Origin of the sequence: Bacillus horti, from assembly GCF_030813115.1 — a bacterium.
Lineage (GTDB): Bacteria > Bacillota > Bacilli > Caldalkalibacillales > JCM-10596 > Bacillus_CH > Bacillus_CH horti.
Genome location: NZ_JAUSTY010000010.1, coordinates 1 through 57,550, shown reverse-complemented (window position 1 = coordinate 57,550; position 57,550 = coordinate 1). Strand labels below are relative to the sequence as shown.

The window sequence follows — 57,550 nt, the reverse complement described above, 5'->3', positions numbered from 1 at the left end:
TCCTTGGAGGAGGAGATGAGATCAATGGATAAAGACAAATTAAAGCATTGGATAGATGTTGCTGATCAATTCCAAGGGAGCGATTTCTGGAATGGAGTGTTTGGTAGTGATTATCCAAAAAAGCTATTAGATCAATTCGCTTTTGGACCAAATCAAAACCATGATCAACAGCCTAATATGTCCAGTTATCCTGCTCGAGAGACTAGAAATAATGACCATTCCCAGAGGACAAAGCCACTCTTTCCCCGAATCGATCTATTTAGGAATGACTATGAGCTTACCATATTAATTGAACTACCAGGAGTACATAAAGAAGATGTGCAATTAGGGGTTGCCCATGATCTACTTCAAATTAAGGGTATTGTACACCCCTTAACATCAGATATGGAAAGTATTTCTTCTGAGAGACACTATGGTCCTTTTGAAAGAACGGTTCGTCTACCAGAAGCTGTGAATGAAAATAAAGTCTCTGCTAAGTTCATCAATGGTTTGCTAAAAATTAGCTTCCCTCGAACTCAACGGAAAATGGAGAACATTAACATTGAGTAGATGTTCTCCACAACAGCTTTAATTATCTATTTAACTTCCTCACCAGAAAAAGCCACCTGCTCCCCCATATCCAGCTCCATAGCTTGGAGGGTATCCGTAACCTGCTGGGTACCCGAAGCCTGGCCTGCCATACCCACCATAAAAAGGCTTTCCGTAACCTGCATAGCCACCTCCAAATCCACCACCTCCCCAAAAAGGGGCTGTGCCCACTACGGCTAAGCCTGCAATAGCTGCTAAAGGGACTATATAAGGATTAAAAAAGCCCCTCTCAGGCTCTCCAATCTCATTATTTTCTACTATTGAATGTGATCCTGCTTGTGAATCCTGTACTCCAAAAACATCTCCACCGATCATTGGACTTAAAACAATATGTTCATCGGTCACATGATTCACTACACCGCGTAGCTCCCGGCCATCTATCACTTGTAGCACTACATTCTTCCCCAAACAGGAATAACATGCTTCATATAATGAATGTACCACTCTATTCCCTCCCTATTCACCTTCAAAATTGACCTTTATAATTACCCTCTGAGGAAATCCTCATTTGTCCTAGGCAAAACGAACTTTTTGTAGTATATGCGAATAACTAGGGAAGGGTTTGGCTAAAGCAATATTTCATACCATTTGCTAATGTAGGCTAAAAGACAGGGTAAATGTGTCACAAGGCTGTTTTAATACATATATATAAACCAAACGCTCCCAAAGGGTGATGTCATGCCTCATATTAATAATATCTTCAATTTCAGGGTTAACAACGTTTCCAGTAATGGTTCGATTAATTTTGGTAATACGATTCTTAAGGGAAACAAGGCCGACTCAAAATCTGTTGGGGGGCAAACTGTCATCGGGGACTCTATCAACAGTCCTTCTACCAACTTTGATAAAAATATTGTTTCTGACCCTGACTTAATTGATCAGCCACAAAAACAATTATAATCCTATCACTTAAGAAAGGGTGTGTTTCATGTTAAAGATTTGCATTACGAATTTATGTATTGAATCCATCACAAACCTTGGGTCTCTAAATATAGGTAGAACGATTTTAAGTGATAATAGGTCCTCCATTTCCAGTATCCCTACCCTTCCAGCCACAGCACCTGGTGGAGCAGAGGTTCCTCATATTCCTCCTGCCGAGCTTCTACCTCCAGGAGGACCTAGTATTCCTAGTGAGGGGGTTGTTCCCAGTGCCCCTCCAGTTACCCCTGGAGAGGTTGGTGATGTTGGCGGGATAGGTGATGTAGGAGTCGGAGGAGTTGGCGAAGTGGATGTAGGTGGAGTCGGCGATATAGGTGGTGTTCCTTAATGGTTTGAATTGCAAAGAATAGCCTGAAAGTTCTAATTGAAAGGGGATAAATTATGCTTTTTTATACACATCTTAATCAGATTTTTAATATTGAGGTCATTAATGCTTCAAGTAATGGCTCAGTAAACGTTGGAAATGTGATTGGCAAAGGATTTTCTTCAAGTTCTAAGTCCGTTGGAAGTCAATCTATTATTGGTAATGCCTTAGTGCGTCCAGCAACGAATGGAAACTTCAATTTGGTCTTTGATCCTGATTTCATTGATCAACCACAGAAGCAGCTCTAACACTACATTTTATAATCATGGGTCGCAAGAAAAAAAGCATGCTCAGCATCTTGCTCAAGCATGCTTTTTTATTTTATGTAAAGAGGACTCCCAGCGTCATTTAGGATGACTTTTGGGACAACCCCACTCACTTTTCACCAATATGCACAGGAGAGCCCTCCTTCTTTATCTTAGGAAACAGCTGAACTGAAAGAATTCCCCGCTGGTAATTGGCATTGACTCGCTTCGTATTGACAACTACAGGTAATGGAATAACCGCTTCGAACATCCCTGAAAAAATCTCACTTTGCACATTTTCTAAATGATCGAAGCCTAGGTCAATTTTACCTTTCACCTGCAGCTCCTGATCTCTAACAGTCAGCTTTATTTGAGAAAGATCCCGCACATAAGGTAGATTGATTAAAACAATGATTTCCGAGGAGCTTTTATAGATATTGTACGCTGGGCTATCTTTTTTAACCTGCTTAAAAAAATCATGGAAAAACTCATTTCCTAATAAGTCCTTGGCCATCGATTGCCATTTGTAAAAGTCCGTAGGATTTTGATTCATACAAGAACCTCCCCGTGTAAGAGTACATATCCTATCATATGAGCCCAGATCGAATGAGTGCATAAATCAAAAGGGGTGGTTGCTATGTATTATCAGTATCCTGACTTTTTCAGGATTCTAGAGGAAAAGGTACAGCGTCTAGAGCAAGAGAATGAAGAACTTAGAGGAAAAATAGAGCAACTAAAACCGATCCATATTGAGAATATTAACTATAAAATTCAAGAGCTAACGGTAAGGGAGCTAAAAGGAACTCTTAATATTGGTATGACGGCGCTTAGTGATCCAGAAGAAATTAAGAAATGGCTTACGGAAACAGACGGTGAAGAGGTTCAACTCCAGGATATGGAGCAGGAAATGAAACAGGATGGAATGCCAGATCAAAATGTGATGGATAAGCATCAACCACATACTCCACATTCCACTTAACAGTTATATTTAGGAGGAGGAAAGACTTTAGGGTGAGGATAGGTATAAGCTGGCTGCATTGGGTACAAAAAGGGGTAGGCTATCTGTGGAAAGTACTTGAAAAAGGCTGGATCAGTATATGGATTCCACGGATACACAGCCATGGTTGGAAGTTGATTAGGAGTAACCGTAATCTGCTGTACAAATCCTTCTTTTAGGTCCCAGTTCGTGTGCTGAATGTATGCACTACCCATAAATCCATCATCATCATCCATAATTTGAACGGCCATATTCCTCCCCCTCATTTCTTGTAAGGTTTATGATTGCACTTTCTTGTTTGGAGAATGTTACGGATGTGGTAAACTAAACAATAGATCACAACAGATTGGAGAAATTAACCCATGTGACAAGTTACATAGATGATTTTAGATAAGATCCAATACACTTATCTATTTAGTTTATAGAGTGATAGCTGTTAGGGTTACAGTCACTTTTCATAATAATGGATTTAACAAAAGAAAGGAATTAACAAAGTGAGCTCAATTATAGATCAGGTTTCTAAACGAAAAACACTAGCGATTATCTCTCACCCTGACGCAGGGAAAACGACATTAACAGAAAAGCTTCTATTATTTGGTGGAGCTATTCGTGAAGCTGGAATGGTTAAAGGAAAAAAGAACTCAAAATTTGCTACGTCAGATTGGATGGAAATTGAAAAACAACGTGGAATCTCTGTTACATCAAGTGTGATGGAATTCGATTATAACGATTATCGTATCAACATCTTAGATACACCTGGACATGAGGACTTCTCTGAGGATACGTACCGTACGTTAACAGCAGCAGATAGTGCCGTGATGTTAATTGATGGAGCAAAGGGTGTAGAGGCTCAAACGAAAAAGCTATTCGAGGTTTGTAGCCAGCGAGGGATACCTATATTCACCATGATTAACAAAATGGATCGGGAAACCAGAGATCCGTTTGATCTATTGGAGGAGCTAGAAGAGATCCTCGGGATGCGCTCCTATCCAATGAACTGGCCGATAGGATCAGGGAGTGATTTTCAAGGGATTTACGATCGTAAGCATCAGCATGTCGAAATTTATGATGCCTCTAATCCGAATAAAGTAAAAATTTATCCTGTCTCTGACATAGAAGGAGCAGACTTAACAGAGCTATTAGGTGAAGCTGCCCATCAGCGCCTAGTAGAGGAAGTTAGCTTGCTTGATGTAGCGGGTGATCCCTATGACGAGGAAAAAATCCTCAACGGTGATTTAACGCCAACATTCTTTGGTAGTGCCATATCCAACTTTGGTGTGCAGAGCTTCTTAGAGCATTTCCTTTTTATGGCTCCAGCTCCGGTTGGTCGAGTGAGTAGTGAAGGCTACGTTGACCCATCTAACAAGGATTTCTCTGGATTCATTTTTAAGATTCAAGCGAATATGAACCCCGCACACCGAGATCGTATAGCGTTTCTGCGGATTTGCTCTGGTAAATTTGAACGTGGCATGAGTGTAAAGCATCCTAGAATGAAAAAATCCATTAAGCTTTCTCAGCCTCAGCAGTTTTTAGCCCAAGAAAGGAATATTATTCAGGAGGCTTACGCTGGGGATATTATTGGCTTATTTGATCCAGGTATTTTTCAGATTGGGGATACGCTCTGCGGCGGCAAAGAGTTTACCTACAGTGAAATGCCTTTATTCTCTCCAGAGCATTTCTCAAGAGTATCCATTAAAAACGCTTTAAAAAAGAAGCATTTCCTTAAAGGCTTGCAGCAGTTGACAGAGGAAGGTACGGTTCAATTCTTTGAGAGTACTTCTGGACTAGATGAGATGATTCTAGGAGTGGTTGGTGAATTACAATTTGAGGTTTTTGAGTACCGTATGCAGCATGAATACGGTGTAGATATGACTCTGCAAAGGCTTCCTTATCAGCTTGCGCGTTGGATTGAAGGAGATTCCTATAAGCCTGCTCTGTTCCAAGCCTCTAATGCGAAGCCAGTGAAGGATAAGCAAGGAAGGCATGTTATGCTCTTCGAAAATGAGTATAGTCTAAGATGGGCACAAGAACGATATCCAGATCTAAAATTCCATAGCCAATCAAACTTTAGCCCATCAAAAAATAGCTAGTCCTGTGCTTCCTATACTAGATCAATGCTATAAATAAAAGAAGGTTCTCTCTAATTCTTTAATATACAAGCTGACTTCGTGAAGTCAGCTTTTTTGTATCTTTTTACTTCCGTACAAGTATCCGATCAAATGTTTGCCTAAAGTTGTCATAGCATGCCCACTTTCTTAATATAATGCATTAAAGGAAGGGAATGCCATATATTTCAACTTGCATAAAAATTATTATAGAACTAAGAGGAATTCATTATGACGATGACGAAGAGTTACACAAATAGAAAGGTACAATTGGAAGAGGTTACAATATGTACTGGTTCGTTTTAGGGGGGTTAATTGGGGTTTTTCTTGGTGCAGGACTTTCTAGATGGTTAGACGAGCATCAATTATTTGTAAAAAACAGACAAAAAATGAAGGATTTCTTCAGCGCCTTCGTTGTATTTGTGGTGTTTGTTTATGGAGCCTACCTATTCCTAGCGAATTTAGAGCATTTTTCACAGTTCCGAACGATCAGCTCCTTTGAGGATCTTCAAAGCTTTATATACTCTAACCCTGTGATCCAGCAGCTCATTGCTTTTAGTGTGTTCGCCTTCCTCCTATCTATTATTTCCTTTATTGTTCGATCACCCTTCTTTAAATGGGAGCAAATTAAAATATTTGGATTCGAAGCAAAGGCAGCTATAAAGGAAAAAGCAGAAAAAGAAGCGAAGGAAGAGCTTGATTATCTTTATCTAATGGAAAATCTAAGAATGGATACGATGGAAATATTCACTTCTGATCTAACCTATGACATAATCCGGCAGCATCTAAACCTTCAGGAGCATGTTTTTAATGGGAAGCATGCCCTTGAGGAAATTCTAGAGTCCTACTGTATTCTTTACCGTGAAAGTCCTTTAAATGGTACTATTCGTTATGGTGTACTGACGATTCACAATCATGAAATTTCAGTGGCTGATTATGAGCAATATATCAAGCTACCACAATACCTAAAGGAGGATATTGATCACGTTATTCAAACAAAGCAGGTTCAAAGATGGTATCACGATGATATTCACACGTTCATAACACCGTTTTCTTTTTTAAATGATTATGAGGTATATTACGTCATCTATTTGAGTAGTTATGAGATAGAATTTAATTCTCTTACTGAAAAGCAATTTCAAATCCTCAAGAACATTATTGAGCTGTATATTAAAGAGAGTGTTAAGCAAAACAGCTATATAGTCACTCATACATTAGCTGTAGATAGCGTTTCTAACACCAAAGAAATATAATAACAAACTCACTCCTTAGTGTTAATCTAACATCCATTATACAGATGCACCGTACACTGAAAAAAAGTGTGCGGTGTACAATGTAGTTTTGTTGCAGCTAAAATGTTTATTGTATGAACCTATAGCTCATTGTTTCTTTTTTGCTACTTATGTTACAATGAGCCTATATGTCTAGGGAGGGAAGAAGGTATTGTCTAGAAAGAAGAATGAGATCGATTATCCCTGTGTGAAATTAACCAGCTCAGGGGAACGAGAGACGGATGATCTGAAGGTCCTGGCAAAAAAGCTAGCTCAACGAAAATATCCAACGGACGACAATCCTGCTATTAAGAGATTAGAACAACGTTTTAAGAGCATCTAAGCACTTTTTCATAATTATCTTATACTCCTACTAGATTTACCTTTACGGCACGACAATGTTTTCTTTCGCATATGATAAATTACATAAGCTATGTACACAGTATAAGTAAGCATCCTTAACGGAAGCTTACTTCCCTTTTGAATAGGGTATTATACAAGTGAAGCCACTCCAGTGATGTCAGACAGCAGAGGTGAGTTTCCTTGTCCTTTAAAAGAATGAAATTCAATTTATTAGTAAAGAAGTTGTTTAAAAAGATGACAAAGAAATCTAATAACGATGGAATAAAATTAAATAAGCAGCAGCCTATATCAAATGAAGCGAGCAATCTCAAAGAACTAGCGAAGAAAATAGCGCAGAGGAAATACAACCCTGAGGATAATCCAGCTGTAAAACGCTTGAAGGATCGTTTCAAAAAGATTTAGGCTCAAAATTTAGCATTTAATCAGCGATGTACTCAGCCCATATAATAAATGTTTTTTTGTGGTCCCTTCAGGAGACTTTTAATATGTCATAAGAAGAGATCCCATATCGCTTACAACCAAATGATTTGAACAACGGCACGACAGGATCTTATCTGTCATGCCGTTTTTATGTTTTTTATGGTAATAGCTTTTTTTTGCAATATTCTTCTATACCTTAATTCCCCTATACCTGTTCATTCTCCAATATTCATTCTAACGTTTATACATATGCAGAAGAATGGAACTTCCCACAAAACTTTGTACTGAACCATCCTCTTCCACTAGTTTAAAATACTCTTTCGTTTGTTCACTTTGCTCCAGCATATATTGGTTTAAAGCTTCCTTCTCATCTAGAGGAAGCTGCATCCTCTCCGTCCACTCTTTGAATTTGAATTTCTTTTCATAGGTCTTCATAAAACTCGAGTAGAAGCCGCTCTTTTCTACTAAGCTGATCCATTCTGTTTTCTTTAAAGCACGAAAATGACTGTAATCTCTCTTCTTTTCGACTATATTGTAGAAGCTGTCAAGTAGATCATCTTCAGGCGAAATATTATCAATTAAGGCAAACTGACCACCCTTCTTTAAAACACGGTAGACCTCCTGCACAAAATGAGGAACGTTAGGAAAATGGTGAGCAGCGATTCGACAAGTAACTAAATCAAAGCTCTCATCAGCAAATGGGAGTTGTTCTGCGTCACCTTGAACAAAGGTAACGTTTTGATGATTGTTTTTTTGAATAAATGCTTCAGCCTGCTGTAGTATTTCTGGTGTCAAATCTAGGGCAGTCACTTCCTGAACGTGTGTTGCTAGTGCGTTCGCTACATGTCCACCCCCTGTTGCTACATCTAACGCTTTCATGCCTTCATTATATTGGATAGCTTGAACCAAGTCCTGAAGGTCAGCTCCCTTGGCGTGGTTCGCACTTGTTACGTATTGGCTGGCATTTTTTCCAAACTGAGCAACTACTGCTTCTTTACTCTTTAACACATCTGGCTTCAATTCCTTCATACTAGCACTCTCCTTTGCTTCCTCTTCTTATTTCTATTTTTTGCTTCCTTAGTTCTTACTTTCTTAGTTCTTGCTCTTATTTCTCCAGGTTCTACATATTCTTGCTTTCTTACTTATTTGTCTTCTAAGTTCTCCTGCTCTCTCTTAGTTCTCTTGCTTTCTAAGTTCTTTTAAGTTCTTTTAATTTGTTAGTATTTATTATTTTAATGCTGGTCTTTTTGATACTAAGGATCTGTGTTAGAGCCGTTCCATTAGTTCAATTCGATTGTCAAAAGGGTCAAAGAATGAAAAGCGTATGAATCCAGGAAATTGTTTTTCCTCTTTAATTCTAATTCCCCTCTTATCTAAGTATTCTCTTGCCTCTTCAATAGACTGAACTTCAAAAGCAACATGACGTCTAGATGGCTTACTGCCTGACTCAAGGCTCACATGCCATTCTATCGCTCCTGCCTGAACCCAAAAGCCTCCTCCATCCCTTAGCACCTCTGGCTTCGGAATCTCCTTCCAGCCCATCGTTTCTACATAAAATTGTCTAGCTTCCTCCTCCTTTTCAGGTGGTACACAAACGTTAATGTGATTAAATCGAAGTAGCTCTATCATCTTTTTACTCCTTTCTCTTCATTATTGTTATTTTCTTACCACCGTTTTCCCGAGTTCTACTCTTTTTAGTCTTTAGAACTCTTTTTACTTTTTTACTTCCTACCTTCTACTTTCCTTCTCAGTAAGGTTGCTCCTCTACAAACGTTTAAACTAAATTAGTTTTATAAGTTTCATAAAAAGGAACTTAGTTTCATTTAATGGAACTAATGATATTGTACTATGCTAACTCTGTTTTGTATATAGAAATTTTGAAATAATTTTTTAAATGAATAAATATCTCTTACATAAAAACTCAGGAATTTTACCGAGGTATTTGAGGTATTTGCTATAAAATATCCTTTATAAATAAAAAGTTTATCAGGAAGTATTCAAACAAAAAGCTTGGCAAAAAGAGTTCTCTTTTTACCAAGCTATATTTTAAGCTTTAGTCCCATGACATATCATTGTTGGATAAGCTTATTTAGATTAATTACTTATGCTTTTTATTACATTATTTAATTATTTTAAGATAATATCTAATTGAGTTCTTCACAGGGGGTTCACTTTTTAGTGAGTTCACTCTTTATTAATGGAATTCACTTATACTAAGGTTCACTCCTTATTTTTAATGTCCTCAAGCAATTGGATAATCTGTTTATTTTGCTTAGACTGTTCCTTCAAATATCCTATGATTGTGCAAATACCTAAGATCATTAGAATCATTAACAAAGTCCACATCGATGCCCCACTCCTTTAATATGACATAGAAGTAGCTCAAAAATACATAGCAACTATGATGCTTAGAAGCCTTTTTCGATGTATTCAAACAAAAAGGACTGACCATTCCGATAAAATCTAGGATCATAAATACCAAGTAGCTGATCATCATCCACGATAACGACAAATGGGGACCACTGATAGAGTGTCTTTGCTTCTGGACGCTCAGCAAAAAGCTCCTCTAAATCCGTCCCCTCAGCAGAAGGTAATGTTTCTTGTAAAGTTAGTCCATTCCACAAGTTTGCGTGACTAAGCTCAACCGTTTCGCCTTTTTTCCCGATGACGGTAAAGTTCCATGGTACAAACGTAGCTGAAAGTGTGTGCTCTTCATAGCTTGATGCCGTTTGCTGGTAGATGGTATACCCCTGAGTAGACTGAACAATAATATGTAAAATCATAAGCAGCCATGCAGCTCTGTAAACAAAATGGGATCTAATTTGCTTATGCTTAGTAAAAGGCAACTTCTTTTTCAAACGAACAAATAAGAAGCTAAGCAGCATGATCGCCCAAAAAGTGAGATCCACAATGGGGATTGTTCCAAAGGTAACTCGTAAATCTGAGAAAGGCTCAAGATAACCGGTTCCCCAAGCATTAAATAAATCGCTTGTACAGTGGATAAATACACTGAGTAAGCCTATGTAAAAAATCCTTGGATCCTTTACCTTAAACAGAAACCTACAGACTAGCCAGAGCAGTAAGGCCCAAATTGGAACCATAAACAAGGAGTGAGTGATTCCCCTGTGCCACATTTGATATAAGCCTTCGGTATCCCAAAGCTGAGATACAACATCACTATCGGGGATCAGACTTCCTACTACAGCTGTAAATAGAAAGGCTCTTTTCGTTGTTTTTTCCATCTCTTCTTTATCTATTGCTCCGTATATCGTTAGACCAAATAATGTATGAGTAATCGAGTCCATTCTATTTATCCTCCTCCTTTTCTGCATTTTTATCTTGCTTCATTACCTATGTTCTCTATACCAATAGTTTTTTCTTACTCAGCTTTTATATTTATCATCCTTCTCTTGTTCCAGATTTTCTTACTCAGCTTTATATTTATCAGCTTTTTCTAATTAAGATTTTACTTATCTTTATATTAATCAGCTTTTTCTTGTTGTATTTCTTCTTCGTCCTGATCCTTTACCCTAAATTCCTCATTGAGGGGCTGCTTAAACTGCTCTAAGTCAAAATCTCCATTTTTCTTCCCCTCATGTTTATAGCCACTTGAAATAGCCCAAACTGTTAACCCAAGCACCACAAGCATTAAAAAAACGGATACTACTAAAATGATGATCACTGTGTACACTCCTAATGGAATCATTTAGTCGAAAAAATAGACACATTCCCCTAATTTTTATAAACCTGAGTTTCATTATACATGATTCTTCCAACCTTCCCAATTGAATTACGGCAGTTTTATGCTAAAATAATGGATATAGAGGTGAAGAAACATGGACTTTTCAAAAATGTGTCCCAAGTATGAATCTGCAATGGACATTTTAGGTAAGAAATGGACCGGCTTAATTATACATGTACTCCTAGATGGTTCTAAACGCTTTAAAGATATTAAAAGCCAAATACCAGAGATGAGTGACCGCATCCTAACAGAGCGGATGAAGGAGCTTGAAGGCTGTGGTATTCTAGTCCGTCATGTATATCCAGAAACTCCAGTAAGAATTGAATATGAGCTGACGGATCAAGGAAAGGATTTGGAGCCAGTTATTCAATCGATTCAACAATGGGGAGATCGTTGGATGTAACGGAGTAGAACAAAAAAGGAGAATTCCATGACTGTAAAGTACTGTAGAGAATCACGCTGTGTAAGAACTAGCCATGTCATGCCAAGTGACACAAATAACCATCAAACAATGTTTGGCGGGAAGCTAATGTCCAATATTGATGATATTGCTTCTATTGCAGCTATGAGACATTGCCGTACACAGGTAGTCACAGCCTCAACAGATTCAGTGGATTTCCTGCATCCAATTCGTCCAGGACATTCCGTTTGCTTAGAGGCCTATGTGACTCATACTGGTAAAAGCTCAATGGAGGTATTTGTTAAGGTCATAGCGGAGCATTTATTATCCGGTGAAAGGTTAATTGCTGCAACCTCCTTCCTAACCTTCGTTGCTCTTGATGAGAACAGGAACATTGTTCCTGTCCCTGCCGTGATTCCTGAAACGGATGAAGAGAAGAAGCTGCATGAGACAGCAGCTTTCAGAGCTCAGCAAAGAAAGCAAAGAAGAGAAGAAAGTAAGAAGCTAGCGAGCTTCTTAACAACAAATAAGCCTTGGGAGTAATGATTTATTTCTCTTGTGCAGGCAGGTAAGTTTTATAAAATGCCTATTGTACAGAGGAGCATATCAAGCTACTCTGTCAGGCTTTTTCTTTTCTAAATGAAATGACTTACTCTTACACATACTATGTATAGTTTATGCTCTTAAGATATTGAGAATAAGCTTGATGAAAGGATGTGTTAAGGATGAAGGAAAAGAAAAAAGCATTGCCAGATGAAACACATGAAGGCCGTGACAAGTATTATATGGATATTGATCGCAAAGTGAATGAAGGTTTAGGCGGTGGACAGGTTACGGAGGATAATGGTTTGATTGATGAAGACAATCCAATCACCACGGAGACTGAGCCTCACACTCCTGGAAAATCAACGTCTAATTAAGAAGCTAGGGAGGCTTTCTCCCTAGCTTTTTTCATGTCAAATCAAGTTACATTAGCTAATGCTTTAGCTACCTTAGCAAGACGTTCGCCTAGCCTTCCCGCCATCACAAGCTCCGCTTCCTTAGGCTGCTCCTCACCCGAAGGACCAGCTACCGTTGCTGCTCCATAAGGGGAGCCCCCGATACCGTCTGTCGTTAGCTGTTCTGGATTTTCCCCGTAAGGCAATCCGACAAAGATCATTCCGAAGTGAAGCAATGGAACTAACGATGTAATAACCGTAGTTTCTTGTCCCCCGTGAATAGAGCCCGTACTAGTGATAATAGCCGTAGCCTTTCCCTCTAGCTTTCCTTGAGCCCATAGCCCTCCCGCAGAATCTAGATATTGCTTCATTTGAGCTGGCATTGATCCATAGCGAGTTGGAATTCCCCATAGTATGCCATCCGCCCATTCTAAATCATCATGTGTCGCTTCAGGCATATTCTCTTGTGCTTCCTGTGCCTGCACATAATACTCCTGACTAGACATGATCTTTCTAACCTGTTCAAATTCAGCTACCTTTACAATCTTGACCTCTGTTCCCTCTACTCTTCGTGCCCCATCCGCTGCCGCTTTCACCATTTCGTAGATATGTCCATAGGCACTATAATAGGGAATTAATACTTTAGCCATACTTGATTCTCACTCCTTTAGGTGAATTAAGCAAGACATTCTAAATGCCTTCTATGAGAATCCTTACCCTATTCCGTAGAAAATATTACTAAATTAAAGTATCTAAATTTATTTGGATTATTAACTTTGGGTTAATTAGTCCTTTAGCTTTGGCAGTAATATTTGTTTATTTTAAATTGCTTCGTCTACTCCAATTTAATTTAAATTCTTTCATTGCTTCACTTCCTTTATTTGCTTGAGGATTAATTGATATTCCTCTTCTAGCGCCTCTAAATTATCCGATGGTGCTGGTAGACTAAGTCTTCCGATAACCTCTTGGAGTTTATTCTCTAACACAAGAAGCTGCTCACGAGTAATCTGCTCTGGTGCTTCAGCCCTCTGTTTCTCTGCCTCAACATACTGGGCATAATTCCCTTGGAAATAATGAATCTTCTGCTCATTAAAGACGGCTACATGAGTAGCAATCCGATCTACAAACTGACGATCATGTGTAACAAAGATAATCGTTCCCTCGTACGAGCTGATAAGCTCTTCTAGAGCTTCTAGAGCCAAAACATCTAAAAAGTTAGTGGGTTCATCTAGTAAAAGGACATTATGCTTCCCTACCAATAGCTTAGCTATAGCCACCTTTACCTTTTCTCCTCCACTCAAATAAGAAATCCTCTTATTCACACTTTCACGTTCAAAGCCTATCCTTGAAAGCAATGATCTTACTGTATCCTCTTCTTGAATCGTATCCTCCAAAACCTCTTCTAAAATGGTCGATGAACCATTTAGGCTCTCCAGCCGTTGGCTAAAGTAGCCAAATTTGACCCCTTGGGCAACCATAAGTCCCTCTGCTCTATCTAAAATCATTTTAATGAATGTAGATTTCCCACAGCCATTTGGACCAACCAACGCCAGCCTACTACCTGTTTTTAGCTGGAAGCTCAGATTCTTAACAAGAGACTTTTCCCCTGCATACACATTGATCTTTGGAACTTGAATAGCGAATTTAGCATGGAGCTGTAATGAGCTAGGCAGGGGCATATGAATCTTTTCTTGCTCTTTGGGCTTCTCCTTCCTCTCAAGCTTTTCGAGGCGTGTTTCTAAAGCCTTTTGTGCCCCTTCTAGTTTTTCACGCTTTTCCATTGCTTTTCGTTTGTGTAGCCTAGCCTCAGAGTTCCCCATTCTCTTGGGTGCTTTTTTAACAGATTTTGCTCGTTCTTTACGACCTATTATTGCCTCTGTTAGACGTTTTTTCTCACGTACAAAGCTGTCATATTCCTGCTGTTGAGTCAGAAGCTGTAGCTCTTTTTGCTTTTTATATTCTGAATAATTTCCATGATATTCTGTTACCTTGCCTGCTTCTAGCTCAATGATTTTGGTGCATACCTGATCTAGAAACCTGCGATCATGTGAAATGATCACAAGTGCTCCTGAATGGGACTGACAATATTTTTCAAGATACTGAATCCCCTCTATATCTAAGTGAGAGGTTGGCTCATCGGCAAATAGAAGATCACCCTTTACACCAAATGCTGTAGCTAGCTTAAGCTTTGTCTCCTCTCCCCCACTTAGATGCTCAACATTGAATGTCTGCTGCTGCTCAAGCCCAAGCTCCTTAAAGAATCGGTTGCTATCTCTATAAATCTCTTCACTGGTCAAATCAGACTTATCGTTTTGAACATGGAAAGAGTCCGGTCCACCCTCCTGGGCGATGAAAGCCTGTCTCCCATAGCGCTGTACCTCGCCTTGGTCAGCATGGATTTTTCCAGAAAGAATATGAAGCAAAGTTGTTTTGCCTGCACCATTTGAACCTACGATTCCAATCCTCTCTCCCTTATGAATGGAAAGCTCATCTAGGCGAAAAAGCAGTCGATCCTTATATGATTTCTCAATTTGTTTGGCATGTAAAAGTAGCATAAAAAAACCTCCCTTGTCTGTTCAAGAGAGATTTTGTATGCACCAAATGCATTTAGCTTACAGGAAATTAGAAAAACAAAAACATAGGCTCCAAGAAGCCCGATTTTGCATTTTCTAGAATCATCACAGGTAAACTAAACCCCTAGGATTATACAAATTGTATACCTATAAATAGGCATACATATCCCATCTTGAACAGTAACTAAACATATACATAAGTGGTATGTTCATAAGTTCAATATAGGATTAATAGCGCATCGTCCTAAGCGGTTCAGTCCCTTCTATGGCTTAATTTCTTCATTTGTGTATGAAGCTAGTTTAAAGCTAATTTACGGTTATATCTTAACAGGCTGAATTTTTTCTGTCAAATTAAATCTTAGAACGACTTGTACTCCTTCTATTCCTCATGTACTGGATGTGATTGCTCCACCTTTTTCAACTGACGAAAAGCAAAAGCCACTCGTGAGATCTCATCTTTGTCATCCCTAATATATTCTTAAGACTTCTAATAATAGTATGTTATTTAAAGTACTAATTCTTCTATCCTGTCTACAATCCTTTAATTATTTTTAAAATCGTTTTGTCGTGTCAAAAGATTCTGTTTTTCCTTCCGTATTGCCTACTTTATTGCCTATTGCTAACTTCATATCGATATGCTAATATATGGAGATACTTTGCTAGTGTATAATATTCACTACTGATATAATAATAGTACTGTATAAGGACTACTACCTTAAAAATGGAGAGATTACCTCTATTTATATAGAAAGGAGCACATCATGAATGTAAATATTCAATTCAAAAAAGGAGCCTTAGAGCTTTGTGTGCTCTACCTTATCCACAAACAGGATCAATATGGCTATGAACTTGCTCAGCAGGTATCTTCTTACATCGAAGTCGCCGAAGGTGCTCTATATCCCTTACTTCGCAGACTCGTCAAGGAAGGGTATTGCTCCACTTACCTAAAGGAATCTAACGAAGGGCCACCAAGAAAATACTTCAAAATAACAAATAAAGGTGATGAGTATTTAACTGTCCTACTAAAAGAATGGGAGAATTTTGTATCTGGAGTAACCAGATTAATTGAAGGAGGAGAATAGGTTGAACAAACATGAATATTTAGCCAAACTGAAGGAGCATTTAGACGTTCTTAATAAATTTGAGCTTAGAGAGCTGCTTCTTGATTATGAAGCTCATTTTGATTCAGGTGTTCGAGTGGGAAAAACAGAAGAGGAAATTGCCAATGACTTAGGCAATCCTGTTGAGGTAGCGAAGGAAATCATTGCTGAACGCTTTGAGTATGTTGATCAGACACCTGTCAGCGAAAGAGGACCTGTCACGAGAACACTTATCATAATTGGTCTTGTATTCTTAAATCTATGCCTAGCTATTCCACTAGGCTTATCTATATGGGCTGTTTGGCTTTCATTCAGCTTTGCTGCTGCCGCCCTGATTGCGTCACCAGTCCTTTTGTTTATAGAGCTTGTTTTTTCAAGGAACGTTGTGATTGCTAAAATCTTTATAGCCATGCTCTCTTCTGGATTAGGAATCTTTCTAGGACTAGGGATGAGAAATGCCTATGGAAAATTACGACAGCTAACAAATGCTTATATCACTTGGAATAAAAATATGATGGGGGATAAATAACATGAGGGATAGTAACTTAATTAAGCTTGCTTTTGTACTTGTTGGAGCTGGATTAATTGGCTTGTTTCTCACCTTTGGATTAGGATTTAGCGATCTTAATGATGATATCGAGTTTGAAAAGCAATGGGAATTTAGTGCTGATTCCTTCAATGAAATTAGTATTCTAAGTAGCTATATGGTCGATGTTCAATTTGTCCCTAGCACAAATGAAAGAAGCACCATTCATATTGAAGGGAAAGCGGCAGAAGAAGTTGTCAGTAAGATTGGGCAAACAGTAATTAATGGTCAAACCCTTGTCCTAGATCTTAAAAAGGATCGCTTTCAGCTAGATCTATTATTTAATTTAGAGTGGTTGTCTAAGCAAACGGTAACGATTGCTTTAGCAGAAGGAACGACCCTACAGTCGCTTTACACAGAAACGGGGAGCAATCGAATAACTATTCGTAATGCGGATGTACAAAAGGCAGAGGTTAGAACCAGCTCTGGAAGTATTCATGTCAATGGATTGAAAGCACAGGATAATATTCGATTACATGCTAGCTCTGGTGCTATTCGTGCGGAGCAGTTAACAGGTTCAGAAATAGAGCTACGTACTTCTTCCGGGAGCATTCATTTAGATAGTGTGGAAGGAAACAGTATTTCCGTTGAAAGTAGCTCAGGTGCTATTAAAGCTACAGAAGTACAGGGTGACACAGCATTTCGTTCGTCGTCAGGAAGCATTAACTTAGAGCATTCAGGTGGAACTCTTCAAACATCAAGTTCATCAGGGAGTGTTCGGGTGACTCAATCAGACGTATCGGAAACGAGTGTTTCTACGACCTCTGGCTCTGTAAGACTTACCGTTCCTAGAAGCTTTAATGGTTATTATGAGGCTCGTTCCAATTCAGGAACTATGCGTGTTCCGGAATCAAAGAGGCAATCTGAGCAGTATATCAATGTGCAGACATCCTCTGGTAGTATACGAATCATAGAGAATTAGGGTACAGAGTAAAAGATATAATTTCAAATTGACAAAAAATTCTACAAATGTTACAATTCATGAGTATATTATGCTTTACTCGCTGAAAGAGGCTGATGCTATCATGTTCAAAGGTGTTCAAAATTAAATTAGCAACTTCATATTTTTTTCTTAGCTAGTCAACAGCTTTTTGGATAAACCAAGATTTACTTGGTTTCTTCATTGAGGTCAATTGTAGCCTATGTTTTATACTTGAGCTATTCAAAGCCTCAATCTTATTACGTTTGCTGTGCTTGTTAAGAGATGCTAAATTTGGACACCAAAGCGAAATAGCAACAAGGTCGAGTAAAGTGAAAATATCTTAAGACTAGTCCTTCTATTTAAGAGGAAGACTTAGTATAAACCTTTTGTTATTGAAATATTATTGTTGCACATAGGCGCAATGGAACGTTTTGATGTTCTTTTGTGCTTTTTATATTGTCTAAAATATCTATTAGCTTTGGTGTACGTTACTATTCTATCTATCATTAAAGGAGACTAACGTATGCTTAGAAAACTTTGGGAGTATTATCGCCCTTACAAAGCCCTTTTAGGGTTAGATTTGTTTAGTTCACTTATGGTTGCCCTCCTCTCGCTTTCCGTTCCGTTGTTCACTCGTCATCTTATTAACGATGTGATACCAATGGGAGACTGGTCAGCCATATTACAGCTTTGCTTAATCTTACTAGCTCTATATGTAGCTCTACTTCTATTTGAATTTAGCGTGGATTACTTCGGTCATATTCTAGGAATAAACATGATTTACGATATGCGAAAAAAGCTATTCAGACATATTCACACTCTTTCCTTTGATTATTTTGATCGCACAAAAAAAGGAGAGATTATGTCTCGAGTCATGCACGACCTAGAGGAGATTCCAGAAGTAGCTCATCATGTACCAGAGGATTTCTTTTTATCCATTGTAAGGATTACTGGTGCTTTTGCTTTGCTATGCTACATCAACGTGAAGCTTACTCTACTAGTGTTCAGTATCCTACCATTTATGCTCATCTTTATGTTCATCTATAATAAAGTGCTTGGTCGTCGCTTCAAATACATGCAGGAGAACTTAGCCGATGTGAACGCTCGTTTGGAGGATAGCTTGTCCGGAGCAAAAATCGTCAAGTCGTTTACAAACGAAGAGCAGGAGAACATTAAATTTGATGAAGGAAACCGGAAGTACCGTGCTCTATGGAAATTCACTCATTTTCATCTTGGTGTTTTCTCAGCAGGCGTCCAATTTTTCTCTAATCTTGGGATGTGGATTACGCTTGCTGCAGGTGGGTATTTTATCGTTCAGCAGGAGATTAATATTGGTGACTTAGTCGCTTACATGATGTACATTACCCTGCTTCTTCAACCTTTACAGGTGCTCATTCGATTTATTGAAATGTATCAGAAGGGTAAGGCTGGATTTAACCGTTTTTCTGCGCTTCTTACTACCAAGCCTACTATTATTTCAAGCCCTGAAGCGTATGATCTGCCTACAGTAAAAGGAGATATTGAGTTAAATAACGTAACCTTCTCCTATGAAGCTGATAAGGAAATCATTCAGAACATTACTCTTAGAATATATGCAGGGGAAACAATCGCTATTGTTGGACCATCAGGTGCAGGAAAGAGCACACTTTGCCAGCTAATTCCTCGCTTCTATGACCTCGATGAAGGAGAAATTCGAATTGATGGTCATCCCATCACAAAAGTTAGCCTCGAGTCTTTACGGAAGCAGATTGGTATGGTCCAGCAAGATATTTTCTTATTCTCAGGTACGATTAAAGAGAATATTGCCTATGGAAACCTGAAGTCTACAGACGAAGATATTATTCGTGCTGCTCAGGCTGCTCACGCTCATGAGTTTATACAGTCTTTATCTGATGGATACAACACGTATATCGGAGAACGTGGTGCTAAATTATCTGGAGGACAAAAGCAGCGGATATCTATTGCTCGTATGTTCTTGAAGAACCCTCCTATATTAATTCTTGATGAAGCGACGTCTGCGCTAGACAATAAAAGTGAACGAATGATTAAAAAAGCGTTAGAGGAACTGAGTCAAGGACGAACAACGATTATTATAGCTCATCGATTAGATACCATTAAAAAGGCAGATCGGATTATTGTTCTCACAGAGGAAGGGATTGCTGAGCAAGGAACACATCATCAGCTTTTACAAAAACGAGGGGCCTATTACCAGCTTTACGAGGATAGCCAGGAGGTAGAGCTACTTACCTAACCGTTCTACCTTACAAATTTCAGTTTCAAAGGTTGTCATTAAGAAAGACGCCTAACCACTCCAGTGAACCTTTGGAGAAGGAGGCGTCTTTATTTGCTTAAAAAAATCTTTAGCTTCTTAGATTATTTGAAGATGCCAGAGAACCAAGCCCATATTTTTGCGAAAAAGCCTTGTTTCTCAGCTTCATCTACAGCACTGATTGGCATAACATCAACTTCTGCAGAGATCGGAACGGCTTGTTCTGCATCTTCAGTAGCTTCACCAGCATTTACACTGCTCTCAAGCGTGTGGGCCTGATGACCTTCAACCACATTGAGGTAATCAGGGTTACCGAAGTAATCTTTAACTGCTTTTACATTCGCCTCATTAAATGGATCAATCCCAAGTTCTACTTTGTTGTTAATGATATCTGTACCTGTGTGGTAGACCGTAATCCCTAGATCCTTCAGTGCTCCTTCTTCAAAGACTGCTTTATCAATTTCAGCTTGCTTAGCATTGAGTTCTTGCTCTGTATACTCAACTACTCGAATGGAAATCTCGGATGGCTCTTCAGCTAGCTTTGCAATTTCCTCTTTTTGAGCCTCAGATAGCTCTTTGGTAAACGATAGAACAACAACCCCAAACGGATCCTGCTCACGATCGATATGCAAACTAGCAAACACTCCTGGCTCAATATTTTGCTCAACATAGGCTTTAATTTTTTCAATAGCCTCTGTATGGTTAGTATCTAAGCCTGCTGCTTCCCATTCTACAAGAAGTTCTTCAAAGCTTTTTTCCTCGTTTGCCAACGCATGCCCACCTGTTAAAACAGTTGAACCTAGTAATGTACCTGCAATTAGTAAAGTGTGTACCTTTTTAGATCTTAGAACGTTTTTCATTGTTAAATTCCTCCTATTTGTTCGTTCTTAGTGTTATAAACGGACGATGAGGAATAATTGTTGCGAATTCATAATATTTTTTTGTACAAGAGGTATTTTTATACTAAAAGAGAGGTCCACGAAAGCCATTAATTCTTGCTATAACCCCAATCTGTCCCACATGATAGGCCTCATGAGTATAGACATGATGAAATAACCAGCGCCATGTGGGTGCGGACGGTGGTACCCAGCCGTCTGCAAATATAGGTACTTCAACCTCCATGTCCAGCTCCTCTTCGGATAAGGACTGCAAAACCCGATCGGTGTACTCACGAATTTTTATATATTGGTGGATGAGGTTAGCTGGCTCTTCCCTCTCTGCTCCTACTAGGTCAGGTAAAAGCAACTCACTCTTATTCCCTATCTTATTTACCCAATGATCTTCACTTTGAGCGATGTGTAAAACAACCCAAGCCACACTATTTGGATAGTTACTTGATGTTCTGTACCATAAGTCTTTATCTAGTTTTTCTAAATAGGGTAGTAGAACTTTTCTTACGTCGTTACGGTATGGAAATAGCATGGTTTCTTTTTCCCTTCCTTCTCATTTTCATTATTGTGTAAAAAGAACATTTTAATGCTTGATAAGATATGACTCTTAATCCTATCATACTACACTATTTTTCTTTATAGCTCACATAAGCCAACTCCCTTTGACTGAAATGGCTTACTAAAATTAATTTTTTGGGAAATTCCTAAGAAATAAACTTAGCAAAAATCCAAAAAAACTAAATTCCTAATTTAGGGCATTTTACGCAAAATAAGGTTGACTCAAACGTGCAATACTGATAATTTCAAATAAAAGTGCAAATTTTTTAAATTAAAAGATATATTTGTGTGAAACATGATATAATAAAAGGGGGAAACAAGGATGCTTCGAGAGCGTATTTTACAAACTCTTGATAAGCAAGACAACATAGACCAGAGAAAGCTAGCACGAATTGCTGGCTTAAGTGAATCGTCGATCTCAAGGTTTTTACATGGATTTGAGGAGGTTAATTTTGAGTCAGTTTTGAAGATGGTAAAGCACTTATACCCACAGGAAGAAATCGAGATTATGAGAGATTATATTGTCACACAGAAATCTCGTAATGCTCGCCACGGGTTGGAGTACTGTATCATGAATAAGCTGACTGATGAATTGGAGGTGTTGATAGAAAATCTAAAGGATTCTGCCAATCCTTTAGATAAGGAGTGGGCTGGGATGTATGTTCTTATTAGAGTTATGGAGAAAGGAGATATTGCTCTTGAGGATCTATTAATTAAAGTTGAAATGTATAATCCAAAAGAAATTGAAATGGATGTACTTAAATCTATATTGAAAGGTTATATCTATTTTAACCTTAATGAATATCAATCTCTTACTTTTCATGTTAGAGATGTAGAACATAAAATTATTAAAATAAAAAGTAACTTTATAAAAGATTCATTTAAAGTAAGGTATAGCTTGTTAATGAGCACTGTTAAGAAACAAACTAATGATCTAGAATCCTCTAGAAATTTTAGCTACATAGTACTCGGTCAAGAGCACTTTCAACACGTAAAAGGAACTGCATACCATCAGATTGGATATTCATATATGCTTGATGATTTTCATAAAGCAGATGAGAAATTTAATAAAGCAATGAATTTTTATATTAGTCAACAAAATGAGCATCACATAAACAAACTAAAATTAGACAGGTGCTTTTTATATTCCTACCATCAGTTGGACCAGGATTTTAACTTACCTTTAGAAAATTGCAGTCATTTATTAAATTATATTTTCTATCTAATACAGAAAGATGAACAATCACTGGCATTAAGTCATTTAAATGAAATAAATGAAGAGAATCTATCAGATTGGGACCAAGCTTTTTACTGGTATTACACTGGTTTATTAACGGAAGATACTTCTGATTTCTACAAGTCAGTAGAGCATTTTATTCAATTAGGTGAATACTTTTTCTTACGCCTACCTATAGATGAACTAAGAAAATTAGGTGAAAATGAGAATGCTTTAAATATCTTATCTACAAAGGAGAATAATAATGAAAAAATTAATAAAGCTAACCCTTTCAAGTAGTACAGCATTATTAGTTTTCATATTAAGCAGTAGTTTAATATCAGCAAGTCCTTCATCTGGAGTCGTTTATCCAAAGTCATTAAATACTCCTATATTTTTAGAAGTAAGCGACCAAAAATACCTAAAGAACTGATAATAAATACTCATAGTTCATTTGAATAGACTACATCACTTTCATAAAAACGCCGTTTCTGTTAAGGTGTGTGCTTTATACAGAAGGCGTTTTTTTATATGGAAAAGTTAAAATCGTTCGTTTCAGAAAAATACAAAATAATTAAATACCCAATTTAGCTTGGATTACGTATATTTTGGTTGACTCAATCGTGCAATACTTGTAATCTATATCTAAAATTAAAAATTTTAAATATTTGCATTTAATTGCTATTAAAGGAGGCATAACAGAAGTGCTCCGAGAACGAATTCTCCAAACACTTAAAGAACAAAAAAAACTAGGCCAACGCCAATTAGCCCATATATCAGGCTTAAGTGAATCTTCAACTTCTAGGTTTCTACACGGTTATGAAGATATTAATTTTGAAGCGGCTTTAAAGCTAATCAAATACTTGTACCCAAAAGAAGAAACAGCTTTGATGACTGAATACATCCTTTCACAAAAGACCCGAAATGCAAGATTTGCTTTGGAATATTGTTTACTTAATCAACTTTATGCTCCTTTTACTATTGTTTTAGAGAGATTGTCTTCCTCCTTGAACCACATGGATAAAGAATGGGCTGGAATGTACCATTTAGTTCAATTACGTAAGGATAGGGAAACAGATCCAATCGAGTTGCTTCAACAAGTAGAGATTTTTAAGCCGAAGGAATTAGAGATGCAGGTTTTGAAAGGGCTATTAAAAGCCTACATATACATAGAATTAGAAGAAAAGCAGAGTGTTTTGCTACATATTAAAAATACGGACAAACTTATAAAAAAGATAAAAAGCAGCTTCATGAGAAACGCATTTAAAATCCGCCTTGGATTTATTATGAGTACCATTACCATGTATGCAAGACATTCAGAGAAGCTTAGAGCCTACACTAGAGCCATTATTGAACAGGATTACTTTGAAAACGCAAAAATAAGAGCCTATCATCTGTTGGGTTACTCGTACATGTATGATGATTATCAGGAGGCTTTGATTCATTTTAATAGAGCGCTAGAGGGTTACAAACACCTATCTGATTCCGTACATATTAAAGAGGTTGAACAGCTTATTTCCTACATGAATTCATACTGGAAAATCGAACAAAAACCCCCTAGAAACATAGAAAATGAACATGATTTCACCAATTATATCTACCACTTCATTCGCACGGATAATAAAAATATCGCTGAAACACTACTTTCAAGTCTAAATGTGGATAAGCTTTGTACTCGGGAAAAAGCCTTCTACTGGTACTACAAGGGATTAATATCTGAGGATGCTGAGCACTATTATCTATCCATAGATCACTTTTTGAGCATGAATGATTACTTCCATTTGCGTTTACCAGTAGAGGAGCTGTCAAGATTAGAAGAGAATAATGAGATCCTTAAAGTGCTGTTAAGGCGTAAGCCAACTGAAGAGCTTGTTGATGTATTTGGTTAGGATTTTTCTGACTAGGTACATCTTTCTATGTATGCCCTCAGGTAGGAGGGTTTAACTGTTAGAAAAGATCATAAGATTGGAAGTATAAAATCAATACTTAAGCAAGCAGGAATATTAGATTAAAAAAGGAGTTCATATAATGAGTAATTACGTTTTTCCAGCATTATTTGAAAGAGGTATTGATGGAGAAAATGACTTTACTATCACATTCCCTGATCTCCCTGGCTGCATAACAGAAGGATCCAACTTTAAAGAGTCCATGTATATGGCTAAAGATGTATTAGCAGGATATTTATACGCCTTAGAAGAGGATGGTGAAGATATACCCGAACCTTCTGAGTCAAATTTACCAAAAAACTCTAACGCTTTAGTAATTATGATTCAGGTTACAACAGACATTATTCGGGATGAGATGGAGAATAAAGCAATTAAGAAAACTCTAACGATTCCTAAATGGCTAAACGATGCCGCCGAGGAAGCAGATATTAATTTCTCTCAATTGCTTCAATATGCTTTAAAACAGCGTTTAAATATTCGTACGAAAGATCCTATCTAGTTGAGTAAGCACACCAAGGGCAAAGTACTATATTAGATTCATAGTAAAAGTGATGAGGTCAACAATAGATTTATTAAAAAAACTGATCTGTCATTCTCTGGATCAAAGCTGCTGCGTAATCCCCGCGGACTGTTTTACCCGTTTTGGCATTTTGGAGCCAATAATCTGGAGAGCTAATGATTCCTGCTTTGTGTAATTTTTCAATGGCAGAGACTAATTTAGGGTCATTTCCTGAGTTTGCTGCCCCTGCCCCATTAGCTGCTTTCTTTTTCAGTCCAAAAGCCTTAACTATACCGTTCGCATGTCCTCTTGCTATCTGTTGAAGGTATGAGCTACTTTTTAGCTTAGTAGAGTCTAAAGGATGGTCAATAAACAAGCACTCTGTTAAAATAGCAGGCATTTGTGTTCCTCGTAGCACACTAAAGTTTGCCACCTTTTTCCCGCGATTGGTTACGTTCCCTAGCTCTCGAACAATTTCATCATGAATCACATTCTGAGTAGCTACAGAAACAGAGCTTCTAGACTGATGGATAAAGGATTCAAAGCCTGTCCCTCCGCCTGCATTCACATGGATAGACATAAAATAGTCTGCTCCCCAATCGTTTGCCATTTTTGCTCTAGTACTCAATTCATGGAACACATCCGTTTCTCTTGTTAGCTTAACGGTTACTCCTTCGTACTCATGAAGCAGAATTGACTTGATCTGCTGGCAGATAGTTAAAACTAGGTTTTTTTCTTGTAGTCCGTTAGCAACAGCACCTGGATCCTTTCCCCCATGACCGGGGTCTAGCATTAGCTTAAGCATCTCTTTCTCCCTTTCTTTTTAGCACTTCAACAGCTTTTTGAATACCTGGTGGAATAGGGACTCCCATTCTTCCCCCATTTTCAATGATTGAAATTAATTCGTTGGCAATATAGAAGAAAATCGCTGCGTCCCGGAAAAGGTGACTCTCCCCCAACGCTGTATCTACAAGGTGAGCAATCGCCACGATGGCGAAGATAAAAACTTTTTTGGCAATCCCCTTCATGCCTGTATTGCTACTTATTTTCCCTTCAAAGCCCGACGCTACCAAACCGCTGATGTAATCAATGATGACCAGTACAAATAACACATTTAGCAATGCTGTCCACTCCCCCCATAGGTAGCTAATTGATGCGCCAGTAAAGCCTACTATTACTTTTAGTATGGTTTCCATTTGTTTCACTCCTTTTTTAGTTAGTATTGAGTTTCCTATAATTGAGATAGTTAGATAATAGATAATTGCTTTCGTAGCTCTGTTGATTTGATAATTGCTTGAATAGCTTAATAATTAGATAGTTGCCTAGATACGTACACGGTGCTCAATAGGTTATTTTAAAGTGCTATCCCCATTTTTGCTTAAAATAAATATACAAGAGTCGCTCGTTAGAGGACTCTTGTATTTCTGTTGATATGCTGTTGGTAATATCTTTCTAATAGATTAAAAATCTATAGGTAGATTCTAAAATAGTGCATGTAAAAAGAGAACTTTTAGAGGATTGATCCCCTTACAAGTTCTCTTTTGATTATAATTAATTAATCCCAATCTTTTACTCTAATCAAATTTCAGGATATTCATCCTGTGTGATAGTGAAATACTCTACTTTTGTAATCCATCCAGCTTGAACAAATACTCCAACCCATCTATCGCTGCTTGGATCATTACTATACCTACCACTATCGTAATGTCTTTTAATTGAATTAAACATTATTCCACCTCCAATTTAGCTAATTTGAACATAATTTCTGTATTTTCATTTTGAATACGCTCTAAAGTTAAATCATGTTTAGAAGATTTAAAAAGCAATTCTGCATTATCATTTTGCACATCACTTATACTCATCTCTTGAATGGCAGATTTCAAAAGAAGTTCAGCATTTTCATCCTCTAGATGTTGGATACGCTGCTCAAGTGGAATCTCTTCAGAATATTGGGTAGGAAAAATATGCCTTTCCTCCCACTCACTTGTTTCAAAGTTGTAATGTCTTGATTGGTACCAGTTTTGACTGAGATTTTTTGTGACTTTAAATGGGATAATTTGTTTATCCATGATTTCTCTTGGTGAATGTAAACATTCAGTCATCCATGCCCACCCATCTTCATTGATATGAGCATAGCAATATTCTCTATATTCTTTTGACATAAATTCCACCTGCTTTTTAAAGAAATTCAACAATTTGATAATTAATTTTCCATTCCGTATTTAAAGTTCCTGCATAAAAATCAACTCTCAAGCCTGTATTACTATCTAAAAAAGCTCTATACATTTGTCCAGCAGTATATGATCTTGTAGATGCTTCTGCAGGACTTAGAGTTGCTAAAACAAATGATCTTAACCTGTTAACATTTTGAGGTAAGGTAATTAAGTGAGGTAGCCAGCCAGTTTGTTGTGGACTCACCAATGCACTACCTCGTAAAACTTTCTTTAAATTTCTGAAACTGAAAATTTGATAAGCTATAAAAATAGGAAAATCAGCTGCTGTATATCTTGAAAAATTAACGGCTCCTGTAGGGGTTATATTACACTCTACCATAACTCTACTAGTCCAGTTTGCATTACCTAAACTACCAGTACCAACGGAATATGTGAAATAAATAATTTGCTCTGGAGTTAAAGTAGGGGAAGCATATGCATTAATATTATTTGCACCAATAGCAGTAGTGCCTATTAATGTATTAGACATTAACGCCGACATTTCAATACTTTCGATTCCGTTAAGCAGTTCTTGATTGCTGTTTGGATGCGTTCCTTCAACTGTTCCTCCTTTGCCGATAATCCTAGAACGCACACCTCTTTTTAGACTATCGACAGAGGTAAAAAGCTCGGATGTTACCTTTTCGTTTACCCCTACTCGTTCACTTATATTACCCAACAACCCACTATGCTGATTTATCTTACTAGAAAGATTTGCTGGATAACTAGTTTCAACTTCTGTAACTTGTGCTGAAAATTCATATGGTACAGCTATATATTGAACGTAATAGACTGCTGTAGGGTCGTACCCTCTCGTAATATTCGAACTCGCATTTGCATTTCCAAAAGCATCCCCTCTCAGTTGACGGATAGTCCATGTAGGATCAGCTTTTCCATTTTTATAGACATCAAGTATATAGAAGGCACGGACATTTAGGCGGGTTTTAGTAAGAGAGGCATGTGAGTTATTAATCCATACTGTGCCATCTCCACCGACTAGTGATGCTGGATTAGCTTTCTCCCTAACAACAATACCCTCACCGATTTCAATATGATTGTTACCTTCATGGAGTTGGATTCTACCAATAGGATTAACCTTTTCAACCCTAGGGTGTGCTAATTGGTATTGGAGTTTGTAAGGTTGCCAATTTGGGTTGTCATTTTTATCAGTGGGTAGAGTTAACGTACCTGATCCTACCTGAACTCCTGAAGGAGAAGATGGATCTAATTTGTTCCATGCTCTAATTCCAGTTCCATTGTAAGGAGTTCCTTCCCCACTTTCATTTTGATACATCCTCCACCCATTAAAGTAAGCTTTAATTTCACCAGCTGTAGGTGTGTAGTTGTCTCCCCAACCTGTCTGTGCATTTGGCAAAAATATTTGAAAAGTACCCCCAGTTGTCCATTGATATTCCTCAATAGCTCCATTTTTTTCACTAATGCTTCCTAGTCGCTTTATAATTAGACTAGAAAAGTTTTGAAGAAAAGAACCTACCAGTCCAGAATACGCTTGTCCTATAGAGATTAATGCATCTGTTAATCTTACAGATGTGTAACCAACAAAGTTTGTACCTGATACCCAAGGAAGTGTCCCGTCCAAAACCTTATGTTTGAACCTCTTCACTACGTCACCACCAGGTCGAAGTTCATCATAAACCGAGCCATCTTCATTAGATGCCAGTGTTACGTCAGAAAGATACATATGTGACTTCTTTGCAGGTTCAAAAGGTGTAGCTTCTGTACCTAATTCTAATTGTACATTTGAAATTCTAACTCTACCATTGGGATTTTCAGAAATTCCTCCACGTCTATTAATCCGAATCAATATTCGATTCCTGTTTAATGAATTGAATACTAGCTCATATCTACCAGTACCTGTGGTTAACACTTCTTCTCCCTCTGTATTCAATACATAAGCTCTAATTTGACTCTGAGTAACATCATCTATTATTAAAGGTTCAAAATTAAACGATAAGACATAATTAGTATTTGGAGAGACATTTCGATTTACAACATCATAATCGAAGCCACCAGACCACTCCAACACTATTGAATCTACACTCTCTCTAATTACAGTAGCATTACTATGTGAAGTACTGGTGGGCAATATTCCCTCAGTGATGTTTTTACCATGTGCTGTAAACATAGGATTGCGTATAGGCTGAAATCCTCTAACAAATTCTTTAGGTTCAGCTCCTTCTACTAGAGAAATATTCTCAAAGGTCAAAACTTCGTTAGAAATACTTTCATTATCCAAACGGATTGTAATTTTGCTTTCTGAAAGTGTATGGAAAGTTACGGTTTTATACCCTAACTCACTCTTCTGAATTTGACCTAGGGTAAATCCATTTGTATCATGGCCTTCCCTTATCATTACTCTACCAGATGTGACAGAAGATATAGTATATGTTGTATTTGATTTTAAATCTAAGAATATATATGAAACTAGTGTTCCTGACACCCCAGTACTATCTAACCTCATTTTTGTAGCGCTATCAAATGATGCGTTGGCATGTTTTTCCCACAAGCCACTATCAAACAACGGGACATGATTTACTATTGTCCTCCCCTTAATGTATGGTATGTTCGTAAGTGTATCAGTTTCTGACTCGACTATATTTATCCCATGAGCTAAAGCTAGTGGAGTTAGTTGTAGAGAAGTTAATTCAGATTCAATATTGGTTAACTTTTCTCTTAAATTTGGTGTTAGCTCCCTTTCTGTTACCTGCCCGATCATTGTTTCACTCCTTTTAATTAATATTCTAATTTTAAAAGAGGATAAAAAAATAACGCTTATTCAGCGTCTAATAATTCCTTGGCTTCTTTTCTCCATCTTAGAGGTACGTCCTCTATGGTGCGTAAGTTCTTATTGATTAGATCCACATAGATTCTAGCCATTAGCTCTCACCTCCAATCATTTCAGCGATCTCAGAAAGTGTTTGCTTCATAGCTGTCTTTTCCTGTTCATGCGCCTCTGCGATTTCTGCTAGAGCTATTTTAAGTTGCTGTATTTCTTCCTCAGGATTCATAGGTTTAGGTTGATTATTTAAGTATTCCTCATAGTCTGCTTTTACCTGTGTATACTCTTCTTCTGTAATGATGGCTAAATCTCCGCTTAAATCTCCGCTTAAATCTTCATCACCTTTGTATACAAAGTATGCAACCATATCTTGCCCTTCTCCTACATACAATTGCGTTCCTGATACAATTAAACTAAGGTCTAATCCTTTATAGTCTATTGCTCCGTCCCCGCCTACTATATTTGTCAGTTTGATAATAACCATCTCTTTTTACTCCCTCCCATAACTTATAAACATATGTGGTATACTTGATACTTCCATTAACCAACTACTATAATTTGTAGTGATTTCATTCCAACCGTTTCCTGTTGCGTTTCTTCTTCTCCAAACATACGTGGTAATTCCCGATTCAGTAGACTTTGTAACCATTAGAAAAAGAACTTCTGAAAGAAACGCAACATACCTACCTTCCGTATTAGAACTATAGTTTCCAGAGACTTGAGATAATAATGTACCGTCAATTGTATAAAATCCAACACGTGGGTTAACAAGTCCTCCACGGTTAGCAAGCTTATAAAAAATATAACCTCCCTGTCTCTCAGACCATACAATATCGCCAATGGTTATAACAGCATCATCTTCGGAAAAAGGAATGTGCGTTGCTATTAAGTTTCCGCTTAAATCAAATTCTCTTAGCTCTCTTCTAGCTCCCCACGTACCGCCGGCAATAAATGCCCTATCATTAGAAGTTAAAATACCCCCCGCATAATAAGTATTTGGTAAACTTATAGTACTAATCAAATTCCCATTAGCATCAACCCTTGTTATTTGGCACGGATATTGACTGGCAGAAGGGGCATTTGAGGTTCTTAATGTTATCCCTGTGTTATCCTTTTTCCAGTCGCTAACCCTTAAGCTATGCGCTGTAGAGCTAGTGTTATCGGAAAATTTATAACCTGTATATTGTGGGGCTGATATTGCATACGAATTTGACGCATTGAATCCAGTTCTAGGATTCTTTTCAGTAAATGTACCAATTATTCCCCCCACATTTTCACTCTTTTTAATGACTGCAGGAGAAAGATTACTAATGTTTGCTCTAACCCTTCCACCGCCGCCATGATACCCGCTTTGGACGGTGTACTCCTGCCCTTGTTGGGTCAACGTTTGGTTAACGTTCCCCCTGTTAGGCATCGCACCATTTTGCCGCTCTCCACCTTGATAAAATGATCTACCTGTTAATACTTGACCAGTAGTGGCATTTGCGTCTTTTGAAACATTTAATATTTTCAGAAGAAGCTCGTCTATCGTTTCACTTGTGGTAGCAGGGACATTCATGGCGCTGAGCTTTTCCACAAGCCCTTCTTTCACATCAACGCCACGTTGAAAAAGTTCTTCTAATCCGCCAAGTACGTTAGTGGATGTAAAGTTAGGACTTTCTAAATAGACATTCTCAGCATCAAGGTTATCAATTTTATCCAATTGATCTTGAACATTCTGCTGTAATTTAGATTTAGATATTGTTCCATCCTGAATAATTGACCCATCAAAGAAAACTAAATCAGTAACGAAGTTCTTCAATACTTTAAATTCAAAGTAAGAAGGGACATCTTCCTCACCATTGAAGTTTCCTATAATATACTGATTATCCTCACTAACCTCATACTGATCCCCTTCTGTTAGCACAACTGAGTTAAGAATAACCGTTAGAGAATCAGTTAATCTATGAAACTCAGGAATTCCAATAGGAACTTGGGTTGCGTTTTCGGTTAAGATATATCGTTGCTTTAATTCTGTTACCTTAGTAGATTGACTCGCCATTTGTTCTTCTACTACTGTAATTCGATGTTCATTATCCCCAGACTTGTCTGTAACATCCACAAGGCATTGCTCAATCCGATTCAAATCCCTCTCGGTGACAACATCATCATACTTCCAATCCGTTTTCCCTTCGTAAGGCATATTACCCCTCCCCTATCTCAATACTCTGTAGCATTAGAGTATCTGCTGTTACAGGAATATTTACTGAGTTGGATGAAATAATTCCACCATCTTCGTCCCTCAATTCAATGAGAGAGATTGTACTCACTGATCCATTAGGAATCATGTATTGCATAACAACTGTTTCGTTGGTTAGGTTCTTTATCTCAAACTCATCAATCTCATACGTTCCATTTAACACAACCCGATCAATCTTACGATCTACAAAGGCTGCTACCTCTTGTAAAAATTCAACTGTTATCACTTAACTACAACCTCCTCACTTGCCGTTGCAAAAGGCGTACGTCCTAGCTGCCAGCTTGTTGAAAGCCGAGTTTGCCGAGTTATCGTACGCCTTGTAATATGCTCTTTTAACTCAATGGAGTCCCATAAAGCTGTTTCCTGCTGGTAGACGATATTAGCAGGCTTAATGGTCTTAATGGTATGCTCCACCTCTTTAAAGATGTCCGCATTTTCTATATCAACAGTAACCTTCAAAACAAAGGCTTCTGGATCAACACTAGTAATAGCTCGTCCTGCTCCTACAAGGAAGTCTAATCGATCCTGCAAATACCTCATGGTAAAAGGGGGCTTGGTCGAATACCGGTTAACAATCCTTTTTTTACGAAAATCTAGGGTTTCCCTAGTAGGATCAGCTTGAATACCTAGCATTCTTTCCCTACGTCTTACCGCTCGTTCATCACTAGACATGACAAATTGATTATCAAAAAGGAGCTGAATCGCTTGCTTTGAGCTAATGATTTCAGCTTCTTGGGTATCTGTTAACTGAACAAAATCCACTATATCGTGATAAAACTCAGGTAAGTATCCCATTAACCTTTTGTTAGAGTTACTTACACCTGTCTTAGTTGCCCTCATATATTTCTCTCACCTGCCTTACTTTCATTTATTAACGGCTAGTGGTTCCTAAATTCTATTGCTACCCTTTTCTCTTAGCTACACATCTTGTTGATAACTCCAAGTAGTTTCTCCTCATTCTTCAGCCTCTACCTGCTCAAGACTCTCAACATCACCATTAATCAAAACCTGCCCTCGAACAGGAATCTGCTCTTCAGGGAGTTCAACATTAGCTGCTGATCCATTTAAGCGGGTTTCAGAAACATCAACTACACCAGATACAGTTAGAATACGTGATTCGATCTGAGCCGTACGAACGATAAGGCGATCTTCATCCTTCCAAGACCTACGGAGAGTAAGTAGATATTCCTCAATAGCATTCTCAATATCTGCCTGTACTTGTCCTACTGTCATTTCATCTGCTAAAATGACTGTGGTTTCAATATCTATCGTTACATCATCTACTCCAGCTATAGTGACAGAGTGTCCAATAGGAGCAAATCCATTTCCTTGCCCACTGTTGATTTCAGGGTCTATAATCGTTTGCACTTCATCTATTAGATCATTAGTAGGTTTGGAAAAGTCACTGGCAATGATGGTACATCGAACTGTACCGCCTCCTTGCCATGTAGGGAACACCTTTACTCCTCCTACTCCCTGAATGGAATTGATTTTCTGATTATAGTCTGCAATGTTCCCACCAAAAGGCTGCTCATTAACAGTGTCATAAAAGCGCTGACGTAACGACTCATCACTTTCAGCGTCTTCCCCAGGAACTAAAATATCCGTAAGCTCTGCACGGACAAGACCTTGAATAAAGGTAATCGGTAAAAGAGCGCCAAACTGCTGATTACCCACAATTCCTGTGCTTTCACCTTCAAGCTCGTATTGTCCAAGCGACAATTGAGTAACGACTCTAAAGCTCTGATCCTCAATGGAGAAGCGACTCCCAATTGGAACGGCAATAGGCTCGTTTCCGTTTCCATAGAATAATCCCTTCCGCCTAGCTCTGGTGGCAGGCTTACGATTAATCCCAAACTCAGCCGTTCGCTTCTCCAAAAATTCACCTGTAGCCGTATCTGCAAAAGAAAGCGTTGCATTAAGATCAAGCTCAATATACATTTGAGATAATTCTGCTGCCGCGGGAGCTAATGCGTCATAGATAATTGAACCTTCTCTTTTATCAATATTATTAGGCACTCTTCCAAGCATACGATTTAGAATAAAATCATAGGTGAGATGCTGATACATTCCTTTCCACCTCCTGTTCAATATCAAAGTCTCCGTATTGAGTTACTACTGTGCATCGCACAGTAACATTTTCTCCCTGAACACTCGTCTGTACATTTTCTACACTTTCGATTCGATCATCCTGCTCTATAGCCTCTCTAAGTAACCTATTCATTTCCGATTGAACAAGGAGAGGAGAGTCTCCAATTAATAAATCTAGCTCATGTCCATAATCGGAACTGTAGATCAAATGCTCAAAACGCCTTGTTTGCAAAACTTTAAAGACAGCCTGCTTAATAGCATCTAGGTTATCTGTTCGACCTGTTATTTTCTTTGCAGCTAAATCTAGCTTCCACGTTAATGATGGCTGCTCTATCTCTTGTAGCTGCGCATTCCTCAATTGACCACCTGCCGGTATCATCCGCTCGCCACCTTATCCATAATGAGGTATTTTTGACCGCCTTGGACACGAAGGAGAATAATCGGATCCCCTTCAGAAAGTCCCTCTCTAATTACCAACTTCTCTGGCAAAGCGTTCCTCGTAGTGACATTCACACCATCAACGATCACCTCATGCTGATGTGTCAAATCTACCTCATACCGAGTGAGATGCTCTGGAACAATTAAAAAATCCGATGAGAGTGTAAAACGTTGGTCAACGTTAACCTCCAGCGGATTATTTTTTAGCACTTTGCCATATAAAATATGCAGAGGATTAGAGGCTTCCATTGCGTCTAATCCCGCTTGTTTAATCATTTCTAATAAATTGGCCATTATATCACCTTCAATTCCAAGGACATTGTATGCCCAGCTCCATCAATGCGATGCTGGCACTCATTCACAAGAAAGGGCTGATTAATCCCATACTGCTCAATAACAATAGGGACGTAGCATCCTGCTCGCACACGAATATCCCCTATTGCCTCTACTTTCATCGTTTTGGTCTCCCTATTTTTAAGTGTAGACAATTGATCTAACAGCTCTCCAATCTGAGCCTCATTTTTATCCTCATCCACACTTTGATAGAGTTGTAGCATTCCCCATTTTGCAATGTTGACACTGTCTTCAGCCTTATATAACTTACGTTCGCCTGTCTCCTGATCATCCTTATACAGTTTAATCTGGTTATACGTATCACTATCAATGGATACAGTTGATTTAAAATCGTAGAGCAAGCTCCAATCACCGATATAAAAATCTACTAACATATCCTCAACATTCCTCAAGGAAAGGGAGCCAAAATCGTCAAAAAGCACAAAGTGCTGATTCGTGTGCCAAAGGGTATACACGATGGCTTTGTCGATCACATCGATGAGACTTGTACCGTCTTCTACCATACTAGGTATGCGGTAGCCACTGTCGTCTAATCTACCAGTTTGTAAGCTATAGTCGCTAGCTATTTTTTGAATAATCTCTGTAGCCGTAACGTTAGAAAAAGTATACATATCCGAATTCTTGAGATACCGAAGCTGATCATATGCTAAGATCTTAACATTCTCATCTAAACTACTTTCAATGTTAAAAATGTAGCCGTAAAACATATTGTGATCCTTATACTTTACTCGTACAATATCTCCATTTGCATACTTAAAATCCTTAGACTGATAATGCTTAGCACCTTTTATCAAAGCAAAGTTTAAGCTTCCCGGCTGTCCCAAACGATTGGTCTTCCAATTCACATCGGTAACAATCCCAGAGATATCCCATACCTTCCCATCCTTATTATCTAAAAGTACTTCAAGCATGGGCAGCGCCACCTTTGGTGTCAGGTAACTTAAGTATCTTTCCTATGGGCAACCGCTTGATTTCGGCATCAGTGATTCCATTTAGCTGTTGGATTTCAGGCCACCTTGCTCCATTCCCTAAAACCTTTTGTGCTACAGCCCATAAAGAATCTCCAGCAGCTAACGTATACGTTTTCGGCTGAGCGTTTTCATTCGGCCGAGGCTCTTTTTCCTTTTGAAGTACTGGAGCTGAGGTTCCTGTAGACGGAGATACAACAGTCGCTTTTTTAGCAGCATAAAAGACATACTTTTTCAGCTTTAAGGAGTATTCAAGATCTCCTCCACTTCCAGCAACCTCTTTATATTGAAAGCTCTCTATGCTTGCAGGCATGTTTATATCAAAGGACTTTCCTGTAAACACAAAGCGAATAGGACGATTAGATTTCATCCATTCTTCAATAAGCTCTATATATTTTGATGTTGTTCTTCGGTATTTAGCCGTAATAAACGGATAGGCATGATCATCCGCAGGGAATATACCTGAAAATGAATACTCCGTTAAAGTAGGATCTTTGATGACATTGATTTCTCCTAAAGCAGATATATCATAGGTTGTCCCTCTACCCCCTGTGCTGATTTCAATAGAGTCGGGATTAATAGGTAGTGGAAAACCTTCCTCCTGATTATTAAAGCTTAACCAAATGCCGTATTCACTCACACCTTCCACACTCCTTTAGCACCAGAGGCGATTTGTGTTTCTAATGTGTTTGTAATGCGATTAATAATTGTATCTATGTCATGCCCGCTAGTAATATCTCCGGTCTGTACACTCACACTTGGAGTCAGCGACACAAAGTTCTGGATGTTTTTCATTTCAGCTAGCTCACGCATCATTTTGATGTCCTCACTTGATACATCTACGGAGTCTCTTATCTTTCCTACCTCTCCTACTTTGCCTATGTCTCCGACTAAATCGTCTGTAACTGGTGAATCGAATCCAGTTGAATCAAAACCACCTGGATTTTCTATAGTTATTCCTGATGAGGCAGTGCCAAAAACCTCACTAAGATTTGGCATTGAAAAACGTTCTTCTTTTTCAGCCGCTTTCTTAGCTCTGTTTTCAGCTCTCTTCTCGAACATATCTATAAGGTTGTGATCTCTTTGTAACGCTTTTTGAGCAGCTTTCTCAGTCATATCATTCACTTTTTCTTCGCCACGTCTTCTCAAAACCTCAGCCTTAGCTGCTTCTTTAGTGGCAAAGTCGACAGTTCCTATCATCTCAAAACTAGTACCTAGATATTGATTTGATTTCTCCATCAACCAGTTTATCCCTGAAATAACTCCGTTAATTAACTTATCGAATTCCTCTAGTACACTTACTCTCATATCCATAATTCCATTTACAATTCCATTCCAAACTTTCACAAAAAAGATAGGTACTTGATCAAAAAAGTTTTGAATGGCAATCCAAGCTTTCATAATTGCTTCAGCAAATTGATCTTTTGTCTGCCACAGTCGAAGAAGATAGACAATAAGCCCGACAATTAGGGAAATAATAAAAACAAATGGATTTAGCTTCATAACAGCATGAAATGCTGCTTTAGCTACTGTTAAAGCTTTTGTAACTACTGTCCACATTTTCGTAGCAATAGTCGCACCATATGCCATTAGGAGAAATGCTCCTAAAGCTGCAACTACACCCCAAATAACTGGCGAAATCATTGACCAGTTATCAACGAAAAACGAAACTGTATCCCCGACAATAGTAGTAAGATGTTCTAATAAGCCGAATACAACGTAAAATACGTTCATAAATATTTCTTCTATAATAGGCATATTTTCATTAATTAGATTTACAAATTCTAATATCACTGGGATTAATCCAAAACCAATGACCTCCATCACGTCATTCCATGAGTTCTTCATTTGTTGTATTTGACCTTCAGGTGTATTAGCCATTGCTTCAGCCAATCCTCCAATTTCTCCTTCAATTAAACCTATTAACTCAGTTGTTTTTTCTAACTCCGTACCATATTTAAAGATATTTTCCTGTTGCTCAGTAAGCACAAATCCATTTTTAGTTAATGCATCTGTTTTACCACTCAAAGCTTCACCCATAATATCTGCAACCTTAGTCATGTTTTCAGCACTAACTTCCGTGCCATGCATCTTAGTTGCAAGATTGTATAATGAGTCACCTAAATCCTTCAGATTTTGGGGTTCTTCAACGTGAGTAGCTAATTGGGAAAAACCTGTCAACCCAACATTTGATGCTATAGCTGTTGTTTTTGTTAACTCTTGGGCGTAATCCGATACAAGTTGAATCCCTTCACTAGTTACTCCTCTGTTTCTACTCATCACAGACGCTAATCTTTGTTCAGCGTTGATTCTCTGATTAGCAGCTTGAACAACACTATCTACGGCTTGAACGGTACCAGTAAAAATTTTTGTTGTGGCTTTTACAAATACATTTTTTTGTACTTTCTCAATGATATTACTTGCCTTATGAATTTTCTTTAAAGCTTTTATAAAGTCACTACTCTCTTTTTCCGCTGCCTTTACTTGGTCATTACTTTCCTCTGCCAAACTACCTCCTCCTTTCTACATTAAATATAGGAGTTTTTTAACAGAATTCACCAAGCAACAAATCTCTTATTTATTTCTTCATCTTCCGCTTCTCCTCCCGCACCCGCTCTTCAATCATGGCGAAAATCATAGCCTTTTGTCGCATGGACATATTGGCGAGATCGTGTGGTAAGATTTTTAACTCGTGGAGGGCGTAATAGGCGTACATCGTTTCGCCGTCACCCTCCTTGATTAGTTTTTTGCTTCGTCCATTAAGTCATTAATGTCCTCATCGAAGCCGTTCATTTCTACTACTTTTCCTGCTAGCTTGCCATATTCCCCAGGGAATAGCATTTCCTTGAGTAGCATATCTGCTCCCATGACACCGTAGGATTTTTGTAGCTCAGCGTTTTTCAAATCGGGATGGACCACACTTGCAACGACAAGCTTAACCATATATTCGTTATGATTCGTTTCAGCTGCATACGTGCCTCTCTTTTGCTTAACACGGGTTGTCGCAGACTTTCTGATCTCCTCATTCTCTGCTTCTGTCATTGTCCGAAGCTTCCACGGAATAGGTTTACCATCCTGTCCTTTAAAACGCTCGGATACAATAAAATTCTCTGTAACATCTGCCTTTACGTTCTGGGCAAAAAAAGCTTGTAATTCACTCATAGGTTGAAGCCTCCTCTAATATGTGTGCATTTTTTATATAGATAAAGATAGCTACTAGAATGAGAGTTTCATTTAGTAGCTATCTGTTTAATAGTTGTGGTAGATCATTCTATACTAGACGTTATCCATAACTGTATGAACGGTTAGTTATCTCTTAAACAACAGGTGAAAATTTAGTAGGAATAGAGTAATCATCAAACGTAAAGGATAGCTCTTCCTCCAGCATGTCGTCTGAGGTAGCGTCAAACTTAGCTGCAATGACACTATCTAGATTACAGTTCTTCAAAACAACGGTTTGTTTACCAGCACGTGAAGCTGGATCCTCATTGACGATCATTAAGTCAAAGTAAAAATCCTTGCCCGATTGGATATATTCAAGCGTAAGGTCCCGGAATAAAGACGAAATATAATAGATCGTGAGAGTTCCTGTACCACTCCAGCCCGCTGCCTTTTTACCAACGTTTGTTTTCCCTAAAACAGGCACATCCGCTTTGTTTTTCTCAATAGTTGTTTCTAAAGATTTCGCATAAAATAATTCATGCTGTGTCCCATTAATCGTCGCATACGCCTTGGCATGCTTACCACTGATCGTATCCTGTTCTCTCAAAAATGCCATATTTGTTCACTCTCCTTATCGTACTGTCACTTGGACGTAGATTTTTTCAATTGCATCCACTGGCTGCACATATGTCTCAATATATACGCTGTCGATATCTGCACCTTGTACAACACTGATATCCGTCTGTGAAGCAAAGTTTTGAATTGCATTCATGTTTTGCAAGATATTTAAGTAATTGACGCATTCATTCTGCAATAAGCTACGTCCATCCTCATTGTTATCCACTTTTCCGATATAAAAGTCACTAAAAATACGTACAAAGTCCTGATTAATTCCGTCTAGCACACGCACAACACGGTTCTTAGAGAACTCCTTATTTTTAGCTGGAGTAAAGGAATGCAACGAGTTAATATCCTGTTCAACAATCGCTCTACCATTACGGTGAGTAAAGATAAACTCTCCTTGCTGAAGCGCTTGGATAATTTGCGTATTTGTATGCTTAGGCAGCACATCCACCGCTCCATCATACGCCGTATGAGTTAGGGATTCATTTACCTGTGCACCCGCGGAAGCACCCGCTACCCATGCTGTAGCTTGAGCTGCTGTAAGCTCAGTTCCATCAGCTAACACAACACCGTTACGAACACTAATAACACCCTCATAATCGGCTAAAGGATAGTTTTCCACTACAATTTGAATTTTCTTTCCTTCGTCTTCTCTCAGACGCTTACAGAAGGAGACAAATGTTTCCTTTAAAGCATTGTCCGTTGACGTAAGAGCCACAGTTTCAAACTCATGAACCTCAATAGCTGCTAAATAATCCACATAATCCTGATTGGTAACTGTGCCGTTTGCCCCACCAGACAGAGGAACACCAGCCGTTTCTTCCAGCTCACCAGTACCACTAAATACGACCCAATCGTTCGCAGCTAGCTGTTCAATCTGTCCTACAGTTTGCACATCTACTACCTCTCCAGCTACTAAGGTCTGCACATCAAAGCGGTCTTCTTCATCTAAGCTTTCATTGATTACGATGCTTACATCGTTTCCTCGTAGCCCACCAAACTTAGCTGTAGCTGTAAGCTCACCAACTGTTGCTGTAGCAGGTGTGCCTGTGTTTAGACGGTATAATAAGACTGTTTTAGCTCGTTTTAGTGCTTCTCGTACAACTAGAAGCTCCGGGCTAGTAAGGTCATAGCCTAGAGTGCTACGTGTATCATCCCCTGCTTCAATCGCAGTGACCGATTTAGCTGCTCCCCAGCTTAATGGTAGCGCCATCGTTACTGTCCCTCGATCTCCTACAGCTCCTAAAGGTCTTGCTTCACTTTTGAAATTAACATACGCACCTGGGCGTACTTTATTTTGAGTTGTCCATGTTCCTGCTGACATTTAATTAGCCTCCTTCTTTAAAAAGCTTGTTATCATTTGCTGCACCTGTGCTACACGGTAGGACTTGCCTTCTTCAAGCAAAGCTCCTAGTAGATCCTTGTGCTGTGTAAACTGAGTGGATTCTAAAAACTGCTGCTTCGAATACTCACTAGCCTTTTTTCGCTCCTGCTTAGCTGCTGATTCCGGCTTCTTCTCCACTAGTTTTTTTTCTTTCACTGCCTTTCTAGCCATGCACATATCCCTCCTGTTCAATCTGCTGCATTTTTGGTACTGGCTCTCTTTGACGTACAACATACGAGCTGTACTCTACTGAAAAGTGTAGGACCCCTTCCTTCACTTCATGCTCCATGGAGCTTCCCTTGTACTGATCTGCCCCCGCTGAAATGGTCTCCATATAGTCGTATAATTTCTCGGCCATCTGATGCAAGTCACGATTCTTTGCTTCCGACTTGACGTACTGAAGCAGCACGTTGTGTTGACGAAAGTAACGGTGACCTAATTCCTGAGTATGCGTTACCTTGTCTAACAGCACGAGAAAGTATGGAGTTGCAGGGACGCCTTCAGGAGCATCCTCATCAGGCTCATCCTCCAATACAGCAAGATCGGGAAAGTGCCTGCGTAGGGTAGCAGCTACATGGTCAATGATTGCTTGGACCCCACCTTCGGATTGAAGGAGTTGTTCCTCGTCCATCTTTTCCATCTTGGGCTTCCCCCCTTCAAAGCAAAATTAAAAGAGGCTTTATTAAAGGATGCTCATTAGTCATCTTTTGCTCTCCTCATAAAACCTCTTCATAATGTGTAGGCGCGACAAGCATTAAAATATCGACATCTACGAAATATTTTTTTTGTACCATTTCCCGTCCGCTGCATATTCCTCTGCCAGCTTGATAGAGTACTCCTTGCGATAGCGATATTGCTGCTGCCAACGGCTTAAGATTGGATATTCATTATGTGTCATCTTATAGCAATTACGATCCTTCAGCTCATCCTGTAGCATAACGTCTGCTAGCAGCTGCAAATGAAATGATTTTGGTTTTGAACCAGTAGCTGTATCATAATGCTGAAGCCATTCTTTAACAAATTCTTCACGCTGTTCCTTTGGCTTGTCTGTTTGATTCAGGGCCTGATAAATAGGTTGAACATATGGGTCTTCCATTTGGCTTACATCTTCTTTTCTATTAAAATGATTCACTTCCATCTTCATCACAATTCTCCCCTCACGTCTATTCAAACCAACTGCTATATACAGCAGCGATTTTCTTCAAAGCTGCCTGTAGGTTTGCACTTACAGTATGCTGTCTAACACCGAGCTTTACTGCTGTTTCCTCTTGGGTAAAATCCATCTCAAACAGATATTCAAGCAGTTCCTTTTGCCTTTGGGTAAGGTTAGCTAGTGATATGGCATAATCTAAATCAAGGAGTATATCTGATGCTGTATAATCTCCTGTATATCGTCGAGCTGCTATATGATGCTTGTCCTTTAATAAGGCGTAGACTTTTTTTGGCGTAGTCAAAGGCCATGTGTACTCCTGAAAATCCACCTGTGTGTCTTCTTGCTTGTTGGTTGCTATTGGTATTCCCCCTCCAAAAGTAGATACTCTCTAACCAAAAAGGAACGTATGTTCGTTTTTGGAGCGAAATAAAAAGGCTCTTCGCCGTTGGTTTTCTTCCCTACTATGATAAATAATCAGTAATTTTCCCAAATCTGTTCTCGTCGTAGCCCTGCGATAGACGTCGTAGCTTCCTTTTAATCGTCTCATGATGTAAACCTAATGCTCTACCTAATGCAGTGACTGAATCATATTGTGGAAAAAAGTGAATAATGCTTCGTGTTGTAGGCTCTTCAACACGTTCTATTAAAAATGAAATAATCTTTCTTTGCTCCTTGACTAGAGAAATAGGGGTATCTTCCTCCGCGACAATGGAATAGGCTCTGCCACTCTCTTTGATAAGATCCGAATTAACAAGCTCATAGCGCTCCCTGTTCTTCTTTTTCCGTATAAAATCCCTTTTCGCATTTCTAAAGCTCTTATTAAAAAAGTGCTCAAAGTCATGATCCCCGGAGTATTGATTGACAGTTCTTAGCATCGTTTCATGAACGAGTGAAAGGATCTCGTTCGAATCTGTTCCTAATTTTTTTGCAGTAACGTGCATAAAAGGATCAAACTGCTTTCTTATAGTCAGATAGACCTCTAAAAACAAGTCCTCTCTTCCCGTACGCTGATACCGTAATACCATCTTATTTAACTCATCTTTCCCCACATTATCACCCCCAGCTTCTTATCTATCTATTTTTGCTGTTTTATCTACTTCAATTCATTCTCCTTCTATTCATTTATACGAATCTGACATTGCATTTCGCACATATTTCTTGCCTTTTTTATAAAGTAGTTTTAACAAAATTTAATAACCCAAAAAGGAACTGGTGTTCTTATTCTACCTAATTGTTTGCTCTTAATCAACTCATTTCTTAAATTTAAGTTTTTTCTATTATAGGAAGCATCTCTTGTCTTTCAACTATTTTTTGTATAATTTTATTACAAATTAAAATCTATTCATTTCACTAGAATTTTTGAGCAAACAAAAAAGCTTACTTGAACATATGCTATCCCCTCCATGCAGCTAGGTCCATCGCCTAATTGCACCAAGAGGTAACACGATTGCCAAGTAAGCCTTGAAGCCCCCAAAGACCGATTTTCTACTGATTAATGTTTATTTTTAAAAGTACTTATTTTACCTTCACTTCAACCATTCCAACACCCATATTAACCTTAAACGTTATGTTATGCTTTGTTTCATCATACGCACCATTCACATACGCTTTTAACTCCTCGTTATACTGGAGATTGTGCTGAAAGCTTCCTATCCCACTTGATACCTTAAAAATAGCACCTATCTCATCAGAAATATACACAGTAGATTTTCCTACACCTGCATCCATCTTCACTTCAACTGGACTCGTATAAGTTCCGCTAAAGTCAGCTGTTACATCTCCAACACCAAGATCTAAATAAACAGACTGTAACTCAGTAAAGCCTGAAAAATCAAGCTCTCCCTTCCCTACACCAAAATCAACATCAAAGGAATAAGGAAGATTCTCCTGTAATTGCATGTTCCAAGTATTTTTTAATCCTTTCACATTAGAAACACTCACCGATTTCTCAGGAGATAACGACAGCTTATGCCCACTCCCCTTTTGCTCACTTTTTACAACGGGTAGTAGCTGCTTTGGATCAGAAGTAAATGTCCCATCTAAAAAATACTCTGAAGTAGCGCCTACGTGTAGCTCACCTATTCCAACCTCAAGCTCTACGTCAACCTTTTCTACGGCGTTATCAAGCCTCTCAAGCTGGTGGGTCTCAGTCTGCTCATCCCCCGTACTCGTAATATTTGTCGTTGTACACCCTACCAAGACTATAGCAACAAACAGCATAGCCATACCAACACTTAATTTTCTTTGAATCATCATTTTTCTTCCTCCCGTACCCCAAAATCATCACCTATCCCCAACTAATTAGATACATGCCCCCAATTCAATAGGAAGTGCTTTGATTTAGGTTTTACATTTTCATAAAACTCATTTGTTAAAATATCAGTTTAGCGGCGTTATATAGTTTTAGTGTTCTATTTAAATAATACACTATTACATAAGTCATGACAACTTTTATTTTTCACAATAGAAATTACAATAGAAATTACAATAGAAAAGAAGAGGCGTAACCTCTTCTAATTCGTTTATTATAACGTTATTCTGTTCGGCCTTTCCTTATTCTGATAGCTCATAGCACCCCTTTAAAAAGAGCTGAACAAGAAAGGAAATTCTTTTCTCGACTTGTTCCTTACCCATTTCAGGTGAGTGTAATATCTCCATTTTAAAAGAATCAAGCAGCCCGGAGAAAACGAGAGCCAAATCATGTGGCGCTTGAAGCCTCTCCCTTTGCATAAGCTGTTCAATCAAGCTAACATACTCTTGAAGAAAAGCTCGAAGCATTTTCCACATATTAGGGTCATTATTCGGAGATTGAAAAAAGACTCTCGTATATTCCTTGCGTTCTAAATAATAATAAAAATGGTGTCTGCCAATACGAGTCAATAGCTCTTCAAAAGACCCTTCTGAGGAAACAACCTTGTGTAGCTCCTCCAAATATCTTTGAAAATCCCGTTCAGTCATGGCCTTGTATAGCTCTTCCTTGCTCGAAAAATATAAATAGATCGTGCCTTTGGCAATACCGGCCTGCTCGGCTATTTCCGACATCTTTGTCTCATAGAAGCCTTGGGTGCCAAACACCTGAAAAGCAGCGTCTAGGATTTGATTTACTTTATCTCCAGCTTGTGTGTTCATAGACCTTCCCTCTTAACTCCAGTTGTTATTATCATACCCTCTTCTAATTTATCGTTCAAGCTTTGATTCTTTATAAAACGCAAGACTATAGATAACAGGTACAAAAATAAGAGTTAGCAGGGTTGAAGTAGTCAAGCCACCGATTACCACTAAAGCAAGTCCCTTAGAAATCAGTCCACCCTCTGGTGTAGCAAAAGCTAATGGTAAAAGTGCTGCAATAGTAGCTAATGCCGTCATTAAAATCGGACGTAGCCTTGTTTTTCCAGCCTCCACTAACGCGTCATTCATCCTCATACCAGCAGCACGATTTTGATTAATTCGATCAACTAGCACAATAGCGTTTGTCACCACAATTCCAACAAGCATGAGCAAACCGATCATCGCACTCATGGACATTGGCTCATTGACAAGCAATAGGGCTAATATAGAGCCAATAGGGACAAACAATATGGAAGTTAAAATGATAAATGGAACCCTAGCTTTTCCGAAAAATACTAGCATCGTAAGATACACCAAACCTACAGCAATCGTAATGGCAACGATCAGATCCTGTATGGTTTGTAGCGTTTCATCACTTCCTCCGCCTGACTCTAAGGATACTCCTTCCGGAAGGTCGAGCTGACGAACAGCCTCCGAAACTGCACCAGAAACTCCAAAGAGATCGTCCCCGATGATTTGAGCGGAAACACGGGCAAACGTTCTCTGATTTAAGCTTTGAATAGAGGTAGGGGTAAGCTCCTCTCTAACCTCTGCTAGATCATTTAACTGGACCAGTCCCTCCTGAGTGAAAAACCTCAGGCTCTCCAGCTCCTCCTTGCCCTCTAAAGCTCTATCATAGGCGATACGAAGCTTCTGCTCAGTTCCATCTAATGTATACGAGTCTAACTCAATTGGAGCTAACTGTTCATTGACCATACCTAAAATCATAAATGGAGAAACACCTAGTTCATTAATTCTCTGAGCATCAAGGTGAACCGTCCACTGCTGCTGCTTATCCTCCATATTATTTATGACATATTTAACGTCATCTCTTTGTAGCATAAGCTCTTCAACCATTTGTGCCGCTTCAGCAAGCTTATCCATATCGTTTGAAAATAAATCGATATCTATATTATTATTCGTTGGAGGTCCATTCGTTTGTAGCTCCTGAACGTTCACTACAGTATTTTCATTATCATCATCAAGAATCCTCTCGAACTCAGCTTGTAGCTCCTCTATAGCTAACTCAAGCTTTGACTCTGAGGCCAGTTCAATGAGAAGCTCTGCTTGGTTAGAACGCGTTACACCGCTCATATAGTCATAGCTTCCAATTGAAATAAACGTATTTGGATAACGTTCTTTATTTGCTATCACATATTCCTCTAGCCTTTGAACCGCCTGATTCGTTTCTTGAACAGGAGTAGACGCAGGAAGTTGAATATCTGCCTTTACTATTTTCTGTGTTTCATTTGGTAGGAAAACAAAGCCTAAATTCTGTGCTAAGAGCAGTGTAGGAATAAGTAAGAGAACAGCTAATATACAGACAAGAGCCTTATACTTAAGCGCACCCTTAATTAATTTTTCATAAAGTCTAACCATCCAGCCGTCCTTATGATCCTCCTCCAGCTTAATAAAGGATACCTTCGCTAATATTGGAACTAAGGTAATCGCCACAAACAAAGAAGCTAATAGCGCAACAACTACAGTTAAAGCAAAAGGCATAAAGAACGCACCTGTAATACCACCTACTAGACCAAGAGGCAGGAAAACCACAATGGACGTAAGCGTCGAGGAAATAATCGGATTTAACATTTCTTTTGTACCTAATATGGTATGCTCTTTTTTATCTCCATTAGGATCTAATTTTGTTTTACGATAGATATTTTCTATAACGATAATACTATCATCTACTACGCGTCCTACCGCTACAGTCATACCAGCTAAGCTCATCACATTTAGTGTGACCCCCCACCACTTTAGAAAAATGGCAGCAATTAATAGGGAAAGGGGTATCGATAGCACTGCAATCATCGTTGCTCTCAGATTTCTTAGAAAAAGCAAAACAGCAAGTGAAGCAAAAAGTGCACCAAATAGTCCTTTTTCAATCAGTCCTTTTATTGATGACTTGATCCCCGCTGCCTGATCAAAGGACACTGCATATTCTATCGTATCATCATAATAGTTTAGTGTTTCTAGAACCTGCTCCACAACTTGAACGGTATTGATATCCTGTTTCTTAATAATGGAGAGGGATAATGCATCCTGTAAATTGTAGCGACTAATCTCGTTCTGCTCTGTAACCTCGTTAAAAGTAACCAGTTCATCTAACGCTACCCCTTCATTCCTAACGGGTGAGAGTACAGTTAGTGCCTTCAGTTCATCTAATGTTTCTATTTTTTGCTCTAGTCGAATGGGAATCAGAAGGCTATCTTCCTCTACTGAACCTGCAGGGAAGGAGAAAAAAGCAGCTTCGATTACTTCTTGAATCTGACTAAGAGATAGACCTAATTGATTGGCCAGCTCCTTATTGACCTGCATATCAAGATAGGCATTGGTCATTCCACTGAGAGCAACCTGGCTCACTCCCTGAATACGCTGAAGCTCAGGTCGTAGTACTTCTTCTGCCCATGCTTCTATTCCAGTTCCCTGATCTTTAGAAAACAAAGCAAGATTAATCACTGGAAGGGCATCAAAGGAAAATTGATCGACTCTTGTTGTGATACTATCAGGTAGTTGTGCAGCATTCATAAGCTCATTGACCTGAACAGTTACTTTTTCCATATCTGAATCAAGAGGAAAAGCAAGCTGTAATCGTGACAAGCTTTCAAAAGACTGTCCTGTTACTGATTCAATACCTTCTACAGCTCCAAATTGCTCTTCAAGCACAGCTGTAATCTTCTCTTGCACGTCCTGTGGGGATGCTCCCGGGTATACAACAGTAACGGAAAGCTCTGGAAATTCAATGTCCGGTAATAAATCTGTTTTTAATGTTGTAAAAGAAAAAACACCTAAGCCTGCTAATAAGACACACAGAATAATAATAGCTGCAGGATTCTTTAAGCTAAATTTCGTCAATGATAGCAATGCTTCTTCCTCCATTCTTCTATTTAAATTTAAATGACTGACTGGACAGTCATACTAATCTTTGGTGACTGACTGGTTAGTCATTTGTGTATATGGATACTATACTTCCCTTATTTCCTCCATGTCAACCCAAAACTTTCATGCTCCACAAATATAAAAAACAAAAATCATTAAAAATGATAATAAAGAAGACCAACCAGACAACTCTGGATGGCCCAATATCTAAAGTGCTGTCTCAACTCCTCATTATTCATGACTTTTGAGACAGCCCCCTCAATTAATATGGAGTGGACAGGCATCTTTTTCACGCATCCACACGAACTTAAGTTCTAACGGTCAAATTTGCACCTTAGAAGTGTTTTTATGACCTCTGTAGATTTTAACGGACATATCTGCACCTTAGCTTTGAAAATGAAGCCAAAATCGATGATTTTTTATTCTAAGTGTCGCAAATGTCCGTTAGAGCTCCAAGCGGATGAAATTAAGGCTGTAAGCGTCAAAAATGTCCGTTAGAGGTGGAAGACAGAAAAAAGAGGCTATCCCCTACAGAAAAATCTCCTTGTGATATGCTCCCCTCACGGTTTCAGGTTTTACTATTTCACCTGTCTACCATATGGGGAGATCATTTCACTTATAAGGACAGCCTCCCTCTTTATATTTACCCTAATGTAATTCTAATACCTACTCATTGTAGACTTATTGTTAATTCCAATAGGGTTAGTTCCAATAGTCTGTCTCTATTTAACCGTTATTTCCGTCAACTTCTTCATCAGACTCTTCTTCACCCTCTGGAGGCTCGCCATCACCACTGCTTGGCTCTTCCTCTTGATCATCTGGTGTTTCCTCTCCATCACCGTTATCAGGGTTTCCGTTTGAATGATCTGGCGGACCATTTCCATCTCCGTTGCCATTGTTTCCATTGCCGTTACCATTCTCGTTACCCTCGTTCTCTTCTTCCTCATCATTCCCTTGACCATTGTTTCCGCCACCATTAAAGCTATCAATTAGATCCTGAAGCCATTCCGCAAAGTCATCATCGTACTCTACTCCCTCTCTGCCTTCAAACTGTCCAGGATTAATTTGAACAGAAGCTACGTTAGATGCGTCTCCTTCTTGTCCAGTATCCATATTATATGGAACCACCTGATAGTTTTGCAGGTCATTAAAGGATACGTTCGTATCTGACCAACGTCTTCCATCGACAAGCTCTCCTTTACCAATCTCAGCAAGCATTTGTCTATCTTCTGTGCCAGGAGTCAGACGATAGATTCGGTAGCCGACACGATCATCTTCATTTGGTGTGAAATCTAGATCTACAGAAACCTCCATATCCCAGGTAACATTTAAAAATGCCTGTAAATCCTGAATTGGCTGTAAACGAACTGGAGGAACTAGCTCACTAACACCCTCTGGTCTCTGGAATCTAAGAGGCTCCTGCCCCTCTAATACACGATCCATTACATATTTGAATACACGTGCTGGATGATTCCCCCCTGAAGTCTGCATGATATGATTTTCACTTACAGAATCATACCCCATCCAAACAGCAGCAACATACTTAGGGGTATATCCTACAAACCAGGCATCCGTAGCTCCACCATTACCAAACGCTCCTTGAGTCGTTCCCGTTTTGGCTGCAATATCATGGCTTAATTGCCCACGTGTTCCTGTTCCATCCTGCACTACTCGTTGTAGCATTTTCGTCATATACCAAGCCGATTGAGCAGATATAACCTGTGTATGGTTTAGCTGATTGGTATAAACCTCGCGACCATTACGGTCAACAATACGTTCAATCATGTATGGCTCAATCTTAACCCCTTCATTAGCAAAAACACCAAACGCTGTAGCCATTCCCATTGGACTAGTTTGAACACTTCCTCCTAGAGCGATCCCTAGCTCACGATTTAAATTTTCAATTCCAAAATCATTAGCAGATTGAACACCTCGGTCTACCCCAATCTCATTAAGTGTCCATACAGCAGGGATATTATAGGACTGTCTTATCGCGTCAATCATCGTTACTCTTCCACGATAGACATTATCATAGTTTCTAGGTGAATAGTTTCCAAAGGACATTTGCTCATCCACAATCAGATCATACGGATTCCAGCCCATTTCTAAGGCAGGAGCGTAAGCAGCAATAGGCTTAAACGTGGAACCTGGAGAACGAACATTAGCCGTTGCTCTGTTAGTTCCAGTCCGTACATAATCACGACCACCTATAACCGCTGAAACCCCACCTGTGGAATGATCCATGATGACCATACTTCCCTGAATTATTTGATCTGCACTTGATTCAGGAAAAAGCTCAGCTGAGGCAGCACTATCCTTGTTGATTGCCTCGTACATCGCTTCCTGGGCTTTCATATCTAAAGTGGTATAGATTTTATAACCACCAGTAAAAATGTCGTCTTGAGTCACATCTAGGCGATTTTGCGCTTCTCTAATGACCATATCAATGAATGTATCCATCGCTGGGTTCGATGAATTGCTTACTTCAGTTAATTCTAAAGGTGCTTCAAGTGCTTCGTCTCTATCTGCCTCTGAAATTCGCCCCTGATTATACATTTCACGTATAACTAGCTTTCGGCGCTGTTCACTTCTCTCTTCGTTTCCTTCAATAAAAGGTGAATACAGTCCCGGACCTCTTGGTAGGGCGGCTAGTAAACCTATTTCAGTTAAATTTAGATCTTCCACCTCTTTATTAAAATAGACCTGAGCAGCGGCAGAAATACCATGAGCTCCATGACCAAAATAAATATAGTTTAAATACATCTCAAGGATTTCATCCTTGGTATATTGCTTCTCTAGGTTAATGGCAATAAGAACCTCTTCTGTTTTTCTAAGCAGCTTCTTTTCGTGTGATAGAAACACATTTTTTGCCAGCTGCTGTGTAATTGTACTTCCACCTTCAACAAAGCTTCTAGCGATAATATCTCTATATAATGCTCGAGCAATGGCTCTAAAATCAATACCACCATGCTCATAAAACCTCTGATCTTCAATCGTAACAAAAGCGTCTAAAAGCTCTTGCGGCATTTGATCAATACTTACATACTCTCTATTTTGCGTATAAAGCTTGGTAGCCTCATTGCCTTGTTGATCAAACAAAATAGTAGCTTCCATCATTTCTAGCTTTGTTTCATCTATTTCATAATTTTGGACTAAAATAAATCCCATAAAAGCAGCTAACACTATTCCTACTAAAAAGAAGACGCCGATAACGGATAACGTAACGACCTTTATATTTATCTTCTTCTTCTTTTTCTTACTCATAGCTTCAACTCCATATCTTTAAAGTGCAAAAATTTCCTTGAGCCCGCCTAAATTTCTCTTGTTGTTCGTGCAGACTGCTAGATATCATGGTTGACCCCCCAGCACAAACCATCCTATCTGCACCTGCTTACACTCATGGAATTTTTGTTTTACCTACTATGCATACCCCTTTGACGGAAATCTTAATGCATATAGAAGACGAAACACACCACCTACATTCGTCTCCTCTATAGGTTATGTGGGGAGATGACTGGATCACTCCCCTCGCAGTATATAAACGGAGCACGCTACAAAAAGTTGCATATCCCTTCGTTATTGTTCTTATTTCGCCATATTTTCAGCTCGTTTTATACGCTTTGAAAAGGGTATGGTATATAATAACACTTAAAATAGGCACTAACCTAATAAATTGGAGGCTGATTTCATGCGTTTAACCGTATATCTAGCTGGTCACGTTCACAGTGACTGGCGTAATGACTTTAGAAAGCTCGCTCGTTCTCATGATCTACCTATCGATTTCGTCGGTCCCATGGAAAACCATGATCGTTCTGATGATATAGGAGAAGAGATTTTAGGTGAACAGCCAAACCCTATTCTTAAAGACGAAGCTGCATCTCAAATCAATAATCTGAGAACACAGGTGTTGTTAAATAAAGCTGATGTGGTTGTGGCTTTATTCGGTACATCCTATAAGCAATGGAATACTGCGATGGATGCCAGTGCAGCCATAACGTTAGGGAAGCCCCTAATTCTTATCCGCCCTGGTGAGCTTCATCACGCTCTTAAAGAACTATCTAACAAAGCACAGGTTGTCGTCCAAACACCAGAACAAGCGATTGAAGCGCTAGCTTACATTTTTGCTACCGAATAAGCTCCGTCTTGAGCATGTAGCTTTTGCCCAAAGAGCAGGAGTGTAACCTGAGCAAACATAGTGGAGCGATCGAGTAAGCCTTCCGTAAGGATACCGATGGCTCCTTCTTTACTACGAATATCCTTCCTCTTACTATACAGTTCCATCATTTCACTTAATTCCTTACCGTTATCTAAGCCTTCTGCAACTTCTTCAGGCAATTTAACCCTTGCTCCTGAAGCTACGTACTTCTTTCCGTGCTCGTCAAGCAGAACACCCCAGTTACAAACGAACAGTCCCTCATGGTTCCGCTGTACTCCTCCTTCTAGACCAATACATAGAGAAGCTGGATAGTTCTTTTTCAGCTCCAAGCAACGATTTAAAGCCCCTGAAATTGTTTCCTCATCAGAGTAAGGCTGTGCGGCTACACCAGACGGAACATCTACTCCGATAACCTGAAAGGTTGGCATATCCACTCCCTTTTGCTTTAATTCCTGTATAGCAAGCTCAACTGCCTTAAGCTTAGCTTGATTTCGACTACCTACATAGATTTCTTCTTGCATATTTCTAGCCTTCCTTCTATCCATTTTTCACTTAAAAGGTAATTTTATAACTTTCTACTTACTTATCATCCAGCTCAATTTATAAGTATTTTCTTTATCTTCTTAGCCAATCATACCATCTTTCATCATCATTGTTCTGCTCTTCCTCTTTCATTCTCTTTTCCTCCTGCTTACGTTTCTTCTCTTCTTCCTTCTGTCTCTTCTTCTCTTCCCTTTCCTTCTTACGTTCTTCTTTCTTCTGTTCCCGCTCTAGCTTTTTCCGTTCTCTTTCCTGCTCACGTTCTTTTCTTTTCTCTTCTCTCTCTTTCTTCTTCTGTTCACGAATTGACTCTCTTGTTGGAACAGGATCTAAAACACCCTCCGGCTTCTGAAACGCTAAAACTGGCTGGCCAGCTAGTGCCTGTTCCATTACATATTGATAGATTAACGCAGGATGATTCCCACCCGAGGTTTCCATCACATGAGCTTCCTCTTGACTGTCAAAGCCCATCCAGACAGCCGCCACATATTGTGGAGTGTAGCCAACAAACCAAGCATCTCTGACACCGGAGCCACCATGCAGCCCTTGAGTGGTTCCAGTTTTCCCTGCGATTTCCTGCTGACTTAATCTGGCCCTTGTACCCGTCCCCTCTGCAATAACTTCACGCAGCATACTTGTCATATACCAAGCCGTTTGTTCCGTTACGATTCGCTTTTGCTGTGGCTCATGCTCAAATAGTACCTGTCCTTCACGATCTGTAATTTTTTCGATAAAATATGGCTCTGATTGAACCCCATTATTCCCATATGTCCCATACGCTGATGCTAGCTTTAACGGGCTTGTTCTCGTATCACCTAAAGCTACCCCTAGCTTCCGTTCAACATGGTTAAAGCCAAATCGTTCAGCTGTCTCTATCCCAGCTTGAATACCTACTTCATTCAGCATCCACACAGCAGGAGCGTTATAGGAGTGCTTGACAGCATCAAGCATCGTTACATTTCCTCTATATACTCCATCGTAATTGCGTGGGCTATAATCTCCGGGATATGTCTGCAACTCATCCAAAACTAAGCTATATGGCTGCAAACCAGCCTCCAAAGCAGGAGTGTAAGCAACAATAGGCTTAAAAGTCGAACCAGGCTGTCTCGATTCTCTATCCACCCTGTTTAAGCCTCTTCTAACGTAATCCCTTCCTCCCATAGCTGCTGTAACAGCTCCAGTTTGATGATCAATGATCACCATACTCCCCTGAACATGTTGATTTTGACCGGAAAAAGGAAAGAATCTCTCCGCTAGCTCACCGTCCAAACGGAGAGCATCATACATGGCCTCTTGGGCACCAGTCTGTAAAGCCGTATAAATTTGATAGCCGCCTGTATATAACTCCTCATGACTAATCCCATATCTGTCTCGTGCCTCATCCATAACCATATCTATATACGTCCACAGTGCTTCATTCTCAACAGGATCTCCTCCTGAAAGATCAAGAGGCTGCCCTACGGCATGCTCTCTTTCTTCCTCTGTAATTCTGCCTTGATCAGCCATTAAACGCAGCACTAGTGCCCTGCGCTGCTCGCTTCTTTCCTGATTGCTTTCAAGTAATGGGGAAAAATGCCCTGGTGCTTTTGGTAAGGCTGCAAGCATCGCTATTTCATGGAGCTCAAGCTCATCCACCGTTTTATCAAAATATTGCTGGGAGGCTGCTGCAATTCCATGTGCACCATGTCCGAAGTAAATATAATTTAAGTACATTTCGAGAATATCCTGCTTTGAATATTTCTTTTCAAGCTCCAGAGCGATAACCACTTCTTCTGCTTTTCTCATCCAATCCTTATCGTGTGTCAGAAACACATTCTTTACTAGCTGCTGGGTGATCGTACTTCCACCTTCGGCCTTTGTGCCAGACTTAATATCCCGATAAATAGCACGAGCAATAGAGCGATAATCAATGCCCTCATGCTCATAAAACCGCTGATCCTCCACAGCAATAAACGCCTCAATTAATAATTCAGGGATATCTTCATAGGAAACATATGTTCTATTTTCAGTAAACAATGCCGCAACCTGCTCACCATTTTGATCGTAAATCGAACTTGCTTCAATCATTTTGAGCTTAGATTCATCAAATTGCACTCCCTGTACAATTGTACAAGCTGTTGCTCCTAGCACAATTGTCACTAGTACAAAAAGAATAGCAAATGTGCCTAAGGCAAACTTAAGCACTCGAAGTTTTTTATTAGTAGGCTTTGATGTCGTTTCAGTTATGTCTTTTTCCATACTTTTACCTCTTCTTTAATTTCTATAAAAAGCTAGAGAACTATTCATTTCATTTCTTTATTATTCGTTCCTTATTCCCTTTCTACGTCTAATCTTAACCTATATATCACAAGTAGCCCTTCACTCACTCATATCAGGACCTACTATTCTTTTACGTTTTACTGATGATCAAGTTGCACCATTCGACATTCATCAACGTTGATGATAATCACCGAGTGCTAACGAAACCATAAATTTTATCCTACAAAAAAAGCCTGCCTATACGAAGAAACTCCTCGACTGTAGGCAGACTTAATATGTGGACTAGAACCTTTCCCTTGTTGAGAGCATGCTTAAAGCGATCTCACTTTCGCCAAGCTTACGAAGCTCTTCAACAGCTGGCTTAAGATGAAAGTAATCTCCTGCTTTCCGAAACCTCTCAATGGATTGATAAAAATAATCCCTTTCCTTGTGTAGCAAGCCTTGATAGTATAAGTAGAACGCTTTATTCCATTCTGGTATTTCATTAAAATCTATTTCATCAATAAGCTGCTTTGCTTTATTCGTTTCTCCTCTTTGAATCAGATAAAACACATAATCACTTTTTTCAGCATCATTTTTGAAATCGAGCGGGAACTCCCGTCTTTTTCCCCAGTATGTTTGAAGAAACGCAAAATTGAAATGGGCTATTCTAATTCGCTCATCTTCCGGATTGTACTTCTTAAACAGCTCAATCGCTTTATCAAAATATTGCTTGGACTTCTCATAATCCTCAAATAAATAGGAATGACCAAGATGATGATAAGCTACAGCTTTCGACCTCTCAAAATAATCCTGTCCAATTACTAGCGAGCTATAATATCTAGCCTTCTCCACATCGTTAGCGAACAAGGAAACATAGTTCATAATTAGCCCAAAACGTACTTGGTAAGCTTCCTTAATGAAACCTTCTTTCATCTCCTGAAGCAGAACTTCCGTTTCCCTAATATGCATAGCCACTGAGTAATAATCCTTCATATCGAAATATATATAGCCTTTTAAAATTCCCTTCAATACCTGCATGTCTAATTCTCTAGGATTTATGATTTCAACCTGCTTTAGCAGTTCTGATGGGTTGAGCTTTTTTGTGCGACGTAGGCGGATGAGACTATACATACTAGCCCATTCTTTATCAATAGGATTACTTGAGGTAGAAAGCTTTTCGAGGATTTGATCACAAAAAACGGGTAATTGATTCATGATGCAATATTCCATCGAATATCTTGCATTTCTTGATTTCTGTGTTACGACATATTCCTCCATAATCTCTTTTTCTTTATCTTGATAGAGGTGCTTTACGATTTTAAGAGTAGATTCAAAATTGAGCTGCTCATAGCCATTTAGATATCTCGATATTGTTGAATCATTCACTCCAGCAACGCGAGATAGCTTGCGTTGATCAATTGATTTCTTTTTATAGAGGGATTGTAGTATTCTCTCTTGGAGCATATGTCACCCAGCCTTCCATCGTCTTCTGCATACAAATTGTGAATTAATTTATAATAGGCTACCTCATTAGAGTAAAGGAAGTCAAGAAAATATTATGAAATTTGTGGTAATTAGCAAAATTAAATTACTGAAATTTCATATTTTTTCTATAATGTCTATAGTTCTCCATTTAAATGTAATTTCACTCCCTTTTTCATGTTAGAAAAACTTCTATCGAAGCCTTCTCAAAGAAGTCGTCTAGTCCATCATTAGAGGAAGCTTTTACATGCTGCCAGAATTTATAAAACTTGAGGAAATCATTGTATCAAATTTCATAAATTCTTAGACTGTTAGAAAAACTTGGCTTATCGCCAGGTCCTGGAAAAAGCCTTAGTTTTTCTTATACTATCTACCTGCAAAACTTATTAATTCTGGTAGAGTAAAGAACTGAAATTTTCTTGGCGACCGTGAGGTCGCCTTTACTCATTCCAGCTCCTCCTCATCAAACCGTACGTGAAGTTTTCCCTCATACGGCTTTCCGATGTTCTTCTTTCTTTGGCTTGCGTAATTACCTACAATGCTAATTTCTTTAGTTTACTTCTGCCA

The 57,550-nt window shown here is 38.9% G+C and carries 64 protein-coding genes; 20 read left to right on the top strand and 44 right to left on the bottom strand.

The window, feature by feature from the left end:
- The first annotated feature begins 24 nt into the window (after positions 1-24).
- Positions 25-549 carry an Hsp20/alpha crystallin family protein gene (locus J2S11_RS12680; RefSeq protein WP_307395091.1) on the top strand — a complete coding sequence of 175 codons (525 nt, stop codon included), beginning with the start codon at positions 25-27 and terminating at the stop codon, positions 547-549.
- Positions 550-588: 39 nt separating this feature from the next.
- Here the strand turns inward: J2S11_RS12680 and J2S11_RS12675 are convergent, their stop codons facing one another.
- Complete coding sequence (locus tag J2S11_RS12675; RefSeq protein ID WP_307395088.1) at positions 589-1,032, bottom strand: hypothetical protein; 444 nt, start codon at positions 1,030-1,032, stop codon at positions 589-591.
- Between the two features lie 234 nt (positions 1,033-1,266).
- On the opposite strand from J2S11_RS12675, the gene J2S11_RS12670 reads away from it, so the two are divergent.
- Genes J2S11_RS12670 through J2S11_RS12660 form a run of 3 tightly spaced genes read left to right on the top strand, consistent with a single transcriptional unit; the run spans position 1,267 to position 2,139 of the window.
- Complete coding sequence (locus J2S11_RS12670; RefSeq protein ID WP_307395087.1) at positions 1,267-1,488, top strand: spore germination protein; 222 nt, start codon at positions 1,267-1,269, stop codon at positions 1,486-1,488.
- Positions 1,489-1,516: 28 nt separating this feature from the next.
- Positions 1,517-1,855 (top strand): hypothetical protein, encoded by a 339-nt coding sequence (locus tag J2S11_RS12665; RefSeq protein ID WP_307395086.1) that lies wholly within the window; start codon positions 1,517-1,519, stop codon positions 1,853-1,855.
- A gap of 53 nt (positions 1,856-1,908) precedes the next feature.
- On the top strand, positions 1,909-2,139 hold the full coding sequence (locus J2S11_RS12660; protein WP_307395084.1) for a spore germination protein: 231 nt from the start codon (positions 1,909-1,911) through the stop codon (positions 2,137-2,139).
- Positions 2,140-2,266: 127 nt separating this feature from the next.
- On the opposite strand, the gene J2S11_RS12655 is transcribed toward J2S11_RS12660, so the two are convergent.
- Positions 2,267-2,689, bottom strand: a complete 423-nt coding sequence (locus J2S11_RS12655) for an Hsp20/alpha crystallin family protein (RefSeq protein ID WP_307395082.1) — start codon at positions 2,687-2,689, stop codon at positions 2,267-2,269.
- A gap of 84 nt (positions 2,690-2,773) precedes the next feature.
- Here J2S11_RS12655 and gerPC point away from each other — a divergent pair, with 84 nt between their 5' ends.
- A complete protein-coding gene (gene gerPC / locus J2S11_RS12650; RefSeq protein ID WP_307395080.1) occupies positions 2,774-3,115 on the top strand; it encodes a spore germination protein GerPC in 342 nt (113 codons plus the stop codon).
- Here gerPC and J2S11_RS12645 read toward each other — a convergent pair.
- Positions 3,112-3,384, bottom strand: coding sequence for a hypothetical protein (locus J2S11_RS12645; protein ID WP_307395078.1), 273 nt, complete (start codon positions 3,382-3,384; stop codon positions 3,112-3,114). The genes gerPC and J2S11_RS12645 overlap by 4 nt on opposite strands.
- A gap of 234 nt (positions 3,385-3,618) precedes the next feature.
- Between J2S11_RS12645 and J2S11_RS12640 the strand changes: the two genes are divergently transcribed.
- The 4 genes from J2S11_RS12640 (at position 3,619) to J2S11_RS12625 (ending at position 7,274) form a co-directional block, all read left to right on the top strand.
- Positions 3,619-5,223, top strand: a complete 1,605-nt coding sequence (locus J2S11_RS12640) for a peptide chain release factor 3 (RefSeq protein ID WP_307395286.1) — start codon at positions 3,619-3,621, stop codon at positions 5,221-5,223.
- 302 nt (positions 5,224-5,525) lie between these two features.
- Positions 5,526-6,491, top strand: coding sequence for a hypothetical protein (locus tag J2S11_RS12635; RefSeq protein ID WP_307395076.1), 966 nt, complete (start codon positions 5,526-5,528; stop codon positions 6,489-6,491).
- 190 nt (positions 6,492-6,681) lie between these two features.
- A complete protein-coding gene (locus tag J2S11_RS12630) occupies positions 6,682-6,852 on the top strand; it encodes a hypothetical protein (RefSeq protein ID WP_307395075.1) in 171 nt (56 codons plus the stop codon).
- A 254-nt stretch (positions 6,853-7,106) separates the two neighbouring features.
- Positions 7,107-7,274, top strand: a complete 168-nt coding sequence (locus J2S11_RS12625) for a hypothetical protein (protein ID WP_307395073.1) — start codon at positions 7,107-7,109, stop codon at positions 7,272-7,274.
- Positions 7,275-7,526: 252 nt separating this feature from the next.
- Here J2S11_RS12625 and J2S11_RS12620 read toward each other — a convergent pair whose 3' ends face one another.
- The 5 genes from J2S11_RS12620 to J2S11_RS12600 all read right to left on the bottom strand — a co-directional run bounded on the left by J2S11_RS12620 (position 7,527) and on the right by J2S11_RS12600 (position 10,974).
- Positions 7,527-8,321, bottom strand: a complete 795-nt coding sequence (locus tag J2S11_RS12620) for a class I SAM-dependent methyltransferase (RefSeq protein ID WP_307395071.1) — start codon at positions 8,319-8,321, stop codon at positions 7,527-7,529.
- A 237-nt stretch (positions 8,322-8,558) separates the two neighbouring features.
- On the bottom strand, positions 8,559-8,921 hold the full coding sequence (locus J2S11_RS12615) for a VOC family protein (protein WP_307395069.1): 363 nt from the start codon (positions 8,919-8,921) through the stop codon (positions 8,559-8,561).
- Positions 8,922-9,512: 591 nt separating this feature from the next.
- Entirely contained in the window at positions 9,513-9,638 is a 126-nt protein-coding gene (locus J2S11_RS12610) for a hypothetical protein (protein WP_307395067.1), read from the bottom strand.
- 62 nt (positions 9,639-9,700) lie between these two features.
- Entirely contained in the window at positions 9,701-10,597 is an 897-nt protein-coding gene (locus tag J2S11_RS12605; protein ID WP_307395065.1) for a metal-dependent hydrolase, read from the bottom strand.
- A 176-nt stretch (positions 10,598-10,773) separates the two neighbouring features.
- The gene (locus J2S11_RS12600) at positions 10,774-10,974 is read right to left on the bottom strand and encodes a hypothetical protein (RefSeq protein ID WP_307395063.1); all 201 of its coding nucleotides are present in this window, start codon (positions 10,972-10,974) and stop codon (positions 10,774-10,776) included.
- 154 nt (positions 10,975-11,128) lie between these two features.
- Between J2S11_RS12600 and J2S11_RS12595 the strand changes: the two genes are divergently transcribed.
- The 3 genes from J2S11_RS12595 to J2S11_RS12585 all read left to right on the top strand — a co-directional run bounded on the left by J2S11_RS12595 (position 11,129) and on the right by J2S11_RS12585 (position 12,354).
- Complete coding sequence (locus J2S11_RS12595) at positions 11,129-11,437, top strand: winged helix-turn-helix transcriptional regulator (protein ID WP_307395062.1); 309 nt, start codon at positions 11,129-11,131, stop codon at positions 11,435-11,437.
- A gap of 27 nt (positions 11,438-11,464) precedes the next feature.
- A complete protein-coding gene (locus J2S11_RS12590; RefSeq protein ID WP_307395060.1) occupies positions 11,465-11,977 on the top strand; it encodes an acyl-CoA thioesterase in 513 nt (170 codons plus the stop codon).
- Between the two features lie 182 nt (positions 11,978-12,159).
- The gene (locus tag J2S11_RS12585; RefSeq protein ID WP_307395059.1) at positions 12,160-12,354 is read left to right on the top strand and encodes a hypothetical protein; all 195 of its coding nucleotides are present in this window, start codon (positions 12,160-12,162) and stop codon (positions 12,352-12,354) included.
- A gap of 41 nt (positions 12,355-12,395) precedes the next feature.
- Here the strand turns inward: J2S11_RS12585 and wrbA are convergent, their stop codons facing one another.
- Both wrbA and abc-f read right to left on the bottom strand, forming a co-directional pair.
- Positions 12,396-13,022, bottom strand: a complete 627-nt coding sequence (gene wrbA, locus J2S11_RS12580) for an NAD(P)H:quinone oxidoreductase (RefSeq protein WP_307395058.1) — start codon at positions 13,020-13,022, stop codon at positions 12,396-12,398.
- 210 nt (positions 13,023-13,232) lie between these two features.
- Positions 13,233-14,927 carry a ribosomal protection-like ABC-F family protein gene (abc-f, locus tag J2S11_RS12575; protein WP_307395056.1) on the bottom strand — a complete coding sequence of 565 codons (1,695 nt, stop codon included), beginning with the start codon at positions 14,925-14,927 and terminating at the stop codon, positions 13,233-13,235.
- Between the two features lie 779 nt (positions 14,928-15,706).
- Between abc-f and J2S11_RS12570 the strand changes: the two genes are divergently transcribed.
- The 4 genes from J2S11_RS12570 (at position 15,707) to J2S11_RS12555 (ending at position 19,804) form a co-directional block, all read left to right on the top strand.
- Positions 15,707-16,027 carry a PadR family transcriptional regulator gene (locus tag J2S11_RS12570; protein ID WP_307395054.1) on the top strand — a complete coding sequence of 107 codons (321 nt, stop codon included), beginning with the start codon at positions 15,707-15,709 and terminating at the stop codon, positions 16,025-16,027.
- A gap of 1 nt (position 16,028) precedes the next feature.
- A complete protein-coding gene (locus J2S11_RS12565) occupies positions 16,029-16,574 on the top strand; it encodes a DUF1700 domain-containing protein (protein ID WP_307395052.1) in 546 nt (181 codons plus the stop codon).
- A gap of 1 nt (position 16,575) precedes the next feature.
- Complete coding sequence (locus J2S11_RS12560) at positions 16,576-17,553, top strand: DUF4097 family beta strand repeat-containing protein (protein ID WP_307395050.1); 978 nt, start codon at positions 16,576-16,578, stop codon at positions 17,551-17,553.
- Positions 17,554-18,076: 523 nt separating this feature from the next.
- Complete coding sequence (locus J2S11_RS12555; RefSeq protein WP_307395048.1) at positions 18,077-19,804, top strand: ABC transporter ATP-binding protein; 1,728 nt, start codon at positions 18,077-18,079, stop codon at positions 19,802-19,804.
- Positions 19,805-19,926: 122 nt separating this feature from the next.
- Here the strand turns inward: J2S11_RS12555 and J2S11_RS12550 are convergent, their stop codons facing one another.
- Positions 19,927-20,682, bottom strand: a complete 756-nt coding sequence (locus tag J2S11_RS12550; RefSeq protein ID WP_307395046.1) for a hypothetical protein — start codon at positions 20,680-20,682, stop codon at positions 19,927-19,929.
- A gap of 103 nt (positions 20,683-20,785) precedes the next feature.
- A complete protein-coding gene (locus tag J2S11_RS12545; protein ID WP_307395044.1) occupies positions 20,786-21,244 on the bottom strand; it encodes a DinB family protein in 459 nt (152 codons plus the stop codon).
- Positions 21,245-21,592: 348 nt separating this feature from the next.
- Here J2S11_RS12545 and J2S11_RS12540 point away from each other — a divergent pair, with 348 nt between their 5' ends.
- The 3 genes from J2S11_RS12540 to J2S11_RS12530 all read left to right on the top strand — a co-directional run bounded on the left by J2S11_RS12540 (position 21,593) and on the right by J2S11_RS12530 (position 24,931).
- On the top strand, positions 21,593-22,786 hold the full coding sequence (locus J2S11_RS12540) for an AimR family lysis-lysogeny pheromone receptor (RefSeq protein WP_307395042.1): 1,194 nt from the start codon (positions 21,593-21,595) through the stop codon (positions 22,784-22,786).
- Between the two features lie 404 nt (positions 22,787-23,190).
- A complete protein-coding gene (locus J2S11_RS12535) occupies positions 23,191-24,375 on the top strand; it encodes an AimR family lysis-lysogeny pheromone receptor (protein ID WP_307395040.1) in 1,185 nt (394 codons plus the stop codon).
- Positions 24,376-24,514: 139 nt separating this feature from the next.
- Positions 24,515-24,931, top strand: a complete 417-nt coding sequence (locus tag J2S11_RS12530) for a type II toxin-antitoxin system HicB family antitoxin (protein ID WP_307395039.1) — start codon at positions 24,515-24,517, stop codon at positions 24,929-24,931.
- A 73-nt stretch (positions 24,932-25,004) separates the two neighbouring features.
- Here the strand turns inward: J2S11_RS12530 and J2S11_RS12525 are convergent, their stop codons facing one another.
- From J2S11_RS12525 to J2S11_RS12385, 29 genes are all read right to left on the bottom strand, one after another.
- Positions 25,005-25,736 carry an N-acetylmuramoyl-L-alanine amidase family protein gene (locus J2S11_RS12525; RefSeq protein WP_307395037.1) on the bottom strand — a complete coding sequence of 244 codons (732 nt, stop codon included), beginning with the start codon at positions 25,734-25,736 and terminating at the stop codon, positions 25,005-25,007.
- Entirely contained in the window at positions 25,729-26,127 is a 399-nt protein-coding gene (locus J2S11_RS12520; protein WP_307395036.1) for a phage holin family protein, read from the bottom strand. Before J2S11_RS12520 ends, J2S11_RS12525 begins: the two co-directional genes overlap by 8 nt.
- Before the next feature lie 382 nt (positions 26,128-26,509).
- Positions 26,510-26,659: an XkdX family protein gene (locus tag J2S11_RS12515; RefSeq protein WP_307395034.1), complete on the bottom strand. Its 150-nt coding sequence runs from the start codon at positions 26,657-26,659 to the stop codon at positions 26,510-26,512.
- Complete coding sequence (locus J2S11_RS12510; RefSeq protein WP_307395032.1) at positions 26,659-27,093, bottom strand: hypothetical protein; 435 nt, start codon at positions 27,091-27,093, stop codon at positions 26,659-26,661. Before J2S11_RS12510 ends, J2S11_RS12515 begins: the two co-directional genes overlap by 1 nt.
- Positions 27,094-27,109: 16 nt before the next feature.
- The gene (locus J2S11_RS12505; RefSeq protein ID WP_307395031.1) at positions 27,110-29,881 is read right to left on the bottom strand and encodes a hypothetical protein; all 2,772 of its coding nucleotides are present in this window, start codon (positions 29,879-29,881) and stop codon (positions 27,110-27,112) included.
- A 56-nt stretch (positions 29,882-29,937) separates the two neighbouring features.
- On the bottom strand, positions 29,938-30,042 hold the full coding sequence (locus J2S11_RS12500; protein WP_307395029.1) for a CD1375 family protein: 105 nt from the start codon (positions 30,040-30,042) through the stop codon (positions 29,938-29,940).
- Positions 30,042-30,428, bottom strand: a complete 387-nt coding sequence (locus J2S11_RS12495; RefSeq protein WP_307395028.1) for a hypothetical protein — start codon at positions 30,426-30,428, stop codon at positions 30,042-30,044. The genes J2S11_RS12500 and J2S11_RS12495 overlap by 1 nt, the downstream gene beginning before the upstream one ends.
- Positions 30,429-30,434: 6 nt before the next feature.
- Positions 30,435-32,126, bottom strand: a complete 1,692-nt coding sequence (locus J2S11_RS12490) for a hypothetical protein (protein WP_307395027.1) — start codon at positions 32,124-32,126, stop codon at positions 30,435-30,437.
- Between the two features lies 1 nt (position 32,127).
- Positions 32,128-32,409 carry a ketopantoate hydroxymethyltransferase gene (locus J2S11_RS12485; RefSeq protein WP_307395025.1) on the bottom strand — a complete coding sequence of 94 codons (282 nt, stop codon included), beginning with the start codon at positions 32,407-32,409 and terminating at the stop codon, positions 32,128-32,130.
- A complete protein-coding gene (locus tag J2S11_RS12480; protein ID WP_307395023.1) occupies positions 32,406-33,023 on the bottom strand; it encodes a putative phage tail protein in 618 nt (205 codons plus the stop codon). The genes J2S11_RS12485 and J2S11_RS12480 overlap by 4 nt, the downstream gene beginning before the upstream one ends.
- 114 nt (positions 33,024-33,137) lie before the next feature.
- Positions 33,138-34,253: a baseplate J/gp47 family protein gene (locus J2S11_RS12475; protein ID WP_307395021.1), complete on the bottom strand. Its 1,116-nt coding sequence runs from the start codon at positions 34,251-34,253 to the stop codon at positions 33,138-33,140.
- Positions 34,231-34,653 carry a DUF2634 domain-containing protein gene (locus tag J2S11_RS12470; RefSeq protein ID WP_307395020.1) on the bottom strand — a complete coding sequence of 141 codons (423 nt, stop codon included), beginning with the start codon at positions 34,651-34,653 and terminating at the stop codon, positions 34,231-34,233. Before J2S11_RS12470 ends, J2S11_RS12475 begins: the two co-directional genes overlap by 23 nt.
- Positions 34,650-35,006 carry a DUF2577 domain-containing protein gene (locus tag J2S11_RS12465; protein ID WP_307395018.1) on the bottom strand — a complete coding sequence of 119 codons (357 nt, stop codon included), beginning with the start codon at positions 35,004-35,006 and terminating at the stop codon, positions 34,650-34,652. Before J2S11_RS12465 ends, J2S11_RS12470 begins: the two co-directional genes overlap by 4 nt.
- Positions 35,006-35,977 carry an XkdQ/YqbQ family protein gene (locus J2S11_RS12460; RefSeq protein ID WP_307395016.1) on the bottom strand — a complete coding sequence of 324 codons (972 nt, stop codon included), beginning with the start codon at positions 35,975-35,977 and terminating at the stop codon, positions 35,006-35,008. Before J2S11_RS12460 ends, J2S11_RS12465 begins: the two co-directional genes overlap by 1 nt.
- Positions 35,970-36,674, bottom strand: a complete 705-nt coding sequence (locus J2S11_RS12455; RefSeq protein WP_307395014.1) for a LysM peptidoglycan-binding domain-containing protein — start codon at positions 36,672-36,674, stop codon at positions 35,970-35,972. The genes J2S11_RS12460 and J2S11_RS12455 overlap by 8 nt, the downstream gene beginning before the upstream one ends.
- Positions 36,671-38,542 (bottom strand): phage tail tape measure protein, encoded by a 1,872-nt coding sequence (locus J2S11_RS12450; protein ID WP_307395012.1) that lies wholly within the window; start codon positions 38,540-38,542, stop codon positions 36,671-36,673. The genes J2S11_RS12455 and J2S11_RS12450 overlap by 4 nt, the downstream gene beginning before the upstream one ends.
- Before the next feature lie 70 nt (positions 38,543-38,612).
- Complete coding sequence (locus J2S11_RS12445) at positions 38,613-38,750, bottom strand: hypothetical protein (protein ID WP_307395010.1); 138 nt, start codon at positions 38,748-38,750, stop codon at positions 38,613-38,615.
- A gap of 23 nt (positions 38,751-38,773) precedes the next feature.
- Positions 38,774-39,196 carry a phage tail assembly chaperone gene (locus tag J2S11_RS12440; RefSeq protein WP_307395008.1) on the bottom strand — a complete coding sequence of 141 codons (423 nt, stop codon included), beginning with the start codon at positions 39,194-39,196 and terminating at the stop codon, positions 38,774-38,776.
- Positions 39,197-39,350: 154 nt separating this feature from the next.
- Positions 39,351-39,812 (bottom strand): phage tail tube protein, encoded by a 462-nt coding sequence (locus J2S11_RS12435; protein ID WP_307395006.1) that lies wholly within the window; start codon positions 39,810-39,812, stop codon positions 39,351-39,353.
- 15 nt (positions 39,813-39,827) lie between these two features.
- A complete protein-coding gene (locus J2S11_RS12430; RefSeq protein ID WP_307395004.1) occupies positions 39,828-41,144 on the bottom strand; it encodes a phage tail sheath family protein in 1,317 nt (438 codons plus the stop codon).
- Positions 41,145-41,375: a hypothetical protein gene (locus J2S11_RS12425; protein WP_307395002.1), complete on the bottom strand. Its 231-nt coding sequence runs from the start codon at positions 41,373-41,375 to the stop codon at positions 41,145-41,147. It lies immediately after the preceding gene.
- On the bottom strand, positions 41,368-41,844 hold the full coding sequence (locus J2S11_RS12420; RefSeq protein WP_307395000.1) for a phage tail terminator family protein: 477 nt from the start codon (positions 41,842-41,844) through the stop codon (positions 41,368-41,370). Before J2S11_RS12420 ends, J2S11_RS12425 begins: the two co-directional genes overlap by 8 nt.
- 129 nt (positions 41,845-41,973) lie before the next feature.
- Positions 41,974-42,348 carry a hypothetical protein gene (locus J2S11_RS12415; RefSeq protein ID WP_307394998.1) on the bottom strand — a complete coding sequence of 125 codons (375 nt, stop codon included), beginning with the start codon at positions 42,346-42,348 and terminating at the stop codon, positions 41,974-41,976.
- 19 nt (positions 42,349-42,367) lie between these two features.
- The gene (locus J2S11_RS12410) at positions 42,368-42,658 is read right to left on the bottom strand and encodes a sigma factor-like helix-turn-helix DNA-binding protein (protein WP_307394996.1); all 291 of its coding nucleotides are present in this window, start codon (positions 42,656-42,658) and stop codon (positions 42,368-42,370) included.
- A gap of 160 nt (positions 42,659-42,818) precedes the next feature.
- A complete protein-coding gene (locus J2S11_RS12405) occupies positions 42,819-43,406 on the bottom strand; it encodes a sigma-70 RNA polymerase sigma factor region 4 domain-containing protein (protein WP_307394994.1) in 588 nt (195 codons plus the stop codon).
- Between the two features lie 466 nt (positions 43,407-43,872).
- Positions 43,873-44,613 (bottom strand): toast rack family protein, encoded by a 741-nt coding sequence (locus J2S11_RS12400; RefSeq protein ID WP_307394992.1) that lies wholly within the window; start codon positions 44,611-44,613, stop codon positions 43,873-43,875.
- 297 nt (positions 44,614-44,910) lie between these two features.
- A complete protein-coding gene (locus J2S11_RS12395) occupies positions 44,911-45,486 on the bottom strand; it encodes a TetR/AcrR family transcriptional regulator (protein ID WP_307394990.1) in 576 nt (191 codons plus the stop codon).
- 48 nt (positions 45,487-45,534) lie between these two features.
- On the bottom strand, positions 45,535-48,549 hold the full coding sequence (locus J2S11_RS12390; protein ID WP_307394988.1) for an efflux RND transporter permease subunit: 3,015 nt from the start codon (positions 48,547-48,549) through the stop codon (positions 45,535-45,537).
- Between the two features lie 741 nt (positions 48,550-49,290).
- Complete coding sequence (locus J2S11_RS12385) at positions 49,291-51,828, bottom strand: transglycosylase domain-containing protein (protein WP_307394986.1); 2,538 nt, start codon at positions 51,826-51,828, stop codon at positions 49,291-49,293.
- 424 nt (positions 51,829-52,252) lie between these two features.
- Here J2S11_RS12385 and J2S11_RS12380 point away from each other — a divergent pair, with 424 nt between their 5' ends.
- Positions 52,253-52,699, top strand: a complete 447-nt coding sequence (locus tag J2S11_RS12380; protein ID WP_307394984.1) for a YtoQ family protein — start codon at positions 52,253-52,255, stop codon at positions 52,697-52,699.
- Here J2S11_RS12380 and J2S11_RS12375 read toward each other — a convergent pair.
- The 3 genes from J2S11_RS12375 to J2S11_RS12365 form a co-directional block, all read right to left on the bottom strand.
- A complete protein-coding gene (locus J2S11_RS12375) occupies positions 52,678-53,241 on the bottom strand; it encodes a DUF84 family protein (protein WP_307394982.1) in 564 nt (187 codons plus the stop codon). The two genes, J2S11_RS12380 and J2S11_RS12375, sit on opposite strands and share 22 nt — an antisense overlap.
- A 94-nt stretch (positions 53,242-53,335) precedes the next feature.
- Positions 53,336-55,498 carry a transglycosylase domain-containing protein gene (locus J2S11_RS12370; protein WP_307394980.1) on the bottom strand — a complete coding sequence of 721 codons (2,163 nt, stop codon included), beginning with the start codon at positions 55,496-55,498 and terminating at the stop codon, positions 53,336-53,338.
- A 303-nt stretch (positions 55,499-55,801) separates the two neighbouring features.
- Positions 55,802-56,965, bottom strand: coding sequence for an AimR family lysis-lysogeny pheromone receptor (locus tag J2S11_RS12365; RefSeq protein ID WP_307394977.1), 1,164 nt, complete (start codon positions 56,963-56,965; stop codon positions 55,802-55,804).
- Between the last annotated feature and the right edge of the window lie 585 nt (positions 56,966-57,550).

Coding starts and splice junctions, on each gene's coding strand:
- J2S11_RS12540 (WP_307395042.1), top strand. CDS start 21,593: ATGCTTCGAGAGCGTATTTTACAAACTCTTGATAAGCAAGACAACATA.
- J2S11_RS12395 (WP_307394990.1), bottom strand. CDS start 45,486: ATGAACACACAAGCTGGAGATAAAGTAAATCAAATCCTAGACGCTGCT.
- J2S11_RS12435 (WP_307395006.1), bottom strand. CDS start 39,812: ATGGCATTTTTGAGAGAACAGGATACGATCAGTGGTAAGCATGCCAAG.
- J2S11_RS12505 (WP_307395031.1), bottom strand. CDS start 29,881: ATGATCGGGCAGGTAACAGAAAGGGAGCTAACACCAAATTTAAGAGAA.
- J2S11_RS12585 (WP_307395059.1), top strand. CDS start 12,160: ATGAAGGAAAAGAAAAAAGCATTGCCAGATGAAACACATGAAGGCCGT.
- J2S11_RS12545 (WP_307395044.1), bottom strand. CDS start 21,244: ATGCTATTTCCATACCGTAACGACGTAAGAAAAGTTCTACTACCCTAT.
- J2S11_RS12415 (WP_307394998.1), bottom strand. CDS start 42,348: ATGAAGATGGAAGTGAATCATTTTAATAGAAAAGAAGATGTAAGCCAA.
- J2S11_RS12510 (WP_307395032.1), bottom strand. CDS start 27,093: ATGTCAAAAGAATATAGAGAATATTGCTATGCTCATATCAATGAAGAT.
- J2S11_RS12680 (WP_307395091.1), top strand. CDS start 25: ATGGATAAAGACAAATTAAAGCATTGGATAGATGTTGCTGATCAATTC.
- J2S11_RS12570 (WP_307395054.1), top strand. CDS start 15,707: ATGAATGTAAATATTCAATTCAAAAAAGGAGCCTTAGAGCTTTGTGTG.
- J2S11_RS12425 (WP_307395002.1), bottom strand. CDS start 41,375: ATGGCTAGAAAGGCAGTGAAAGAAAAAAAACTAGTGGAGAAGAAGCCG.
- J2S11_RS12440 (WP_307395008.1), bottom strand. CDS start 39,196: ATGAGTGAATTACAAGCTTTTTTTGCCCAGAACGTAAAGGCAGATGTT.
- J2S11_RS12495 (WP_307395028.1), bottom strand. CDS start 30,428: ATGGTTATTATCAAACTGACAAATATAGTAGGCGGGGACGGAGCAATA.
- J2S11_RS12400 (WP_307394992.1), bottom strand. CDS start 44,613: ATGATGATTCAAAGAAAATTAAGTGTTGGTATGGCTATGCTGTTTGTT.
- wrbA (WP_307395058.1), bottom strand. CDS start 13,022: ATGGCTAAAGTATTAATTCCCTATTATAGTGCCTATGGACATATCTAC.
- J2S11_RS12460 (WP_307395016.1), bottom strand. CDS start 35,977: ATGCTTGAAGTACTTTTAGATAATAAGGATGGGAAGGTATGGGATATC.
- J2S11_RS12500 (WP_307395029.1), bottom strand. CDS start 30,042: ATGGCTAGAATCTATGTGGATCTAATCAATAAGAACTTACGCACCATA.
- J2S11_RS12605 (WP_307395065.1), bottom strand. CDS start 10,597: ATGGACTCGATTACTCATACATTATTTGGTCTAACGATATACGGAGCA.
- J2S11_RS12480 (WP_307395023.1), bottom strand. CDS start 33,023: ATGAGGGCAACTAAGACAGGTGTAAGTAACTCTAACAAAAGGTTAATG.
- J2S11_RS12470 (WP_307395020.1), bottom strand. CDS start 34,653: ATGATACCGGCAGGTGGTCAATTGAGGAATGCGCAGCTACAAGAGATA.
- J2S11_RS12475 (WP_307395021.1), bottom strand. CDS start 34,253: ATGTATCAGCATCTCACCTATGATTTTATTCTAAATCGTATGCTTGGA.
- J2S11_RS12525 (WP_307395037.1), bottom strand. CDS start 25,736: ATGCTTAAGCTAATGCTAGACCCCGGTCATGGGGGAAAGGATCCAGGT.
- J2S11_RS12645 (WP_307395078.1), bottom strand. CDS start 3,384: ATGGCCGTTCAAATTATGGATGATGATGATGGATTTATGGGTAGTGCA.
- J2S11_RS12655 (WP_307395082.1), bottom strand. CDS start 2,689: ATGAATCAAAATCCTACGGACTTTTACAAATGGCAATCGATGGCCAAG.
- J2S11_RS12520 (WP_307395036.1), bottom strand. CDS start 26,127: ATGGAAACCATACTAAAAGTAATAGTAGGCTTTACTGGCGCATCAATT.
- J2S11_RS12625 (WP_307395073.1), top strand. CDS start 7,107: ATGACAAAGAAATCTAATAACGATGGAATAAAATTAAATAAGCAGCAG.
- J2S11_RS12515 (WP_307395034.1), bottom strand. CDS start 26,659: ATGTTTAATTCAATTAAAAGACATTACGATAGTGGTAGGTATAGTAAT.
- J2S11_RS12560 (WP_307395050.1), top strand. CDS start 16,576: ATGAGGGATAGTAACTTAATTAAGCTTGCTTTTGTACTTGTTGGAGCT.
- J2S11_RS12420 (WP_307395000.1), bottom strand. CDS start 41,844: ATGGAAAAGATGGACGAGGAACAACTCCTTCAATCCGAAGGTGGGGTC.
- J2S11_RS12620 (WP_307395071.1), bottom strand. CDS start 8,321: ATGAAGGAATTGAAGCCAGATGTGTTAAAGAGTAAAGAAGCAGTAGTT.
- J2S11_RS12370 (WP_307394980.1), bottom strand. CDS start 55,498: ATGGAAAAAGACATAACTGAAACGACATCAAAGCCTACTAATAAAAAA.
- J2S11_RS12660 (WP_307395084.1), top strand. CDS start 1,909: ATGCTTTTTTATACACATCTTAATCAGATTTTTAATATTGAGGTCATT.
- J2S11_RS12635 (WP_307395076.1), top strand. CDS start 5,526: ATGTACTGGTTCGTTTTAGGGGGGTTAATTGGGGTTTTTCTTGGTGCA.
- gerPC (WP_307395080.1), top strand. CDS start 2,774: ATGTATTATCAGTATCCTGACTTTTTCAGGATTCTAGAGGAAAAGGTA.
- J2S11_RS12465 (WP_307395018.1), bottom strand. CDS start 35,006: ATGGCCAATTTATTAGAAATGATTAAACAAGCGGGATTAGACGCAATG.
- J2S11_RS12670 (WP_307395087.1), top strand. CDS start 1,267: ATGCCTCATATTAATAATATCTTCAATTTCAGGGTTAACAACGTTTCC.
- J2S11_RS12555 (WP_307395048.1), top strand. CDS start 18,077: ATGCTTAGAAAACTTTGGGAGTATTATCGCCCTTACAAAGCCCTTTTA.
- J2S11_RS12445 (WP_307395010.1), bottom strand. CDS start 38,750: ATGTACGCCTATTACGCCCTCCACGAGTTAAAAATCTTACCACACGAT.
- J2S11_RS12490 (WP_307395027.1), bottom strand. CDS start 32,126: ATGCCTTACGAAGGGAAAACGGATTGGAAGTATGATGATGTTGTCACC.
- J2S11_RS12615 (WP_307395069.1), bottom strand. CDS start 8,921: ATGATAGAGCTACTTCGATTTAATCACATTAACGTTTGTGTACCACCT.
- J2S11_RS12530 (WP_307395039.1), top strand. CDS start 24,515: ATGAGTAATTACGTTTTTCCAGCATTATTTGAAAGAGGTATTGATGGA.
- J2S11_RS12610 (WP_307395067.1), bottom strand. CDS start 9,638: ATGTGGACTTTGTTAATGATTCTAATGATCTTAGGTATTTGCACAATC.
- J2S11_RS12375 (WP_307394982.1), bottom strand. CDS start 53,241: ATGCAAGAAGAAATCTATGTAGGTAGTCGAAATCAAGCTAAGCTTAAG.
- J2S11_RS12595 (WP_307395062.1), top strand. CDS start 11,129: ATGGACTTTTCAAAAATGTGTCCCAAGTATGAATCTGCAATGGACATT.
- J2S11_RS12550 (WP_307395046.1), bottom strand. CDS start 20,682: ATGAAAAACGTTCTAAGATCTAAAAAGGTACACACTTTACTAATTGCA.
- J2S11_RS12430 (WP_307395004.1), bottom strand. CDS start 41,144: ATGTCAGCAGGAACATGGACAACTCAAAATAAAGTACGCCCAGGTGCG.
- J2S11_RS12665 (WP_307395086.1), top strand. CDS start 1,517: ATGTTAAAGATTTGCATTACGAATTTATGTATTGAATCCATCACAAAC.
- J2S11_RS12590 (WP_307395060.1), top strand. CDS start 11,465: ATGACTGTAAAGTACTGTAGAGAATCACGCTGTGTAAGAACTAGCCAT.
- J2S11_RS12380 (WP_307394984.1), top strand. CDS start 52,253: ATGCGTTTAACCGTATATCTAGCTGGTCACGTTCACAGTGACTGGCGT.
- J2S11_RS12365 (WP_307394977.1), bottom strand. CDS start 56,965: ATGCTCCAAGAGAGAATACTACAATCCCTCTATAAAAAGAAATCAATT.
- J2S11_RS12385 (WP_307394986.1), bottom strand. CDS start 51,828: ATGAGTAAGAAAAAGAAGAAGAAGATAAATATAAAGGTCGTTACGTTA.
- abc-f (WP_307395056.1), bottom strand. CDS start 14,927: ATGCTACTTTTACATGCCAAACAAATTGAGAAATCATATAAGGATCGA.